A 57,526-nucleotide genomic window follows, 5' to 3' on the forward strand; every position below is an offset into this window, starting at 1 on the left:
CGATGGTGCGTGACGAGCCAGAGGGGGACGCGATAGCCGTGGAAGTCTGGGAGATCCCCAGCGCCGAGGTGGGGTCGCTGCTGGCCGCCATCCCCGCGCCGCTGGGGCTGGGACAGATTGAGCTGGCCGACGGCCGCTGGGTGACAGGCTTTATTTGCGAAGCCGGAGGGCTGGGGGATGCCACGGAGATCACCGCCTGGGGCGGCTGGCGTCAGTGGCTGGCCAGGTAAACGGGAAACCCTCTGCGGTAGCGCCGCAGAGGGAACCCTCGCTTATAACGGGCTGTTCTCATCGAGCAGGGTGACGCTCCAGACGCGGGCGTGCGTGTCATTGATGCGATAGTAGCTTTTCACGCTTGCCGTACCGCCGATGGCGTAGCCCACCAGAGCGACGATGTTGAGCTGATGCCCTTGCTTATCGGTAAACGCATAATATTCATCCAGCACATAGCCGCTGGCGCTGGCCGCTGATTCCAGACGATCGTCCCTTGCTTTCAGGTCCGGGGTATAATCGGCGATGGTTTTCCCCACAAAGTTTTTGGCGACGTCCTGCTTTTCGTCATCGCTGACGATAAACGCCGCGCTGGCAGGAAAGTGCTGAACCACGTCAGCCAGGGTTGGTTTCGGCGCGGCAGAGGGGAATAACGTGTGATCGATGGTGTAGGCCTGTAGCCAGCAGGAGAATAACGCCGCTTCCGCCGCACGGCCATCCGGATCGGAAAGTCCGGGCAGCGCGTCGACGGTCTCTCCCGCTTTACGCAGCGCAATGAAATCGGCACAGGAGGAGACCCGTGCCTGATTCTGATCGCTCAGTACCAGCGTCAGGGGAGACTGGTTAATCTCAAGCTCGCCCGCCGCCAGCCCCGGCGTGCTGAACAATAACGTCACCGCCATACCGATAAAATATTTCATCACATAGCCTCCATGAATATCGACGTATCCTGATCCGAGGTGACAGGGAAAGCAAGCGATGGATGATGTCTTTTCCACACGTCCGGGCAATGGCTCCCGGACGCCTGGCGACGGCCGGGGAGGGTTACTGATGGTGTGGGGCTGAGTGGCAAACATGCCGCCAGTCAGCAGGATCGCGCCTTGTCCACGCGCGGCCATCCGCGCAGAGACCGCTTTGATGGCGGCATACCCGGGTATTTATCGACACGGTATGCCAACAGCTGGCGTCATCCCCGCTGTGGCAGGGCGAGTTGAAGCGATAAGCAGGGGTTGCCGATGGCGCGGGGAAGCACAAGGCTTCGAAGTAGTACGGAACAATAAATTAATCTTCGGCCAGATAATGCCCCTGCTGACTTTCTTCGTGCAGTAAGAAGGTTCAAATCTCTCGAGTTAATAAAGAATAACAAATACTAAATTGATATTAACGTTTATCAAAAAAGCCATTAATATCGCCAGCATGGAGGAATTATGAATTTAATTGATAACGTTAAGAGTGAAGAGCTACAGAATATTCGTTTTGTTTTAACTGATATGGATGAAACGCTGACTTATAAAGGCAGGCTGCAGGCCAGAACCTATCAGAGTCTGGAAATGCTACAACATGCGGGCATTAAGGTGATTCCGGTAACGGCGGCCTCTGCCGGCTGGGCCGATCAGATGGCGAGAATGTGGCCTGTTGATGGAGTCATCGCTGAAAATGGAGGATTATTTCTTACCAGAAATACCATCGAACATGGCATTAACAGGTACTTCTGGCATGAAGACAAATATCTTCTCAATCGAGAAAAAATCAGCCACATTCTTCTCAAGATTCGCCAGAAATACCCCTGGGTTGAAGTGTCTGACGATCAGGATTTTCGCCTGACGAGTATTGCTTTCAAACTTCCCAAAAATCATGAGCAGACCAGACAGCTCATTGACGAATTAGCGGAAAATAAATGCAGCTATACCATTAATAATCTATGGGTACTGGGGTGGTTAGGGGGGTATGACAAACTCGTCATGAGCAGAAAGGTGTTAAAGCATTTTTACGCACTGGAAGAATCAGATGAACAGGCATCGGTTTTCTACAGTGGTGATTCGCTCAATGACGCCCCCATGTTCAGCTACTACAGCAAAACGTTGGGAATGAACACGATCAACGACATAGCGCAAGTTATACCATCATTGCCGCGCTGGATAAGTCAATTTCCAGGTGGTGAAGGGTTTGTTGATGGCGCGAACAGAATTTTAAATGCCAAAAGGGCAAGCATCAGTTAAGTTGCCTTCTCCGCTCTGGCAGATGGCAACCGGATCCATTGGTAGCAACAGGTCCGGTTGTTGTATGCGTTGGATAGAGAGCCTCATAGGGGACTTGCCGTTATCCAGGCGGAACGCCATCCACGTTGAATGGCTCATCATTCTTGTTGCAAAAATGGGAACGCTTCAGTAGCCTTGTCTCTTTCGGAGACAGGAAATGCTCGTCACTGATTCACTTCTTGCTTACACTCTCGCTGCCACGCTGCTTACCCTGACGCCAGGTCTGGATACTGCTCTTATCCTGCGCACGGCGACCGCGGAAGGGGGACGCAAAGCCTTGCATGCCGCGTTAGGCATCGATCTCGGGTGCTTTATCTGGGGCGCGCTGGTGGCCTTTGGTTTGGGCGCGCTACTGGCGGTTTCTGAACTGGCTTACACCTTATTGAAATGGTGCGGCGCGGGCTACCTTTGTTGGCTGGGCATCCAGCTGCTCCTGCGCCCACGCCAGCAATTTAACACCCACCCGACCGAATCCAATTCCACGAGTAACTGGTTCCTGCGCGGGATGTTGGGGAATGTGCTTAATCCCAAAATGGGCGTCTTCTACGTTTCGTTTTTACCTCAGTTTATCCCCGCCGGGCATTCACCCGTCAGTTGGACCTTTCTGCTGGTCACTATCCATGTATTGATTGGGACGCTGTGGTCGTTAACGCTGATTACCGCCACTCGCTATGCCGCGGGCATCCTGAAAAAACCGGCCGTGGTGAAATGGATGGACCGGACGACCGGCTGCCTGTTTCTGATATTCGCCGCGAAGCTGGCGATGAGCCGGCGGTAACCATGCAGGGGCTCGCGCCCCTGTGTCAGTTGCCTTCTCAGCGCATTGGTATCACTGGCTAACTTTTATAAAGCCATTTGGCCAGTCGTTATTTTTTGTCAGTTTATTGAGCAGAAGCATTAGCTCATAATCGTTGCGTAAGTTAAATTTACTCATGACCATATATTTATGCGCATAGACCGTTTTCTCACTGATCATAAGCTCATCGGCAATTTGCGTTACCGACATCCCCTCATATAAACAGATCATGATGCGGATTTGCTGCGGTGACAATTTGGTCGGCTGACAGTCAAAACATGACGCGGGTGACTGTCGATAATTTGTCTGCTGCAGCCGGTGCCAGGCCGTATGTACTGCTCTACGTAACTGTCTCACGGAATGCCGGCGAGAGATAAAGATAATATCCTGAAAGCAAGAGGGGAGCGCAGAGGCTCGCATATCATCATCAACAAAACCAATCACAATGCCTTTTTTTCGCTTCTGTAGTTCAGGGCAGCAAATAAAACATTCGCCTGGACATAATGCCAGCACAATGACGTCTGCTAGCTGAACGCTTTCTGACGTAAAGTTAAAATTGAAATCAACTGTAGTATTGTGTTGGGAAAAGAAATCACTAAAAAAAAAGGTCAGGCCACATTGGAAGAGGGTATCCGACTCTTTTATTACAATATTAACCATTTACCATACCGAAACATATTTATTAAGCGCTCCTGCATTCGGGTAATGATAGACGCAGCACATTATTTCACCCTGTTAGCTTCCTGAAGGGGATGATGACTAACGCGCCTATGACCCTCTATAGCCAGCGCCCCATCAGTTGTATTGCATTGTTAAAACGACGACGGCGCGAATGGAACCTGGTGTCGGCCTTCCCGCCACGGAGGTCACCATGGCTTTCATCGGTATCGTCGCCGTTCTGTCTTCAGCTATATTTTGCGTGATGCTGGATCCGCTGCCCATCAACAGACCCGTTGTGGCATCAGACATCGCAATGGCCACGCGGGTTGCCGTGCCGCTGTTTTGGTAATAATTCACGCCCGCTTCCGGGTCAGGCGTTCCGCTAAAACGGGTCGTCACGCTCAGCGTGCCCGGCGGACAGCGGGTAAACAGGAGATGAAAAGTAACCGGATCGGAAGAAGACCCGGGGGTGAACATGTTTGTTGCTTGGATATTGCCAAGATCAACATTCATATTTTCACTACCACCGTTAAAGACGCAGGGCGCAGCGATAATACGCCCGGTGACTTTGATATCTACATTGTCTGCGGACATTGCAGGTAATACCATTGCGCATGCCATCAGCAAGATTAGTTTATTCATCTTCATTTAACAGCCTTTATTGATAGGTAAGACTCAGCGTTGCGGACGCATTTGCGATGCCGGTGGTTACCGTTGTATTGGTCTGATAGTAGCGTGCGGTTAACGGGAACATCTCCTGGCCGCCATTGGTTCTCTTCAAAACAAGATTATTGCCAAGGATTAGAGGGGTATTGTTATAAACCAGCTGCACGCCAACCCCCTGTGCGACGCCTGCGCTTCCCTGACCGGTTAACGCCAGCACGGTATTATCACTGACGTCAGGATTCTGTGCGCCGGAGAGCATGACGTTAATATTGGCTCCGGCATCACAGTCCAGAATGAGATTCTGCGTTTTCTGCGCATTAGCGGGGGTTAATCCCACCGTAGAACCAAACTCAGTGACCAAAACGTCACCCAGTTCAAATACAATATTCGATGTTGTCACCGCACATGCCACCTGGGTAATAGATCCGGCCCCCGCATTCACGGGAATCTCAGGCGCTTGTTCTCCGCCGAGATATTGCATCGTAAAGGCGACAAACGATGCCAGTTGCCCCGTTACTGAGCCAGAGGTAATATCACCAATCTTCCAGAATTGTATAACTGGCTGATAATCGTGAATAACCAGTTCTCCAGGGTTTGATGACCAACTGGACATTGAAGCGTTACCGCGGTCAATATAATCGGTGCCGCTAAACGTCGACGCGCCTGCTTTGGAGTTCATGTAAAAGCCAAAAGAAATACCCACCCCAGGCACATTGGTTTGATAAACGCGCCGCGCGCCGTACGTCGCGACATAGGGTAAAATAGCGCTTTTCATTCCTGAGCTTGACCCTTCATTGCCGGTGGTGACGCAGGTATAAGCATGTGCTAAGGAACCATATATCTCATTGCTTATTGCTTGCCCAACGGGAACATCGCGCTGAACAATAATATTGCCATAATCCACGGTATAGGGAGAGCCGATGTAAGTATAATCACAACAGAAGCCCGTCAATGGAAACAACAAAGCCAGCATTAATAATGCAGATCGGAAAAGTCGCATATCTATGCACCTGATTTAAAAATTTGGTTCAACGTTAACGGCAGACAGCATTATCGATAATCACATCGTTATTCTGCTTCGTCATGTTTATCGCGTAATAGACCCTGCAGGTGTTTGCGGATTGATTTCCCCATTTCACGATCAGGTTTACCTGGGGATCGAGCCCCGTCAAATACACCTGTCCACTATCACCAACGATAAAGCTGCTTGGTTCTGCTCCTTCAATGCTGGCCATTGCGCCAAACGGCACTAACTGGCCGTTTCGCTGGGTCAAGGTCATCAACATGCGAACACCGACGCTTGCCCGATAGTTCGCCCTGACAATCGCGCCACGCGTAGGGACCACGGTTTTGACCGTTTGTTCTAACTCAACGTTAGCCGGTAATGTTTCAGTGATTAATGACACATCATTTTTGCGATAAGGCATTAAGTTAGAGGCAACCGTATATCCGCGATAATCGGTTGTCGCTCCAGTCATATTCTGGATGCCTACGCCGGCAGCCCCGGGGGCGGCAATCAGCACGTTGGTTTCGCCCAATGGTTGAGAGAACGTCACGCCATTGGCATGCGCAACCACGCCTCCCTGAATCCCATAGTTCAGACGATCGGTATTTTTGTCATAGCTGTACCCGGCGGTGATTTCACCATAGGTGCCGCGATAATCACCATTCATGTTGCCGGTATAGGCCACGTCGTGAGTGCCGTAACCCTGTTGAATATTCCAGTTGAGCGCATTATTCGGCAGAGCAACACCATTTAACCCAGCGCTGTGTGTCGTACCGTTATTCTTGCTGGCATTCATGCCATAGTTTGCCCATGTCTGCGACAACAGTTTTTCCAGTGGAATACTGATATTCAGCGCCAGCATCTGGTTTTTATCGTCGCTCTGGGGTGCGCTGTACGTTCCCGCGCCCCCATTCTTACTCAGAGTCCAGGTCAGGCCATAACTAATACTGTGCCAGTAGTTGTTATACCCAACGCTCCATGATTCCATCGCCTTACCTGAGTTCCAGTAATCTTCACGTGCGGCGTTCAGCATCAACGATCCCAGACGGTCTCCCAGCCCCTGGCTCAGCGTCAGCTCAGCACGGTTGCGGCGTCGGTCCTGAAGCGCATGACTGTCACCGTAAGAATCCAGGACCTCTTGCATGCCATAGTAGCCGCTGGTCGAATAGCGGTAGCCGGCAATCGCGAAGTTGGTGCCCGTTGCGGCAAAATTTTTACTGTATCGAGCCCGCCATGATTGCCCCCTGGTTTTCGGCATATTTTGCGGCGTGGACCAGCCCTGGGTGATGTCGCTGGAGATAGCGCCAAAGTCACCCATGTTTTTACCGACGCCCGCGGCGAGCGACTGGTACTTACTCGACTCCTGCAATCCGCCGTAAAACGTAAAGCCGTAGGGCAAGCCGAGAATAACGCTCATCTGAGCAAAGGGCGTTTTGTCCACGCTGCCGTTGTACGAACGATATTGGCCGCCCGTTAACGCATATTTTATTCGGCCTTCACGCTGTAATACGGGAAGGGAGGCAAATGGCACGCTAAAGTGCTGCTCGCTGCCATCAGCCTCTTTAATAGTGACATCAAGATCGCCGGCGCCTCCGGTAGGATACATGTCCGTGATTTCAAAAGCGCCCGGTGCCACAAAGCTCTGGTATATCTGATAGCCATTCTGGCGAATTATCACCTGGGCATTAGTCCGGGCGATCCCACGCACCACTGGGGCATAGCCCTTGAGGGAGTCGGGCAGCATGTCATCATCGGAAGCAAGTTGTCCTCCCCGGAAAGGCATACTGTCGAACACATCTGCCGGGGCAGAGCTGTCACCCAGCGTGAGCTGAGACTTTAACGGGATTATCGTACGTTGAGCATAGGTATAAACCGTCTTCCACGCATCATGACCCTGTGAATCTCGCGACCAGGTGGTGTAGTTTCTTAACCGCCAGGGGCCAATGTTCAGACCAGGACGCAGGTTGGCATACTGATTATCGCTGGTGCTGCTGTTGTTATTTTTGGCCCAGTTATTCGCCCCACTCAGACTGTAGTTGAGCAGGGCGGCGTTAATGCCTTGATCCCAGCGATCCGGTGGCACCGATCCGCGCGCTTGCGCTGAAAGTGCCGCTTGCGGAATGCTCAATACCAGACGTTGCATGGCAAACTGGAAATCCGTACTAGCCTTGGGAATCGCGGACAGGTTCGCACAGGATGTTTCACCCTTTAACGCGGGAAAAAGGCCCGTCTTGACTCCCCAGCTTTCTAATTGCTCAATGGATAAACAGGGGACTAATTTATCATCACCGCCAGGCTCTTTCAGCAACACAAACCTGATATCGCGGGTATCGACTAACCGATCGTCCAGGACGACATCGACATGATAATTCCCGGGGGCTTGCGCGCCAGATTCAAAACCAGAAAGATCGACTTTTTCTGTCCCTGGATTATCCAGTTCAACCAGTTCTGGGTTAAAAAAATCGCGACTATAGCTATTTTGTGTATTACCGAAGAGCGCGATGGTTATCAATAATGCCAACCGTGGAGACCGTGCTTTTATATAATCCATTGCCATCATCATAAATCCCACTCAGTGTCTTTGCGCCGGTCTACAGACTGGCTTTGTGTTCTGCCCCGGGACTGCCATAATCATTAATAATTTTGAATGTCACTGGCCCGCCCGTTACGCCGGAGGGTAAATCGAACATCGCGGTACTGCCGGGTAATACATAACTGACATCTGGTAATTTTTTACCTGATAGTGAAATCTCGTTAAAATTCATGACATGCTGAGTCGGATTGTTTACCTGTATCTTATTACCAACACGTTGCCAGCGTAGTTTATCGACCTGTTCTTCAGGGGAGGCGCCTTTCATCGCCGCCGGACGGTAGATAAGTTTAATTCTGGTTTTAATGGCAATTTGCAACGTATTGTCAACCTTAGCTGCGGAGGGGATGGCTTTTATATTAAGCCAAAACAAGCTCTCTTTATCCTGAGGTAAGGCTCCGGTGGCAACAATGCGCTCGACGTTTTGTTGGCCATTATTTAGTCGATATAGTGGTGGCGTAATGATAAAAGGCGCCTTTTCGCCACCCCCCCCAGGTGTTTCGATCCACGACTGGATAAGGTAAGGGGTTTTATCAGGGTTATTTATGCCAATCGAGGCTTCTTTTTTATTACCATCAAAAATGACGCGCGTACCACCAATAACGACACCGGCCTGAGCAACGGATACGCCAATACTCAATATCGTGATGGTAAGCAAGATACTGCCAAGAACATTCATTTTAGACCTCTGAAATATGGGGCCGTATCGACCCCATCAGCATTTCTTGAAAGAAAATTAGTTATATACAATGGAGAAGTTAGCAACAGAGTTGGCCGTACCCGGCGTTACTGATGCCGTGGTAGAGATATATTGCGCATAGAATTTCAGCGTATTGTCCTGGGTACTGCTAAGTATGTAGTTATAGCTGTTCTCACCGTGCAAAGGCAGGTCGACTTTATCGGCGGTCATCAGGTTAATCGCCACCCCTGACGCCGCACTGGAGGTTGATGTATCAATAGCCAGCAGGTTAGGGTTGGTCAGATCGGGGGTGCCATCAAAGCGTACTTTGGTCGAAGTCACCGTGGTTGGGCAGTTTTTAAGTACGATATTAAAATCCTTTGCAGCCGCTTTTGTGCCACTGCTCGGAAATTCAGTTTTATAAAAGTTACCGAGATTGACCTGCTGGTTTTGCGATGCCACATCGACTTCACAGGCAGTATCCAGAATATTGCCGACGAAATTCACGGTGCCAGCGGCAGCAAAAGCGTGAGACATAGACAGCGCTGCAGTTGCGGTCAAGGCAACTAAAACAAGACTTTTTTTCATTACTTTGTTTCCTTATTAACTTTGTTTGCCATTTATATTCAGGCAATAGGGTGCCGATGAGCGTTACACTCTTTTTGTACCAGTGCCTTAATTTTCACTGTGCAGCATGGCAGCCATAAATAATTACGGTAAGACCATGAACTGTTCTGCTGACTGGCTAAAATTTATCTAATCATTTTCTTAAACTCAAATGTTTTGTGGGTCTATAAGTAGACTCCCACTTAACGAATAAGCAACATTTCTTCTTTTTTATCATGCTTATTAAGGTCCGGTCTATTTTTAGACTCAAAGATCATGGGACACAAAATCAATAACTTAGAATGCATCTTTTGAGCGGTCTACTTTTAGACCCCAGGCCAATATTTCGCGGCTTCTTAATTTTTAAGATAATTCTTCGGTCGATCAATAAAGCGATCACAGTTGAGGAATTGAGGCTGCATATGAACACGCGCTTAACCACCCCGGAAAACCAAGATAAATCAATTACCCTGGAATTAAAGCCATTCCGGCACATCGAGACTCTGATAAAACATGTGTTGCCAGCAGCAGAAAGAGTAGTGATCGGCAGAGGTGAGGTCGTGCATTATTATAAAGATGATATCCGGCAATGTTTTTTACTATTGCAAGGTAGCGTCGCGCTGCACCGTCGCGGCGATGGCATTGTATTAAATTCTGAATCATCACCGTTTATTCTGGGCGTGAGTAGTCAGTTTTCCTCAGAGCATCTTTATGTGAGAGCGCTGGAGACGTCAGAGATCGCCCGGGTGTCACTGGATTGTTTTAATCACATCGTGGCGCAACTGGATCTATGGGAGCATTTTTCGAAACTCCTGATTTACACGGCCTCCCGGGTGTATGAACATTGCGCACAAATCTCGCAGATGTCGGCTTATGACATCATCCGCTTTCAGCTGGTTGAGCTTATGCAAGAGCCGGATGCGATACGGCAACAAATTACGGCTGCAACCTATATTAAAAGCCGAACCTATCTTTCACGGAGCGGGATTATGCGGATTCTGGCAGAGCTGCGAACCGGGAAGTACATCACGATGGAACGGGGTATACTCCTTGATATCAACCATCTGCCTCGAAAATACTGACGATGAGGATACCCGCAACAGGAAGTCAGGCTATAATCAGACAGGTCAATCTTAAGGTTATCGGTTATGTCCTCTTCAGCAAAACCTCACAAAGGTTCACCCTACGCGCAAGAGCTGATTTCTCACTTACAGCCATATTGCACGCCACGTAAAACTGAAAGAGGGGAGCAACTGGATTTCAAGGTGAATGGCCAGGGGATGTGTTACCTGATCCTTGAGGGAACCGTAGCGGTTTATCGCCGAAACGATAATATGATGCTGTCCACTGCGCGCAGTCCCGCCGTGTTTGGTCTTGCCAATCTGACGGATATTTACTTCGATGATTACATTAAAACTATCAACTCCTGCGTGATTGGCGAGATCTCCACCGCTCGTGTTCATGACATTATTAAAGAAAAGTCGTTATGGGGGCTGCTCTCAAAGCAACTGATGTTTGTGTATGGCCGACTTTACAACAATGTGATGCCGCAGGGCGCACCGACGGCGTACGAGATGATCCGCCAGCAGTTGCTCAATTTAATTGAAGAAGATGAGAGTTATCGCGCCGCAGTCACAGCGGAACTCTACATCCGCGAGAAAACCCATCTTTCTCGCAGCGGCGTCATGCGCATACTTGCAGATTTAAAAACGGGTGGTTTTATCGAAATGGAAGAGGGAAGACTCATTAAAATCCATAAGCTTCCCGCCAGGTACTAAATTCAGACCCCGTCAGACAAAAAAACGCCCCTCATCTCCATTTAGCGACCACACCAGGGTCAATGATAATTTTTAATGCCCAGGGCAGGGCGCGCCATGTTCTACCCAGTGGTGTGCCGATCGGGCGGGATCGTCCGCTTAGCTAGTTTTTTTTGCAAAATGATGATAATAATTGGGGATCCTGATGCGGAAATTGCACATAGCGCCAGCAACGTGTCCATATTCTGGAGCGCCATGCGATGGTCAGGTAACAGACAAGCAGACAGGAAAAATGCGGCAGTCGTCATCAGATACATCATGGACGTCTGTAATGAAGAGAATCCCGCTCGTTGGTTGTTATCAGGAAACTGAATCGTAACCGCCGAAGATGAAACCAGACGACTGTAAGCTGCCCCGAGAAATAACGTCATAAACAGCGCCGGATGCGGATAGCCCAGGAAGGGTATCAGCAAGCTCAGAATAAAAACGAGGGTTGACCCGGTCGCCAAACTCAAGGCAGAAAAACGAGAGGTTAATGCCCCTGTCATTCTTGTAGACAGATACCCCGCCAGTCCCCCGCCGAAGAACAGCCAGGGCAGCAGGCCTTCAGAAGCCCCCAACAGCTGCGTCATTAACGGCGCCAGAACAGGAATGATCAGCATTGGACTAAACTGTACCAGCGCATTACCGGAAGCAAACAGTAAAGTATCAACATCGAGGGGCAGCGCGTAAGACGTGTCGAAAGTGACGGGGTCCTGAGGGATGACAGTGACGATGAATGGCAATGCCAACAAACAGAGCGTGCTGATTAACCACAACGCGACATGCCAACCGTAATGAGTACACAAAAATAATATAGCGGGCATCCCCACAACGCTTACCAGCGAAAATGACGCAATCACCGTCGCCAACATTTTTCCGCGCAAGTCAGCCGGCGTGTGGTTTATCAAAATACCGATCCCCACACCCATTGTCGTCCCTCCAACCAGCCCTGCGAAGAATCGCAAGGTAAGAAGAAGAGGAAAACGGGTTATGAATGTTGTCAACAGTGTCGCTATGGCTAGCAGCACCATATTAGCGATAAGAAAACGCTTCTTATTGCAACGGTCAACCCAGTAAAAGGCGATAATTCCCGACAGGACGGCTCCAGAGGTGTACATACCGGATACATAGCCTGAGAAGGAGACGGGAACAGCGAAATCCGCGGCCATAAATGTAAAAACAGGACTGAATATCATATATTCCAGCGCGTTAGTAAACTGCACAAAAGCGATGACCAGCGCTATCCGTATCAGCGCCTTTTGATTAAATGTTGTGGTGACCCGTGGCATAGCAAGCGACCTGTTGATGAAAGATAACCTAGCTTAACTACTATCAAACTTATCGATTAGATGGTAAAAATGGCACTCATTATTATCATATGTGGGATAGTTGATGCGGCCAGTTCTTGATTTTAATGCGCTGAAAGTCTTCATCGCTGTAGTTGAAAGAGACAGTTTTGTTGGGGCTTCGAAAGCCCTTGAAATGCCGGCATCAAATGTGAGCCGTTGCATTGCTCAGCTAGAAGACAAACTGAATCTTCAGCTTATTGAACGCAGTACCCGACATATGAAACTCACTCAGGCGGGGCATCTACTCTATACCCGGGCGAAGCCATTACTGGAAGCGCTTGAGCAAACTGAAACCGAATTAACGTTGCGGCAAATGCAATTCAAGGGGCCACTACGTATCTGTATTCCCAATGAAATCGGTCCTGCACTGCTGGGCGCTATTGTTGCCGATTTCGCCTGTCAGCATCCGGACCTGGAGATAAGTTGCGTCACCAATTTGTCTGGTTATGAATCCCTGCGCGATGATCTGGATCTCGCTGTCATTGTGAGTCGTGGTCAGATGGATGACAGTGACTACATAGCCCGTCATCTGGTGACCATCCCTTGCACCATCGTTGCGGCCCCCTCCGTTATCCAGCGTTATGGCACGCCTTCTCGTATACAGCAATTTGAAGAATTGCCCTGTATTACAACGGTAAATGCGCTTAAAGGCGCTCCCTGGCAGTTTGTGAATAAAAAGGGCGGATTCGAGACGATTAAAGTTAACGGTCGTTATCGGGTCAACAGCGGGGAGATGGCAGGGCGAGCGGCCATCTCAGGCGTCGGTTATGCCATCCTGTCGAAACAAGCCTGCCAGCCCTATATTGACGATGGCCGGTTAATCGAAATTGAATTTGAACAATCGGCGGCCCCCTTGCAATTGTTCGCCCTGTATTCCGATCGGCGTTATTTGCCGGCAAAAACAAGAGGGCTTATTGATTTCATGTATCAGAGATTGAGTCATGAATAAGAGGCCATCATCAGCGCACCTGGATGCGCTGTCCCGTTCAGCCGGCGCTCTTGCCGCTCATCACCTCGACTCAAGCACCATTGAATCACTCCTCGCCGATCGCCAAAAAGCGTCTGTTAAGGAGGCTGTCAGCTTATCTTTTTAGCCATTGCCCTGGCGATGGCCGGGGCGCTTTCTAGGGCAAGCTCAGGCCTTCAAGTCCAGAACGACATGGCTGAATGTTTGATAAGTTTTTTCATCGGGGGCAGGCGGAATTTTGGCGACTTTCAGCGCGGACATCACCTGCGCGCAGAATGGCCGATCGCCGTTCTCGACCGCCGGATCCTGCACCGTCCCGTCACGCTGCAGGGTAAAGCGCACCGAGCATTTTTGCCCTTGCCAGGAGCCCGGCTGGTCTATGTTAGCGAAGATAGCCGCCTGGATCCGCGCCAGATAGCGTGAGGCATTGGCCTGCGGTGACGTGTCTGCACCCGTTTGATAATCGCGAAGTATCTTATCCACTTCTGCCGATATTTGAGCGTCTTCGGCGCTGTCCGGCGCAGAAGCATGACCCGAACAGGCGGAAAGGAGTAAAGAGAGGGTGCAAACGAGCACAGCGTTGATTTTCACGGACATGGTAAGCCTCCTTGCTGGTGGTGAAACATTTCGTGTACGAGGTGGTTATCCTCTGTTATTCCGCGAGATTATTCAAACGCTGAATGCATCATGCTCGTTTTAAGTGACACTGTCACACATTTTTGGCTTTCGTCGCGGACGGTTAGGCCATCCAGTCGCGGATCAGGTCACCGTATAGCCGTTCTGCCTCCGCCAGGCGGCTGAGCAGGCAGTACTCATCGGTTTGATGCGCCATCGACGGCTCGCCGGGGCCGAGAATAATACAGGGCGGATCGCCCAATGCAGGCAGCAGCAGCGAGGCGTCGGTAAAGTAGGGCACCACGCGCGGCGCAATCGGCTCAGCGTGCAGCGGCTGACAGCGTTGGTAAACCTGCTTAATCCACGCGTGATCCTCCCGGCTGAGGACGGCGGGCAGGTCGACCAGCGTGGAGACGGTGACGCTTTCGCCAAGCAGCGTCGTCAAGCGCTCCCGGATAGTGGCGTGCTGTAAATTGGGCGCGCTGCGGATATCGACATCAAAACGCGTGCGGTCCGGTACGGAATTAATATTGAGTCCGCCTTCTATGCGTCCGACGTTGAGGGTGGGTTGCTTCATTAGCGGATGCGGCGCGCCTGGCGAAAAATGCTGAATCTTACCCAACGCATCCGCCGCAAGATAGATAGCATTGATCCCCAGCTCCGGCATCGCGCCGTGGGCGGTTTTCCCCCGCGTTTCGCAGCGCAGCCAGAGCGCGCCTTTATGGCCGATAACCGGATAGTTGGCGGTGGGTTCACCGACGATCAGCGCGCCCACCTCCGGCAACGTTGCGGAGGCGATCAGCGCCCGCGCGCCGTCGCAGCCGGTCTCTTCTCCGCCGGTTATCAGCAATACCGCGCCGCGTCCGGCGAGGATCGCTTCCCGCTGATGAACGCAGGCGACGGCAAACGCCGCTATCGCCGCTTTCATATCGCTGGATCCGCGGCCATAAAGACGCCCGTCTTCCATCTGCGAGCCAAAAGGATCGTACTGCCAGCGGGCATTTCCCAGCGGGACGGTATCCAGATGTCCGGTAAAGGCCAGCGGTTTACCGCTCTTCGCCCCGGGAAGGCTGGCGATAAGATTGCAGCGTCCCTCGCCGAACGACGACAGCGAAACCTCAAAACCGCTATCGTCAAGCCAGTCGGCGAAGAACCGCATGCAGTCAGCTTCGCTGCCCGGCGGGTTAATGGTGTTAAAGCCCAGCAGCTGCCGGGCGAGCTCAAGGGTCGTGGTCATCAGCGGCGTTCCGTCAGCCAGTCGAGGCAGTTAATCCATAGCTGGCGATAGCCGGGCCATTTGGCAAACTCTTCCGGCAGCCAGTGCGCCGACATGTCGCTGGTCCACACCAGCGAACGACCCTGCTGATATTCGCGAATGGCCAGCAGAGGATGACCGGTACCGGCCACGCTCGCCAGCAGTTTGCCTTCCGGGTGCATTTCAACTTCGTTATAGCCCAGCAGCCATGGCCATTCGCCCGGAATATCGTTAAACAGGGGGTGAGACTCCGTCACTTCGGCATAGCAGCCTTCCGGGGTTTCAATGCGGTCGTCCCAGGCCAGGCAGCGTACCGGCAGCACTTTCTCCACCGCGGTATGGCGGTAGCGCGCGCCGCCGTTGATTCCCTGGAAGCTGTAATAGCCGCCGATCATCATCAGCGCCCCCCCGCCGGCCACGTAATCATGCAGGAGCGTTAAACGGTTGGCGGTTCGGCGGCTCTTCAGCCAGGTGTCCGGATGCAGCAGCAGCGTATTGGCGCCAATGTCCGAGAGAATAATCGCATCCCACTCCTGCAGCGCTTCCAGCGTCAGCGGAAAGTCGGTCGCCGCCGCGTGGGCGGGCATATAGGTAATGGCATAGGGACTGTCGGCGAGCGCGGCCAGAAAGTCCGTTGCGCCGGTGTGCCAGGTGGCGGTGGCAAACTGGTCGAAGCCTTTAACGTGCGTTGACGTGCTGGTCCAGGACTCACCGACCAGTAAGATTTTTTTCTGCATGATGACGTTTCCTTTTATCCGCCAAAGACCCGCTGGGGGTTTCCAATCATTAAGGTTTCAAGTTGTTCGCCGCTGACGCCGTGGCGCCGCAGACGCGGAACAAAATGCTTGAGTATGTAGCCATAACCGTGGCCGCCGTAGCGGGTGAGCATGGTTTTCAGGAAGACGTCCTGCGACAGCAGAATTTGCTGGATGTAGCCGTCGTCAATCAGCTCGCGGATCGCGCGGGCGTTCTCCTCGTCGGAGGGCGACTGCGCCGACTCGTCGGCGTAGTAATAGCTCATGCCGATCATGTCGTATTCGAGAAACGCCCCGCGCTGTGCCAGTTCGCGCTGGTAGCGCTTATCGGCAAAGCTGGGATTCATATGGCACAGCACGGTATGGCGTAAATCGGCGCCTTCCTGCTCGAGAATATCCAGCACCCGATGGCCCAGCCGCTCCCAGCCCGGCAGATGGACCTCGATCGGCACGCCGGTCGCGGCGCTGGCCCGACCCGCAGCGCGCAGGGATTTCTCCTCATCCGGCGTAAAGCGGCTGGAGATACCGATTTCGCCGATGAGCCCGGCGAGCACCTCCGGTTTCTCCTCCGCGCCGCCAAGATCGTAAATCAGCCGTTCGGTCAGCTGTTCGACGCTGCTGATTTTTACCCACTCAGGGTGCGAAGCTTCCAGATAGAGCCCGGTACCCATAATGATGTTCAGACCGGTCAGACGCGCGATGCGCGCCAGCGCTTTCGGATCGCGGCCAATGCCGATATTGGTCGGGTCGACCACCGTTTCTCCGCCAAGGGCTCGATATTTAGTCAGCTCGTCAATCGCAACGTCGACATCAAACAGCTGACAGTTATCGCGGCTCATCAGCGGGTTAAGCGACAGTTCGCCAAGGTTTTCCATTTTCACCGGCATTTCGGCAAGATGGCGATCGCTGCAGCAGCAGGGTGGCACCCATTTGCCGGAGGCATCCAGCAGAATATGCTCATGCATCAGAGTAACGCCCATTTCGTTAATCGGTAGTGGGCCAAGCACAGTCATTACATAACCGCTGCTGACGCCAACCGGCAGCGGGGAGGGATGGCGAAAAATTGATCCTTTCATCAGCTATCCTTTTGCCGCGGAGCGCGTCGGGTTGAGAATGCGGGTGTTCAGCCAGATAGCCAGCAGGATAATGGTGCCGGTGGCTATCTGGGTGTAAAACGGCGAAATATGCGACAGGATCAGCCCGTTCTGAATGACCGCAATCGACAGCGCGCCCAGCAGCGTGCCGATAATGGTACCGAAGCCGCCAAACAGGCTGGTACTGCCGAGCACCACGGCGGCAATAACCTGCAGTTCAAAGCCTTCACCCTGGTTGGAGGAGCCGCTGCCGAGGCGAGCGGTAATGATCATTCCCGCCAGCGCGGCGGCCATGCCGCTGAGGATATAGACCTTCATGGTCACCGCTTTGGTGTTAATCCCGCTGCGTCGCGCGCCTTCAGCGTTGGCGCCGATAGCGGTCACGTAGCGACCAAAACGCATGTGATTAAGAACGATATGCCCGATCACCAGTATCATCATGCCGATCAGCGCGGGCATGGGGATACCAACTACCCACGCGCGTCCGATAAAGGTAAACAGGCTGTCAGCCGGTACCGGAATCGAGTAGCCCTGGGTGACCAGCAGCGCGATGCCGCGAACTACGGCCAGGGTGGCGAGCGTGACGATGAACGCCGGAATGCCTTCATAGGCAATAAAGAAGCCGTTGATGGCGCCAACGAATCCGCCAAGCAGCAGGCCGCCGAGGAGTACCACCGGCCACGGCAGCCCCCAGTTATTCAGAGCGATAGCGGAGAGTGCGCCGACCAGCGCCAGGGTGGAGCCTACCGACAGATCGATACCGCCGGTGGTAATGACCAGAGTCATAGCCGTCGCGACGATCAGCAGTGGGGCGCTCTGACGGATAATGTTGAGCCAGTTGGTGCCGGTGAGAAAGTTGCTGGTGATCAGCGAAAACACCACGCAGCAGAAGACGAAAAAGAGCGCGATGCTGACCACGCCTGAGTGGTTATGCAGCAGGCGGCGCGGCAGCGAATGCTGGATCATGCGGGAGCTGCTTAAGTTCATGATACTCATCCTGTTACCTCAATGTGCTGCCGCAGAGCGGGCGGTGAATTTTTCGCCCACAATCAGGTTAACGATATCGCTCAGGCTGGTGTCGGCCACCCGCCTGTCAGCGACATTGGTACCTTCATACATCACCATGATCCGGTCGCAGACCAGGAACAGGTCCTGCAGGCGGTGGGTAATCAGAATCACGCTCACCCCGCGAGCGGAAACGCGGCGAATGAGTTCCAGAACCGCTTCGACCTCCGCAACGGCCAGCGCGGCGGTGGGTTCATCCATAATCAGCACTTTCGGGTCAAAGGCCGCCGCGCGGGCGATGGCAATAGCCTGGCGCTGGCCGCCGGAGAGATTTCGCACCAGCAGCCGGGTATCCGGAATAGAGATCCCGAGCCCTTTAAGCATCTCTCTGGCATCGGCGTGCATTTTGGCCTCGTCGAGAAAGGGAATACCGAGGACCGATTTCATCGGCTCACGGCCCATAAACAGATTGCCCGCGACGTCGACCGTGTCGCAGAGCGACAGATCCTGATAGACCATCTCGATATGGCAGCGGCGCGAATCGGCCGGATTGGTAAACTGCTGCTGTTCACCGTCGATACGAATCGTGCCGCTGGAGGGGATCACCGCGCCAGAGAGCACTTTGGTGAGGGTGGATTTCCCCGCGCCGTTATCGCCCACTAAACCCAGCACTTCGCCCGGGGCCAACTCGAGGTTAACGCCGCGCAATGAACGTATCGACCCGTAGGTCTTGGTGATATTGATCATCTCCACCCTTGGCGGGGTAGTTTGTGGCTGCTGCATCTGATAACTCCCATCGCTATTGCCGGGAAAATGTTCGCCATCCTGCGGGAGAGACTCTATCCGTCACGGTTTACAATCTAGTAAACCGGTTTACCTGCGGATCAGAGCCCTCGCCAGTACAGTCAGGACAAACGCTATGTAAGATATTTGTTCGCCAGTAAGAACATTGCAGCATCCGTGCCAGGGCAGGAACCACACAGCAGCCCTGTAACTTAACCTTATGTATTCAATAAACTTAATTGAATAAAATCCGGTAAACCGGTTTACTGATTATAGTGAATAAATTGTTAATTGATCGTTTTTTGCGCCAAAAGCGGGCGCTTTTGCGCCATTTTGGAACGGGCTTAACAGATCTTGATCGAGTCGCGGCCAATCCATTCAACCGGCAGGCGGGTTTCCGCAGGGATATCCGGATCGTCGTTTAGCAGGCGCATCATGATGTTCACCGCGGTACGGCCCAGTTCGCGGGCGGGCTGACGGATAGTGGAGATCCGCGGCTGGGTAAAATCGGCGTAGTTGGCGTCATCGAAGCCGACTAACGAAAGCGCCTCCGGCGCCTGGAGCCCGCTGGCGCGCAAGCCATCGAGCAGGCCGAGCACCAGATAGTCGCTGGCCGCGAAGACGGCGGTGGGGCGAACCGGTTGGCTGAACAGGTACCGCAGCGCCTGCTGGCCAAACTCGCGCTGGTAGTCGCCATACATCACCCATTCGGGCGGCCAGCTCAGGCCCGCTTGCTCCATCGCGGTGCAAAAGCCCTGATAGCGCTCACGGACGCTCATCAGCTTGTCCGGGCCACCGACGAAAGCGATATGGCGATGCCCGGCGGCGATCAGTTTTTCGGTGGCGATCCGCCCGCCCTGGACGTTATCGGCAAACACTTTCGGTACCTTACTGCCGGGAATATCTTCATCCAGCAGGACAATGCGTTCGTGACGCTGGACTTCCTTGCGCAGCAGGCCATTATCGGGGCGGTTGGTGGTGAACAGCAGACCGTCGACCTGGCAGGTATCCAGCCAGCGAATGAACTGGCACTCTTTTTCCGGATTGTTGCGGGTGATACACAGCACCAGGCTGTAGCCGCTGGCAGAAGCAGCCTCTTCGGCAGCGTCGGCCAGTTCGGCAAAGAAGGGGTTGGTAATGTCGGGAAGCACCAGGCCAAGCGTTTCGCTGCCGCCTTTGCTAAGACGACGTGCCAGGCTATTGCCGCGATAGTCCAGTTCGCGAATGGCGGTTTCGATGCGGTCGATGGTGTCCTGCGGCAGCACAATACTGTTGTTCATATAGCGCGACAGGGTCGCCTTCGACAGCCCCGCCAGCTTTGCCACATCGGATAACAATACGCGTTTTATACTCATTTCCTGCGCCATTTCTGCCAGAATCGGCTATCTGTAACATAGTTAAGCGCGGTGGATACAGCAATTTCTCTGCGAACAATCACCAAAAATAAATGCTTGACAAATTTTAATCAGCAGAGAATTGTATAGGCAGTTTACCGCATCATCCGGGAAGTCATTCCCAACCCCGTTTAAGTTATTCCAGTCGCGCACCGACACGGACCGGTTGCCGGGATGACATTAAGCAGGTATCCGCCGAACGTTCAATGATTGTTCTGGCGATATAGACGATATTTGCCCGCCAAAAAAATAATCCTTCTGCGTTCGCATGCGGCGCGGAACTCTGCTGGCTATCAACTATTCCCGACGAGGATACTGATGATGTTATTTCACACCGGAAAACTGCGTTTCCTTGCTGTCGCCACGACCATGCTGGCATCAATGAGTTTTATTTCTGCCGCCAGCGCTGCCGGTCCGACTTATGCGCTGGTACAAATCAACCAACAGGCGCTGTTCTTTAATCTGATGAATAAAGGCGCACAGGATGCGGCCAAAGCCAGTGGCAAGGATTTAGTTATTTTTAACTCTAACGATAATCCCGTGGCGCAAAACGACGCGATAGAAAACTATATTCAGCAAGGCGTTAAAGGCATTCTGGTTGCTGCTATCGACGTTAACGGGATCATGCCAGCGGTTAAAGAAGCCGCCGCCGCAAACATTCCGGTGATTGCGATTGATGCCGTATTACCGGCCGGGCCACAGGCAGCTCAGGTCGGCGTTGATAATATTGAAGGCGGCAGAATTATTGGTCAATACTTCGTAGATTACGTGCAGAAAGAGATGGGCGGCCAGGCGCGACTGGGTATTGTCGGTGCGCTGAATTCGGCCATTCAGAACCAGCGGCAGAAAGGGTTCGAAGATACGCTGAAAAGCAATCCGAAGATTACTATCGCTAACGTGGTCGACGGGCAGAATGTGCAGGATAAAGCGATGACCGCGGCGGAAAACCTGATCACCGGTAATCCGGATCTGACAGCGATTTATGCCACCGGCGAACCCGCGCTGCTCGGCGCTATCGCCGCCGTGGAAAACCAGGGGCGGCAGAAGGATATTAAAGTCTTTGGCTGGGATCTGACGGCGAAGGCGATTTCCGGTATTGACGCCGGCTACGTCACCGCCGTACTGCAGCAGGACCCGGAAAAGATGGGCGCCGAAGCCCTGAATGCGCTGAACAGCATCACGTTGGGTAAAACCGTGCCGAAAATCATTCTGGTTCCGGCGACGGTGGTAACCAAAGCGAACGTCGATTCATACCGTCCGCTGTTTAAGTAGGTCAGCGCGCGCCGTCCGGGGTTAACAGGGCGGCGAGCTCACGGCTGCCGGGAAACGCGCTGAGCGTCCCCCGGCGGCTAACGGTAATGGCGGCAGCGCGACTAGCGTGCGCCAGCGCCAGCGCATCCGGCGCGACGCCGCGCAGCAGGGCGGAGGCCAACATGACGGCGAGGAACGTATCGCCTGCGCCGGTCGAATCAATCGACTCGGCTGGCACGGCGGGACAAAACTGGCGCTGTCCCGCCTGAACCAGCCAGGCGCCTGCGGCGCCCTGGGTAATCACTAAGGTTTTCACCCCGTATGGCTGGAGCAGCTCGGCCTCGGATTCATTGACCACCGCGATGTCGATGAGCGGCCACAGATGGCAAAAGTCTGGATTGACAGGTGAGGGGTTGAATACCGTTGTCATGCCGCGGCTTCTGGCGTACTGGAACAGCGCCCGCGTTTTATCTAGGGAGAAATTACCCTGCTGTAGCAGAATATCGCCGGCAACGGCGTCCGCCATATGCGGAATAATATCCTCAAGGCGGAATGCGTCGGCAGTCGCCGTAGTGGTAATGATGGCGTTGTCGCCATCAGCGCTATTTAAAATAATCGAGGTATCGCTATGTTGATTGAAATGGCCGTCGGGTAGTAGCGTCAGTGGTTCATTTTTTATCTGCTGGCGGATCCACGCGCCGTTGCTGTCATTTCCCGTGGCGGCAATTAAACGCGTCTCTATTCCGCAGCGGGATAATATAATCGCCTGGTTCGCGCCTTTACCGCCGATATCCTGCGACACTTTAACGCCGTGAATGGAGGCTCCTTTTTTCGGTATATCCGGAATGGACCAGGTTTCATCTACGGTAATATTACCAGTAACGTAAACACGCATAGTGTTCCCTTAACAGGATGGATAAGATGGTTGCTATCTCAGCAGAAAAGACGAATGCAATACAAGCTATTTTTTCACGAAACAAAGCTGTTATTGGCGTTATTCATTGCGACCCATTTCCGGGCTCGCCAAAATATCGAGGAAAATCAGTCTCGGATATTGTTGAACGTGCGCTTCGCGATGCTGAAAATTATATTTCAGGCGGTGTTCATGGTCTGATTATTGAAAACCATGGCGATATTCCTTTCTCTAAACCTGAGGACATCGGTCATGAAACCTCAGCGCTGATGGCGGTCATTACCGAGAAAGTTCGTGAGCGTTTTGCTGTGCCGCTGGGCATTAACGTTCTGGCTAACGCGGCGATCCCGGCAATGGCGATCGCCCTGGCGGGAGGCGCCGATTTTGTCCGCGTAAACCAGTGGGCCAACGCCTATATCGCCAACGAAGGATTTATAGAAGGGGCGGCCGCTAAGGCGCTGCGCTACCGCAGTATGCTGCGCGCTGAACATATTCGCGTTTTTGCCGATAGCCACGTTAAGCACGGTAGCCATGCCATTGTCGCTGATCGTTCGATTCAGGAGCTGACGCGCGATGTCGATTTCTTCGAGGCTGACGCGGTGATCGCCACCGGCCAGCGTACGGGCGATAGCGCCACGATGGCGGAAATTGACGAGATCCGCGCGGCGACGGAACTACCGCTCCTGGTGGGCTCCGGGGTGACACCGGCTAACGTGAATCAGATCCTCGGGCGGACTCAGGGGGTCATTGTGGCCAGTACAATGAAGGTCGATGGCGTCTGGTGGAACGATGTTGAGCTGGCCCGGGTGAAGCATTTTATGTCGGTCGCGCAGGCCGCTTTGGAGGAAGCTTAATGGAACCGTTTAGCGAACGCCTGCTGCGCGAACATCAACCGGCGTGGCAGGCGATGCAGCAGCACCCGTTTGTGACTGATATCGAACAGGATCGTCTGCCGACAGCCGTATTCAACCGCTATCTGGTGTTTGAGGGCAACTTTGTCGCGACGGCAATCGCGATTTTTGCCCTCGGGGTCAGCAAAGCGCCGGGTATTCAACAGCAGCGCTGGCTGATTGGCGTGCTGAATGCCCTGGTTGATATACAGATCGCGTGGTTTGAACAGGTGTTGTCAGCGCGGCAGATCGATCCCGCTGAGTACCCGGATGATTTGCCCGGGGTACGGCGCTTTCGCGACTGTATGCTGCGGACCGCCCACGAGGGCAGCTATGAGCAGATTGTGACCCTGATGTTCGGTGCGGAATGGATGTACTATTTCTGGTGCCGACGGGCGAGCGAACATTATCAGAGCGATGCTGATTTACGACGCTGGGTGGAAATGCACGCGGAGGACGAATTTTATCAGCAGGCTCTCTGGCTAAAAAACGAACTCGACCGCTGCGCCATGGCGCTGAGTGAAGACGAAAAGCAGGCGTTATCGGCGCTTTACGGCGAGGTGCTGCAGTGGGAAATTGATTTCCATCACGCGGCGTACGAGGAGTAGCCGCGAGGTGGATCACAGGGGGCGCCGGACGCGGCGTCTCCTGAATACGGGTTATATCTCGACGTTCTGCGTCTTGTTGGCGAAACTTACCATTACCGTTAATGCCGATTCTTATTTCACATTTTTATCTTAATAAAGTCGGAGGGTTAATTTAGCTGCCTTCTGACTCTTTTGAGAGAAATTATAGAGGGCGAGCATTTATGTTATTTTATTCGGGCCTGTAGCTCGGGGCTCTCTTTTTTCTTTTCTTCCCACCTGAAGAAAAAGCTATTTTCAGAAATAGATATAAATTATCCATCGTTACTCGACGGCGGCTCTCCCCCTACAATGGACTTTAATTGCCAGATATTTAACAAAAACCAGGCCAAGGAAAAGGGATGAAACGAAGCATTTATTCACAGAACAGTTTATTGCGCATCAGTCTGCTTTCCGCGCTAACGCTTACTGCCAGCTTCACCACTCACGCACAGGATAAACCTGTCGCGGGGGGTGTGCTGACGGTCGCTCTGGGCAGCGATACCCCGATTATTGACCCCTCTATTACCGCTTATTCCGTCACCGCTCTGGTTACGCGTAACGTGGTGGATTCTTTGGTCGGCCAGGCGGAAGATAACAGCTTTACACCATGGCTGGCGGAACGCTGGGAAATTAAAAACAATAACCGCGAATACACCTTCCATCTTCGCAAGGATGTGACTTTTAGTGATGGCACGAAACTGGATGCTGCGGCGGTAAAATATAACTTTGAACGCATACTCGATCCGAAAACCACCTCCAGTTACTCCAAATCGTTGTTGGGGCCGATTGACGCGATCACTACGCCAGATGAGTACACCGTGGTGATCCGCTATAAAACGCCTTTCGCACCGCTGCTGCAGGGGCTGAGCTTGCCGTATCTCGGTATTCAGTCACCGGCTTATCTGCAGAAAACGGCGAATACCAGCAATACCGTGGTCGGTTCCGGTCCCTTTATCCTCGAATCGTTTGTCAAAGGCAGCGGGAGTAAACTCAGCAAGCGCGCCGATTACAACTGGGGTCCGGGCTATGCCACCCATAAAGGCCCGGCATGGCTGGATAAGATCGAATTTAAGTACCTGCCGGAGTCAGCGGTACGTCTTGGCGCGCTGAATAGCGGGCAGGTACAGGTGATCGATGCCATTCCGCCGGTGAATTATGCGCAGGTAAAAAATAACCCGAAGCTGGATGTGATCACCAGGGAAAACCCCGGCGTTCCGCGCGTCCTTTATTTGAATAGCGACACAGGGATCTTCAGCGACCTGAAAGTGCGGCAGGCCTTCCAGAGCGCCATCGATCGTACTACTGCCGTTAAAGCCGCGTTCTTTGGCATCCTGAAACCTGCCGACAATATTCTTGGACCCGCTACGCTGGATTACGATCCGGCCATTGCCAGCCAGTGGGGGTTTGATCTGCAAAAAGCCCGCCGTCTTCTGGATGAAGCCGGCTGGCAGCAAACCGATAGCGAAGGCTACCGGGTCAAGGAGGGTAAACGCCTTACTGTGCAATTTACCTATTCTTCAAACGATGTCGAAGCCGCTGACGTGACGCTGTTCCAGGCAATTCAATACCAGGTAAAACAAGCCGGTTTTGAACTGAAACTCGATCCGGTGGATTCAGGCATTCTCAGCAGCCGCACGGCGGCTAACCAGTACGACATTATCTCGAACTATTTTGTTCGCCCGGAGCCGGACATCCTGCGTACCGTTTTCCATTCCAATTATATTCCGCCGAAGGGGAACAACTTCAGCCGCGTTAAAGCGCTGGATAGCCAACTGGAAACCGCTGTCGGTGCCAGCGAAGCCGAGCGTAAACGCATCTACTATGCCATCCAGCACCAGATTATCGATCAGGCCTGGGCGGTGCCAATTTACATCCCGGCATATCAGTTAGGGAAAGCCAAACAGGTGCAGGGCATTAGCTGGGCCACGAACGCGAAGCCGAATTTCTATGATGTCTGGATCCAACGCTAAGCTGCTGGCAGCAGGCAAGCGCCTGCTGACCATTTTCGCCGTGCTGTGGGGTGCGGCAACGCTGACCTTTGTTGCGGTAAAACTGATCCCCGGCGATCCTGTGGCAATTCTGATAGGCAGCGCCAACAGCGTTGTGGATGATAGTTTTCGCGAGACACTGACCCGCCAGTTCGGCCTGGATAAGCCACTGTGGTGGCAATATTTGCGCTACTGTGGCGAGGCGCTGACGGGCAACCTTGGCGTGAGTTATCAGTATCGCCAGCCTGTTGTGCAGGTGATTAGCGCAGCGTTGAAAGAGACGGTGCCGCTGGCCGTCAGCGCCCTGGCGCTGGCACTGGTACTGGCGGTATTTAACGCATTACTGACAGCCGGACGTCATCCGCGTCTGCGGTCTCTGCTTGCCGGGTTGGAGCTGATGCTGCTTAGCACACCGGTGTACTGGATCGGCATCGTGTTGTTGAGCATTTTCAGTTTCAAACTGCAATGGTTTCCGGTGACCGGTAACGATGGCTGGATCGCCCTTGTGCTGCCGGTGGTGACGCTCAGCCTGCCGCTGGCTGCGACACTCAGCCAGGTGCTGCGTGATGGGCTGGAGGAGGCGCTTTCGCAGCCGTTCGCCATGACCGTGCGTACGCGAGGGGTGAGTGAAACTGCGCTGCGCTTACGGCATGCGTTGCGCCATGCCTCGCTGGCGGTGTCGACGCTGACGGGGACGCTGCTGGCCAGCGTATTAGGCGGCTCAATTCTGACCGAAACAGTATTTGGTCGGGCGGGGCTGGGGCAAATCACTCTCGGTGCGATTGAGAACCGAGACATGCCCCTGGTGCTGGGGGTGGTGATGTTCTCCGCGCTGTTGTTTGTGGTGATTAACCTGCTGATTGATACCCTTTATTTACTGATCGATCCCCGTCTACGTCTGCGAGGGCATGCTGATGAGTGATCTTTTACTGCGGGTGGCCCGCCGCGACGGGGGGCGCTATCGTAACCCGTGGCTGGCGCCGGGTACCAGCATTCCGTTGTTACTGGTGCTACTGCTCGTGGTGGCGGTGTTTTTTCCATCGCTATTCACGCCGTACACCCCCGAACAGATGGATTTCAGCGCGATTTTGCAGCCGCCGGACCTCAGACACTGGTTCGGTACTGACCAGTTGGGGCGTGATGTGTTTACCCGCGTGGTGTATGGCACCTCGCTGTCGCTGAGCATTGGGGTCGGCGCGACCCTGATTGCCAGCGCGGGCGGTATTGTGCTGGGGACACTGGCAGGTCTTGCGCCCAGGGCGGTACGGCAGTTACTCGTACGGCTACTGGACATTATGCTGGCGTTCCCCGATTTGCTGTTGGCGCTGCTGGCTATCACGGTGTTGGGGCGTGGGCCAGAGAATACCCTGCTGGCGGTCGGACTGGCCGGCATTGCTGGCTATGCCAGGCTGGTGCGCGCGCAAGTGTTGCAGGTCAGGTTATCGGGGTATGTGCAGCATGCGGTGGCGTTGGGAGAGCCGCCAATGGTGATTATTTTGCGCCATATTGTGCCCAATACGCTGCGCCCGCTGCTGGTACTGGCAACGGTGGGGATAGGGTATTCCATATTATCCGCCTCGGCCCTCAGTTTCCTTGGACTTGGGGTGACTCCGCCGACGGCGGAGTGGGGCGCATTGCTCTCTGAGGGACGTAATTTTCTCGATAGCGCCCCATGGGTCAGCCTGCTGCCCGCCAGCGTTGTCGCGCTGTCGGTGATTGCCATTACGCTGCTGGGCCGACGTGTTCAAACCCTTATTGCCAAAGGCGGGATCGCATGACTTCAGAGACCTTCCAGCAACCGCTGTTACAGGTGGCGCAACTGAGCGTCAGCTTCCCCTCGCCGCAGGGGCTGATTGAGGCGGTTAACGCCTTATCGTTTGACGTGCATGCCGGTGAAGTCCTGGCTTTGGTAGGCGAGTCCGGTTCGGGTAAATCCGTCACGGCCCGGACGCTAGTCGGGCTGGCGGGGGCAGGGGCGGCTGTTCGCGCCGAGTCCCTGATATTGCATGGGCACGATGGCCTGTCGCAGAATTTACTGGCGTGCGATGCCCGCCGTTGGCAGCAACTACGCGGGCGCGAAATTGGTTTTGTTTTGCAGGATGCACTGACCTCGCTTGACCCGCTGCGCCGGATTGGTCAGGAAGTCGCGGAGCCGTTGTTGACGCACCGCCTGGAACGGGGGGCGGCAGTTCGCGAACGCGTGGCGGAGCTGTTAACGCAAACCGGCATCCCCGATCCGCATAACCGGATGGCGCAGTACGCACATGAACTCTCCGGTGGCTTGCGCCAACGAGCGCTCATCGCGTCGGCGCTGGCGGCGGGGCCGCGATTACTCATTGCCGATGAACCTACTACCGCGCTGGACGCCACCGTACAAAAACAAGTTTTGAATGTATTCAGGGCCCTGGCGGATGCCGGGCATGGCGTGCTGCTGATCACCCATGATTTATCGGTGGTGGCGGATATTGCCGACCGTGTGGTGGTGATGCGGCAGGGCAAAGCAGTGGAGAGCGGCAAGGTGCGACAGGTGCTGCATGCGCCGCAACACCCTTATACCCGCCGTCTGCTGGCGGCCATTCCCTCTGCCGGTACGCGTGGGACGTGGTTAACAGGAAACGATCCGCTGGGTCAAACGGTAGTGCGGGAGAACATCAGTACTGACAGCACCACACCCGTGCTGGCTGCCGATAACGTATCACTGGCGTATGTTCTGCCGGATGGCCGTCGCTTGCAGGCCGTCAATCAGGTGACGTTAGAGGTCGCGCAGGGCGAAACGCTGGGCATTGTGGGCGAATCCGGTAGCGGGAAGACCACGCTAGGCAAACTGGCGCTGGCGCTGCAGGCACCGCAACAGGGCGAGATCCTTCTCGCTGGGCAACCATGGAGCAGGCTGACAGAACGTCAGCGGCAGCCGTTGCGGTCGCGTATCCAGACGATTGTGCAGGATCCGCTGGGTTCATTTAATCCGCAATATAACGTGGCGCAATTGCTGCAACAGCCTCTGCGCCTGCATACGACGCTCACAGCCGCGGACCGGTTGTCACGTGCGCAGGCGTTGCTGGCGCTGGTTGGTTTAAGTCCTGATCTGCTGACGCGACGTCCGGCCACGCTTTCCGGTGGGCAGCGGCAACGTATCGCCATCGCCCAGGCCCTGGCCTGCGAGCCGGATATTCTGATTTGCGACGAGCCGGTGTCGGCGCTGGATGTCACCACCCAGGCGCAAGTGTTGGATTTGCTGGTAGCGCTGCAACGACGTTTGCATCTGTCAATGCTGTTTATCTCTCATGATCTGGGCGTGGTGCAGCATATGAGTCATCGTATTGCGGTGATGAAAGACGGCAAGGTAGTCGAAAGCGGCAGTGTGGATCAAATTTTTCGGGCGCCACGCCACCCGTGGACTCGACAATTGTTATCAGCTGTTGGGCAGACGCCGTTGCGATATAACTGAGCAGTAAACGTCAAACACCGTTATCAGAAATGGGGTCATGTTATTCAACACTCTTATCATCTCCAGAGCCCGTTCCAGGCGGTCTTACGTGATAGAGGGCAGGGAAGAGGCACTGGCCCGGCGCTCGATAGTGCCATCCGTACGCAGTGCTCGTTCAGCTAAGTTTGCCTATGTGAATTTCAGTTTAGTGACCTGCTGCGGGGGCGCCTGGCATACCCGATTTCACGAACGGCGGGCGGGTGAACCAGATGATGATAATCAGCGCCATAAAACCCCAGCCGAGCACCCAGAAATAGTCGATTGTCGACATCATGTAGGCCTGCTGGGTAACCACCTGGTCAATCATCGCAAGATGCTGCTGCGTCGGGCCACCCATCTTATTTACGTAATCCATAGCCGCTGGGTTGTACTGTGTCACGCTCTCGGTCAGATTCGCGTGGTGGAAAACTTCACGTCGCTGCCAGATCCATGTGGTTAACGATGAGGCAAAGGAGCCGCCGAGTACGCGAAAGAACGTGGCCAGTCCTGAGCCTTCCGCCACTTCGTTACCGTGCAGATTCGACAGCACAATGGTGGTCAGCGGCATGAAGAAGAAGGCCACGCCAATCCCCATAAACATCTGCACGCTGGCGATGGTGCGGAAATCCACGTCAGTATTGAACTGCGCGCGCATCAGACAGGATGCCCCCATTGTCAGGAATGACACTGAGCATAAAATTCGCAAATCCACTTTGGTGGCGTAACGTCCGATGACTGGCGTCAGCACCAGTGGTAAGAAGCCCATCGGCGCAGCGGCGAGACCGGCCCAGATAGCCGTGTAGCCCATCTGGGTCTGCAACCACTGCGGCAGAATAATGTTGATGGCAAAGAACGCGGCATAGCCCAGCATCAGCGCCAACGTGCCGATGGCGAAGTTGCGGTCTTTGAACAGCCGCAGGTTCACAATCGGGTGACGTTCGTCCAGCTCCCATATCACAAAGCAAATCAGGCTGATCGCCGAGACAATAGACATCACGATAATGGGCGTAGAAGAGAACCAGTCTTCGTCGTTGCCCTTATCCAGCACCACCTGCAGCAGGCCCACGCCAAGCACCAACAGCGCGATGCCAATATAGTCGACAGGCGATGACTGCGTTGTTTCTTCACGCATGCGCAGCTGCGACCAGACCACGATGGAGGCGAAAATCCCAATCGGCACGTTGATGTAGAAGATCCACGGCCAGGAGTAGTTATCGGTAAGCCAGCCGCCGGTGATAGGCCCCACGATAGGCGCCACCACGGTCACCATCGACAGCAGCGCCAGCGCCATGCTGCGTTTCATCGGCGGGAAGATAACCAGCAACAGCGTCTGACACATCGGGAACATCGGCCCGGCGAAAAAGCCCTGCAGCGCACGGAAGATGATGAGCTCCGTCATGCTGTGGGCGAAGCCGCACAGAAATGACGTCAGGGTAAAGAACATCACCGAGGCGATAAACAACCGCAACTGCCCGAATCGGCGGGTAAACCAGCCTGTCAACGGTAGAGCAATAGCGTTACACACCGCAAAAGAGGTGATAACCCATGTCCCCTGATCGGCGCTAACGCCCAGGTTGCCGGAGATAGTCGGCAGCGCCACGTTGGCGATGGTGGAGTCCAGCACCTGCATAAAGGTCGCCAGCGACAGGGCAAGCGTCGCCAGAAACAGGCTGGGGGGCGTAAAGGCTGCCTTCGGCTCTGACATAGCTTCTCTCTTAGCGCTGGGCTACAGCGCTGGTGTTGTCATGAAGGATTTTCGCCACCAGTTTATCGGCTGCTTCCATTGGCGTTTCATACACATCGGTACGGAATCGCGGCTGTTCGACGGTTTTTTGTGGCAGAAGGTGACCACCCTGATTGCGGATATCCACCTCAGCGTTCATCGACAGACCCACACGCAGCGGATGCTTCTGCATGTCATGTGGATCAAGCGTGATGCGTACCGGCAGGCGTTGGACGATTTTGATCCAGTTGCCGCTGGCGTTCTGGGCTGGCAACAGTGAGAATGCGCTACCGGTACCAATGCCGAGACTTTCGATGGTGCCGTGATATTTCACGTTATCGCCATAGAGATCCGCATTCAGCTCTACTTTTTGCCCAATGCGCATGTCCTGCATTTGGCTCTCTTTAAAGTTGGCATCCACCCACACTTCATTCAGCGGCACGATGGCAAGCAGCGTGGTGCCGGAGGTGACACGCATCCCGAGCTGCACAGCACGTTTAGCGACGTAACCACTGACGGGCGCAACAATGGTGCTGCGGGAGTTATCGAGATAGCGTTGGCGCAGCGTCGCAACGGCGGTTTTGACTTCAGGATGGTTATCCACCACGGTGTCATCAACCATCGCCTGATTGGTTTTGAGCGCTTGCTCGGCAGCCAGTAAATCGCTTTGCGCGCTGGTCACGGCATCACGGTAGTGCGCCAGATCTTCCACCGCAATGGCACCGGAACTGACAATTTTTTCCCGGCGCACATAGTCACTTTTCGCTGTTTGCAGGGCTACTTTTTTGGCAGCTACTTGTGCACGGTAGTTGTCGGCGGTGCTGTAGAGGCCACGCACCTGACGCACTGTGCTGGCGAGATTGGCTTCAGCCTGCTGCAGGGCGATGGCGGTATCGCTTGGGTCCAGCAGAACCAGGGGCTGGCCTTTTTCGACATAATCGCCTTCATCCACGGTCACCTGAGTCACGGTACCGGTGATTTGCGGTGTCAGGGTGACCTGATTTCCGTTGACGTAAGCATCGTCGGTGCTCTCGTAATAGCGGGCGTAAAGCAGATACCAGGCCAGACAGCCTCCTGCCGCGAGGATCAGGATCAGTAATAAAATGGCGAAGTTTCTTGTACGCTTGCCTGGGCGCTTGTCAGAGGGAGGCGCGTTATTTTCCATAGACATAACCGGTGACCTTAATTAGCGATGGGGGGCCGTGAATTCATCGGGCAGCATTTTGATAAGAATATCTGCGAGCTGCCGGGATTCTTCGGGCGTCAGACGCGCCGTTAAGTCCGCGAGGATGGTATTCAGTGCTTCATTCTGAAACGTATTGCACAGCGTCTGACCTTTTGCCGTAAGGGCCAGGATCACCTGGCGCTTGTCGTGCGGATTCGGGCGGCGCTCGATCAGGTCGTTCTTCACCATACGTGCAACCATACGGCTCATTGCCCCGGTATCCATCTGCAGGCTCTTGCAGATTTCTGCCGGGCTGGTGTTACCTTTAAATATATTAATCAATACCTTAAATTGCGGTGCGGTAATGCCGCTGTCGGCAAAGTAATGGCCGATAAGCAGGTCCTTAAACTGGTTTGCCAGATGGAACAGCAAACCCAGATGCAGGTTTTTATGGGAAGAGTCGATTGGGGTAATCATGATAGCTGCCTGGTCAGTAATTAACATGATAATTACTGCCTGGTCACCAATTGTCAAATTAGGTCAACAGAAAGCACACATATTGACAAATGGAGGAGGGCGATAAGCGAATTACGATCACTCGAACCCGTGATGCCCGCAGACATCAATTTGGATGCGCTCTGGGGTACAGGCCCGACGCAGGCGTGATTGATGTACGCGCGGCCGTAACTTGCCAGGGTTCCCTGAACCAGTCGGTGTCATCAGCTGGCGTACTGTCGGACCAAAATCAGCGTAATGTTCGCGGATAGTACGCAGTGCTCGTTCAGCGAGGCCCGGCATGAGTTGCCGGTTGCCAGGCTGGCCACGACGACGGTTAACAAGTGAAAGCGGCCCATGTTCACGATAGCGCTCCAACAACCGTCGGCAGTGTCTGTCAGATATCTCAAGCGGATAATATTGAGTACGTACCGGGCAAGACCATCAGGTCGTTGGTTATTGCTGGGTTTTCAACGACGACGGCTAGCCATACCCAGCGGGCCAGATTCACGGTAACGCGACAGAAGGCATCGGCACAGGCTGTCAGATATGCTCAGGCGCTGTGTGGCCATCAAGTGTAGTCAGACGCCGAACGATAACGTCCTAATAACTTTGAGTCGGTTAACTTTATCCAAAGCAAAAAACTCCGCCGCATGAGCCGTCATCAGAATCTATCGATGCTGAATCTACGAGTAACTTATCCAGGAGAAAACCTAACAACTTAGCCACCACAATCAAAGTGCGCATAATGTATATTATGTTAAATATAATATCAGGACGCGTAACCCAACCATAGTTACAACTCTACCCCATGAAATTCATAGGCTCCATCTTGTCCTCCACCGGCTGCTTACTCGTTTGTATATGACTCGCGCTGTTTTCACTCACGGTACTCTGATGCCGACCGTGCACCACGTGTCCAACAACTTCCCGCGGACCAGCGATGGCGTTTTTCATAAACTCCTCCGGCACGCATATGGCGCGCTCGATCGTCGTTGGGTTCATTAGGCGAACGCACGACGGCGACACGCTGACCGCACCCGGCTTCCCGGCGCGGTTAACATCAGGTCTCGCTTCTGGTTGCCTATCTGCCAGACAATGCCGACTCACTCAATTTTGACCTTTCCCGGCAAAACGCACGCCATACTTTCCGACCTAAAATGTCCATGTGACAGCTGCTGTCAGTGCCGCCTCGTTACGTCGTAACACGATTGGGCTTTCATTAGCATGCTCCCCAAGCCAGGTATAGTCAGCACTCAAAACCGTGCCCCAGTGGGCATCAAACTGGTGGCTCCAGACCAGACTGTTGTCTATGCCATAAAATCCCCCCGGTGCTGAATAGCGGCTATAACCTGAGCGCTGGCTCTGCTGCAAATTCACGCCATACCAGGTATTCAGGTAACGCTTGTCGCCAAACAGGGCCGCCGTTTGAAAGGCGAACGTGTCCTGGCCAGTTTGTACGGGAATCAACGTGAAGGATGCCTGGTAGCTTACCCCCTGGCTGTCCGTTAAAGGCAGCGTCGCTTTACCTTCAACACTGAGCCAGGAAAAAGCCTGCCAGCCGACGGCAAGAGCTGTATTCAGGGAAACATCAATATCTCCCATCCCTTTCAAATTATTTGCCCCTGCCCGCCAGCTGGCGTTTTTATCCTTCCTTCCCAGATCGTACCCCAGCGTATGTTCGAAGTACCAGTCGCTGGTGTTTTGCAGGTCATACCCTACCCCTTTCTGCGAATCAATAAAGAAAGCGCCGTTACGACCCTGCAATACAGGAACCACCTGCCATACCTGCTTGTCTGAACCTGAATATCGCGGAGCGTAGCGCCCTCCCAGCCCGATAGTGAAAGAGCCGGAAGAGGCGTTATCATTTGCCTGTACGCAGGATGTGATGACCGTCAAAAGCGGTACGGTCATATACAGGGCTTTTTTTATCGCTATCATACTGTTCTCCTAACAGATGCCGGCTTCTCCTGAAGCAGGAGCTGCCACAAAATGTTGGCGCAGTATGCTTTGGCAAAATCAATGAATCGTCGGGATAGTGTTAAGAAACGGTCAAGGTGAATGGATGTTGTCCAGAAGAGTGCTGATTATTGAAGATGACGCCGATGCGGCTGGCGTGCTCGAAGCCTATTTACGCCGTGAAAATTACGATGTCGTCATTACCGGAGATGGGCTGTCCGGGCTGGATATGGCGCACCGGTGGAAACCCGATCTGATCCTGCTGGATGTGATGCTTCCGGGGCTTAACGGCACCGAAGTCCTGGCTGGCCTGCGTCGCAAAAATGATGTTCCGGTGATCATGGTCACCGCCATGGGCGATACTCCCGATCGTATTGGCGCCTTGCGCTATGGCGCCGATGATTATATTGTTAAACCTTACCATCCGGGAGAAGTTGTTGCTCGGGTACAGGCGGTACTGCGCCGTAGCAATAAAAAAGAAACAAAGGAAGAGATCCTTCGCTGGCAATCACTTGAAGTGGATGTCACGGCCATCGTGGCGAGTATTGTCGACGGGAACAACACACCGCGGACGTTAGACCTCACCCCAACCGAATTTTCGCTACTGACTACGCTTATGCGCTCTCCTTCACGACCTTTTTCCCGCCAGCATTTACTGGAGCACTGTTTGCCGGAAAGTGAAGCCCTGGAGCGCGTGGTGGATACCCATATTTATAACCTGCGTAAAAAACTCGAGGCGGCGGGTATTTCCGGCGTGCTGGTTAACGTTCGCGGCGTAGGCTACCGGTTCAGACAACCATGACAAAAAATCGCTACTCCTCCCTGTGGCGCTGGATTTGCGCACGTATATTAGCGCTGGCCATCGGAAGCGTAATTGTCATTGCGACCTGTATGTGGCTACGTTATGCGGTGCAGAATTACTGGAACCTGGGCAGAATGCCGGTATCGGTCCGGCAAGAGTTTCTTGCGCTCAGCCAGAACCCGCAGGCCAACCCGGCGCGCTTCCATCAAATCGTCGATACCTGGTGGGGGTTGAGTTATTCAACCCCATCCATCGCCTCGGCGGACTGGGTCACCGTGGCGTTACTGGTCCTGGTCATGATCCCTTTTATTGTGGTGATGGGATTGAGATATGCCAGGCCACTGGCGCTGCAGTTCAGCCGGCTGCGTGATGCGGCAAAGGACGTCGCCGAAGGACAATTTGGCCGCCAGGCAGAGCTCATCAGGAATGCGCCGGCTGAAATGGTCAGCTTTGCGAGTGACTTTAATACCATGACGGTAAAACTGGCCCGCTATGAAAAAGAGTTACGTACCTCTCATGTGGCCATGGCGCATGAGCTTCGCTCCCCCCTGACTGCCGCTATCGGACGTTTACAGGGCATGCTGGATGGCGTGTTTGATGCCAGCCCGGAGCAACTGGCCATGGTAATGAAACAGCTTCAGCACCTGAATCGCCTGACCGATGAACTTCATCTGCTCTCGCTGTCTGATGCCGGGAATCTGGTTCTGGAAAACGAACCCTTTTATCTGGATGAGCTGCTTAAGGAACGGGCGACATGGATCATGCCCCAGGCTGATGCACATCGTTTTACCATCAGACTTCATCATTCTCAGGCGTGTCCCTTCAAAGGCGATACGTTCCGTATGGGCCAGGTGTTTACTATCCTTATGGAAAATGCCCTCCGTTACGGGCGTGATGGCGGCTTTCTTGATGTCACGCTGCACTACGCCAGCGGGCAATATTACCTCGAATTTCGCGATGACGGCCCGGGGGTATCCTCCCAGTTCCTGCCGGAAATGTTCAACCGTTTTAGCCGGGAGGAGCAGTCGCGTGCCCGCCACTCCGGAGGCAGCGGTCTCGGTTTATCCATCGCTAGCGCGATCTGTCAGGCTCATGGAGGCAGTATCAGCGCGTCGTTACCTGAAACCGGCGGACTCGCAGTCACAATTTTGTTACCCTCAACGTCGTCTAAGATGGAAAATAGCCGCTCTTGATAATACCTTGACAAAACGTCGAATCTTTCTCGACTAAGCGCGCATTTAATAACGCCATAACCTTTATGGAGCGGCGTTATGTCAGATGAATTTTTACTCTCCCTCCGCCACAGTCTGCACCATTTGTACGACGTGGCGCGCACCCTTTCCTGGCTGCACTTTCTTCCCCTGACCATTCTTTCGGTGGTGATTTTTCTGTTGCCCGGATGCGGGGACAACCATGGTAATAAGACTGTTCCTGTTCGAACGGTACGCTACGTTGTCGTTGGCTCAGCGCAAACCCTTCCCGCCCTGGAAAGAACCGGAGAGATCCATGCGCACGATGAAACGATTCTTAGCTTTCGCACCGGCGGCCGGATAGTGACGCGTAGCGTCGATATTGGCGACCGGGTGAATGCAGGGCAACTGCTGGCCACGCTTGAAAATACAACCAGTCAGAATCAGCTCGATGGCGCACAGGCTGACTATGAAGGAGCCAAAGCCTCTGCTCAGGTTGCTGCACTTAACGTCAGCCGAATGCAAAAGCTTATGCCAACTGGCGCGATTGCCCGCACGCAGCTCGATAACGCCCGCGCGGACTGGCTTGTCGCCCGCGCGCGTTTAAAAAACAGCGAGTCCGCGTTACGTAATGCCCGGGAAAATCTTGGCTGGACGCGTCTGATTGCGCCGCAAAGCGGCATGATCACCGAAGTAAGCGCCTCTGCGGGTCAGGTTGTCACTGGGGGGCAGTCGGTGTTGACGCTGGCGACCGGCGAAGCCCGCGATGTGGTGTTTGATATCGCGAAACCCGATGCGATCCCGCCACAGGAACAGGCTGGCTTGCGAGTGTCCCTCCTCAGCGACCCGTCGGTGCAAGCGTCCGCCGCGCTAAGAGATATCAGCCCGCAGGCCGATCCTCAGACCCGCACATGGCGCGTCAGGGCTACTCTGCAAAACCCGCCGCTGGCAATGGCGTTGGGCGCCAGCGTCACCGTCACGTTACCCGCAACCGGCCCGCATGGATACGCCCTTCCCGCTTCAGCGCTGAGTCGCGTCGGCGACAAACCGGCAGTTTATGTAATTAATCCGCAGTCGCAGGCACAGCTTCGCGTGGTGGTGCCAGCATACTATACCGCCACCTCGGTCATTATCTCCGGCGGCCTTGAACCAGGCGACCGGGTAATTACCGCCGGCGTGAGTAAATTACGCTCCGGCGAGCCGGTGATTGCCGGGGAGTGCGAATCATGAAACCAGTATTGAATGAGAAAGTTAACCTCTCCGCCTGGGCGCTAAATAATCAACAGATGGTCAGTTTCTTCATGCTGCTGATCATTGCTATGGGCGCGTTCTGTTATGAGAAGCTGCCACGTAATGAAGATCCGGCGTTTACGATTAAAACGGCTGTCGTTTCCGCGCAATGGCCCGGGGCATCCGTAACGGATACCACCCGACTGCTGACCGATACGCTGGAAAAAAAGCTGCAGGAAACCCCCTGGCTTGATTATCTCGAAAGTGAATCCCGTGCCGGGAGAACCGTTATTTATGTCAATCTTCGTGACGATACCCCGCCGGAAAAGGTGCCGGATATCTGGTATCAGGTACGCAAGAAAATGCAGGACATTGCCCCGTCGTTGCCAGAAGGCGTTCAGGGCCCCGCCGTCGACGACGAGTTTGATGACACGTTCGGTACGATTTTTGGCTTTATACCTGAGGGCTATACCCTGCGGGAGGTCCGGGACCAAGTTGAGACCATTCGCCGGGAACTCATGTCGTTACCGGATATCGGAAAAACCACTCTGCTGGGTGAGCAGCAGGAACAGATAGTCCTCTCTTTTTCTCCAGCGCGTCTGGCAGGTATGGGGCTGAACATCCAGCAGGTAGCGGATGCCCTCAGAGCACAAAATGCGGTTGTCCCGGCAGGTATAATCCGCACCGGACAGGAAAATATGGCGATAAAGGTCAGCGGGGAGCTGACATCTGAAGCGAGCTTACGTGCCGTCACGCTGCATATTAACGATCGTTACCTTCCTCTGACGGATATTGCCACCGTTAGCCGGGAAAACGGCGAGCCTCCCCAACCGGTTTATCGGGTCAACGGCAAACCCGCCATCGGGCTGGCTATCTCGATGGCGCCGACGGGTAATATGCTGCGTTTCGGCGCCGCGCTGAATGCAAAAATGCATGCCATCAGCGTCACGCTGCCGCACGGTATTGAGATGGTCAAGGTTGCCGATCAATCAGCGGTGGTCAGCGACGCCGTAAGCGGGTTTATCCGGGTGCTTATCGAAGCCGTGGCGATCGTCCTGGCCGTTTCGTTTGTCTCACTGGGTTTACGAGCTGGACTGGTCGTGGCTGCGGCCATCCCCCTGGTTCTGGCCATGACCTTTACGGGAATGATGCTGGCAGGAATAGGTCTGCAGCGTATTTCTCTCGGCGCATTGATTATCGCGCTGGGCCTGCTGGTCGATGACGCCATGATCACCGTGGAAACCATGGTCTCTGGTCTGGAAGCCGGGGATTCCCGCCGGCAGGCGGCTACCCGGGCTTTTAAAACGACCGCATTTCCGATGCTGACGGGCACCCTTGTGATGATTGCCGGGTTTATTCCCGTGGGATTTGCTGCGTCCAGCGCCGGTGAATATTGCTTTTCCCTGTTTGCCGTGGTGCTCATCGCCCTGCTGTGCTCATGGGTTGTCGCGATCCTGTTTTCACCGTTAACCGGCACGTGGCTGTTATCTGACAACATCAGACAGAAGGCGAAAGGTCCTGGATGGATGGCCCGCGGATACCAGTGGCTACTGCGCAAGGCGTTGCGTCACCGCTTCGCCACCGTGTGTATTGCCCTCATTGTGCTTGGTCTGTCCGTATACGGAACAACCTTTATGCAGGGGGAGTTTTTCCCCGCCTCCGACAGGCCAGAATTGCTGGTAAGCCTGACGCTACCGGCAAATGCCTCGCAGTCGGAAGCGCAAAATAGGGTTGAAAAGCTGGAGAAGGCCCTGGCAGGCAACCGCAACGTTGAGCGCTTTTCGACATACGTTGGGTCGGGAGCGATCCGTTTTTACCTGCCTATGGATGTGCTTCTGGCAAATGAAAATATCGCCCAGATGGTGGTGGTGGCTAAAGATCTTAAAGCGCGGGATCGTCTTCATCGACAGTTAAACAGGATACTGGCTACGCGCTTTAGCGACATCATCACGCGCGTATCGCCCCTGGAACTTGGGCCCCCGGTCGGGTGGCCAGTCAAATACCGGGTGAGTGGGCCTGACTATCTGAAGGTCAGGTCGATCGCGAATCGCCTGAGTGATGTCATTGGTCGGTCTCCCTCTTCCCGCGAGGTTAATCAGACGGCAGGCGAGCCGGAGAGAGTCATGACCCTCAAGGTCAATCAGACCGCCGCCCGGGCTGCGGGTGTGTCGTCAGAAAGTCTGGCCCGGATGCTCAATACCGTCTGGTCCGGCAGTATAGTCACGTCGGTTCGCGAAAATGACCGCCTTGTCGATGTAGTGCTCCGGGCCAGGGACAATGAGCGTCTTAACCTCGCCACCTTCTCTTCGCTGACTATTCAGGGGAATGACGGTAAACAAATCCCCCTCAGCGCCTTTGCCACACCAGTCTGGGGCGTGGATGATCCGGTGATCTGGCGTCGACAGCGTTTGCCTTTCATCACCGTGCAAACTGACCTCGCACCGGGACTTCGCGCCGAAGCAGTATCCGCAGCGTTGCGACCAGCGGTAGACAGGTTGCGCGCGGAACTGCCTGAAGGCTACAGCATTGAAGAAGGAGGCGCGGTTGCTGAATCGGAAAAAGGTAATAGTTCGGTCTATGCGGTTCTGCCGGTGACAATGGTCATCATGCTCTTGCTGTTGATGCTCCAGTTGCGCAACTATTCCCGTATGGCGTTGGCTATACTGATGGCCCCGTTTGGTTTACCGGGTATCGTACTGGCTATGTTACCTGGCGGAACACCGATGGGATTTGTCGCTCTGCTTGGCGTGATTGCGCTCGCTGGCATGATCATTCGTAACGCCGTCATACTAATTAGCGAGGTTGACAGCAATCTTGCTCAGGGGATGGCAAGCGATGCCGCCATTATTGCGGCCGCAGAGCATCGTGCGCGCCCCATCTGCCTGACTGCCTGTGCCGCCATTCTGGGGATGATCCCCATCTCCCATCAGGTATTCTGGGGACCGATGGCCTATGCGATTATTGGGGGGCTACTGATTGCCACGCTGGTTACACTGACCGTTTTACCTGCATCGTTAAGCCTGTTGTTACACCTGAGAATGACGTCCTCAGGCGAGACTTGTGAAAAATGAGTGGCGTGCCGTCGTATCCTCGTCTCAGGGGGTTGCCAGGTTATTCGCTACAAGTCAAAGAACTTGCTCACCTGCTGCTGCAACGCCTGGGTAACAGGAAACCTAATAAAAAGTAAATCTCCCTGACCATGTTTATTTATACTCAGAAAACATGTCATTAAGAAAGGAAGCTACGCATTGAAATGGCTAACCTGGTTAAAACGTATCGTGTTGTCCCTGCTGCTGTTGATCGTTGGCGCTCTGGGACTACGCCTTTATGACATTCAGCGCGGGCCCGATCTGCAGCTCTGGCATACCTGGGTTCCGCATGAGATGGACGCGGATGAAATCGACAATGCTGACTGGAACGATTACATCAAAAAAGAGAATGCGCTCTTCAGTGAGGTAAAACGCCAGGTTACCGATAAGCTGGACGCTGAGCAGCAAACCGAACTGAATCGTTACTACAGCCACAGCCCCATCTATCCGGACTCGTTTCCCACCAACTGGAATCGGTCATACATCATGATGCCGGATGGTAAACCGCAAGGTGCTGTGGTGTTGCTGCATGGTCTGACAGATACCCCCTACAGCCTGCGGCATATCGCCGAAAATTACCGCCAACAGGGTTATGTCGCCATCGGTATCAGATTACCGGGCCATGGGACGGTTCCCGCCGGGCTGACCGACGTGGACTGGCAGGACTGGCTGGCCGCCACGCGCCTGGCGGTGAGAGAAGCGAAACGACTGACGGGTAAAGATGCGCCCCTGCATATCGTCGGATTTTCCAACGGCGGCGCGCTGGCAATGAAGTATTCGCTGGACGCGCTGGATAATGCCGAACTGGCAAAACCCCAGCGGGTGATCCTGATTTCTCCGATGATCGGCATTACTAGCTTCGCGCGTTTTTCCGGCCTCGCGGGCTGGCCCGCGTTTCTCCCCGCCTTCTCGAAAGCCGCATGGTTAAACATCATGCCCGAATTTAATCCGTTTAAATATAACTCCTTCCCGACGAACGCCGCCCGGCAGTCCTTCCTGCTGACCAAAGCGCTGCAAAAGCAGATAGTGGCTGACGCGAGGAATCAGAAACTTAACAGCTTACCGCCGGTATTGACCTTTCAGTCCGTCATGGATTCAACGGTCAGTACGCGGGCGATCGTGACGGCGCTGTATAACCGCTTGCCGGATAATGGCAGTGAAATTGTCCTGTTCGATTTAAATCATGCGGTCAGGTTTAATTCATTATTACGCCGGACGTCTTACACCGCGCTGGCGCGGTTGCTGCCCGCAGCGCCGCGAGCTTATCAAACCACGATCATCACTAACGCCAATTCCGCCAGTACAGAGATGGAGATCCGAACAACACCTGCCGGGAAAACAGACACTACGGTGGAGAAGCTACAGGGACTGCATTATTTACCGGACGTGTATTCGCTTTCTCATGTCGCGCTTCCCTTCCCCTTGAGCGATTCGCTGTACGGACGCTATCCCCATCCGCTGAATCAATACGGGATCAGCCTCGGCACGTTTGCAGCTCGCGGCGAGCGTTCTGTGCTGGTAGTGGGCCTGGACTCGCTGATGCGCCAGTCTTCCAATCCGTTTTTTCCCTATATGATCAAGCGCATTGACGAAGGGATCGACACTCGCCCGGCTCTCTCCGGGAAATAACTCTTCTCTGGATAAGTGGCCACCACGGCCACTTTTTCCTGAGGATGCGGTACTACGCTTTCGCCGACGTCGACAGCCACTGATATATCGAGGACAAATCCTGCCCGGCATATCCTGCGTCCGCCGCCTGCTGCCACAGTTCGGCGATGTTATCCAGCCCCGGCATGGTGTGCGGCTCGGCCAGGGAAAGCGCCAGCCGGGCATCTTTCAGCGCATGCGCCAGCTGCATCTGCGGCACGAATTGCTCATTGGCGATGGCGTCCAGTTTGACTTTGACATACGGTGCGGCCAGCGGGCCGCCTTCCAGGGCGCTCCACAGCTGGTCGGGAGTAAAGCCCAGCGTCTTCGCCAGCTGAGCGCTTTCCGCGATGCCCTGCATCATCGAAATCAGCCAGGCATTGAGGACCAGCTTCATTTTCTGGCTGTTGCCCGCCTCACCAAACCACTGCGTCCCACGTGAGATAGCGGCAAATATCTGCTCCGCCGCGCCACATTTTTCACGCTCCCCGCTGGCGAGCACCAGGATCTGCGCCTTCTCCGCCGGGGCTTTGGTCCCTGAAACCGGAGCATCGACGAAGGTCATCGCCGGCTGAAGCTCCCGCAGCAAGGCGATAGCCTGCTGCGTCTCCGGCAGGCCAATGGTGCCCATCTGGCAATAGATCGCCTGCGGCTGACAGGCAGGCGCAATTTGCGCCAGTACCTCCAGGGTAGCCTGACCGTCGGCGAGCATACTGATGATCACCTCAGCACCGGCCACCGCCTGCTGCGGCGTGGCGTGCAGAGATAATCCCTGCGCCTGTAAATCCTCGCCGCGCGCTGGCGAACGGTTCCAGCCCGCGACGGTAAAGCCCTTCTTCAGTAGATTGCTGGCAAAAGCGTGTCCCATGGCGCCGAGTCCCAGCACCGCGACCTTTGGTAATGTACTCATCTTGTCTGTCCTGATTCGCGTATTAATAAATGGCGGACGTCTACTATCGCATCTCTGGCACGGAAGTCAGTAGCAATAACCCCCATAAAAAGTGACACTGTCACTACGTGAGAGCCATGTTTATAGCGGCTCAGGGCTGGCGGAGCCACTCCAGCAAGCGGCGCATTGCTGGCGACAGGCGGTCGTCATCCTGATAGCACAGGCACAGCCGACGCAGCGCCCAGCGATCCTGCAATGTGATAACGGTGAACCGGTAGCGCAGCTGGTAGCGTTCGGCAATAACGCGCGGCAGGATCGCCCCGCCGGTACCGTGAGCCACCATCTCGCAAAGCCCTTCAAAATGGCTCATCCTGATGCGGACGTTCAGCGCCTGGCCGAGCCCGGCGGCCTGCTCTTCGATATGCTGCTGCAGTGCGCTGGTCTGATAGAGCGCGACCAGCGGCTCATGGATAATCGTCGCGAAAGCCACTTCGGCGGTTTCACTCAAGGCATGGGCCGGCGGCACGATCAGCACCAGGGGATCCTCCGCGACGGGCTCCAGACGCAACGGCCCGGGATCGACCGCATCGGACACCACCCCGGCCTGCGCTAAGCCCGCCAGAATGCTGCTGACAATATCCGCGCTGGTGCGCTCTTCGGTGTCGATCTGTATCCCGGGATGCGCTGCCATCCACGCGGCAAGTTTGCCCGGCAGAAAAGCCGACAGCGCCGAGGTATTGGCAAACAGGCGCAGCGTTCCCTGCTGACCGCGGGCGAAGGCGTGCATCGCCTGGCGCAGACGCCGCTGCTGCTCTAACAACGGACGAGCATGGCGCGCCAGCACCTCCCCGGCCTCGGTCGTTGTCACTCCCCGGGCATGACGGTGCAGCAGCGGCACACCGACCTCCGCCTCCATTTTGCGCAGCCTCTCGCTGGCGGAGGCCAGCGCCAGATGGGCCGCCGCCGCCCCGCCGGTAATGCTGCCGGTATCCACGATGGCGATAAACAGCCGCAGATCGGCGAGATCCAGTCGCATGACGCCCTCCTTCCCTTCGGTTTTACCGTAGCCTTTGGGCAACATACCGCATTGTCCCCCCCGCGACCAGCTGTTTCAATGCCCTTCTCTGAGCCGATAGGTGAGCCATGATGTTTGATCTCCACACTCTCTGTTTACTGCTGATTTTTATCGCCGCCGGGCTGGTCAAAGGGGTGACCGGTATGGGGCTGCCCACCGTGGCGATGGGCCTGCTTGGCCTGCTGATGCCGCCACCGGCCGCGGCGGCCCTGCTGGTGCTCCCCTCGCTGTTGACCAATCTCTGGCAGCTGCTGGCCGGCCCCGCGCTGGCGCAGATTGCGCGTCGCCTCTGGTTAATGATGACCGGGATGATTATCGGCACGCTGGCGGGATCGTCACTGCTCATCCATCTTAACCCGCGGTGGTCGGCGCTAGCGCTGGGCGCCGTGCTGATAGCTTATGCCGGATACGCGCTCCGTGGTCCGGCGGTGCAGGTTTCTGCACGCATGGAAAAGCGCCTGTCGCCGCTGATGGGCGGACTGACCGGAGTGATCACCGGGGCGACCGGGGTATTTGTTATTCCGGCGGTGCCCTGGCTGCAGGCGCTGGGCTTTCGTCGCGACGAGCTGGTCCAAGCCCTGGGATTGTCGTTCACCCTGTCCACTCTGGCGATGGCGGCCGGCCTCTCTCTGCACGCTGGCTGGCGCGCAGATTCGCTGCTGCTGTCGGCGCTGGCGCTGGCGCCCGCGCTGCTCGGCATGTGGCTGGGACAGCGGATCCGCTCGCGTCTAAGCCCGGAGCGCTTTCGTCAGGGCTTTCTGTTGTTCCTGCTGGCGCTGGGGCTGGAGCTTGTCCTCCGAGGGTTGCTGGCGGAATCATCCTAGCGGCGGGTAATGTGCTTCACATTGTATTTACTGGTGTTCTGGTAGATCTCTGAGAAATCAACGATCGCCCGGTTCTGGGCGTAGCTGACAGACTGCACCCGTAGCAGGAGGCTGTTAGGCGCCACCTGCAGCAGCTCCGCCTGCTCGCGGGTCGCCAGCACCGGGGTATAGCTGCGGTGGCTCTCAATAATGGTGATATGGCACTCTTTTTTGAAATAGTTGAACTTAGACTGCTCAAGGTTACCCACGCTGAGCCACGGAAAAGCGGCGTAGGGAATGTAGCTGTTCTCCACCAGGATCGGGACCTCATCAATCAGCCGCAGCCGCCTGACGTAGTAGACTTTTTCTCCCGGCTGGATCTTTAACTGCTGGGCAATGGCCGGCGGGGCGTCAAGCAAGGTGAAATCAATAACCTTATTGCGGTAGTTGGTGACCCCCACCACCTGCATCTGGTAGTTAAATCCCTCCAGCTCTCCGCCATGATAGTTACTTTTACGCACAATGCAGGTTCCGCTGCCGTGCCGCCGGGCGATCAGCTTTTCCTCCTCGAGTAGCGCCAGCGCTTTGCGCAGCGTCATCACCGAGACCTGCAGCTCCGCAGCCAGCGCTTTTTCGCTGGGCAGCATATCGCCGACGGCATAGTCGTCGCTGTTGATGCGGGCCTTCAGTTCTGTGGCAATCTTTTTATAAATCACTTTTAGATGTCTCACCGAGAGGAGTGACGTCAAATGAAGCTGCATTTAATGCATTGTATTTATTCATAAAAATTAATTTTCACGCGCCATAAGCAGCGTTAACTCATCTATAAAAATGGCTATATTTATATATCTCTCCTGCAACAATATATATGACTTTCGTCACAGATGGCCTTTTTCCTGCTCGGGATCCCGGTGGTCTGCTCCTAGTCTGATAAGCCTATTGATCAGGTGATGACAGCGGGCGATGAAGACGAGAGGACAACCATGATTGGCGTGAAAAAGCTTCAGGACTTTTCCAAGGCGATGATCGGGCCGGTGCTGTATCTGCCGGCTATCGGCCTGTTGATCGCCCTGTTCAGCATGACCACCAACCGGCTGTGGGTGGATGAAAGCAGCGGGATCTATCTGTTGGGGAAATTCGTCTCCAGCATGCTCTGGGCGCTGATGAACAATCTCGGGTTTCTGTTCTGCCTCGGACTGGCCAGCGGTCTGGCGAAAACCCGCAAAGCCGAAGCCGCTTTCGTGGCGGCCATGACCTGGCTGGTCTATCTGGCGGCGAACAACAGCTGGCTGACCCTGACCCATCGTCTGGCGACCGGAGCCACCAACGCGCAACTATATGGCAGCGGACAAACCTATATCTTCGGTTTTCAGGTCATCGATATGGGCGTGTTCCTCGGTATTATCCTTGGCTGCGCCGTCGCCTTTGTTCACAATCGCGTGGTTGGCATTGAGTTTCGCGGCGCGCTGTCGATCTACGGCAACAGCAAGCTGGTGCTGATCGTGATGCTGCCGCTGGTGGGCCTGTTTGCTATCGCCACCGTCTATCTATGGCCGGTGGTGGAGCTGGGTATCTCGGCGCTGACCGGCTTTATGAAATCCTTTGGCGCCATCGGGGTCTTCCTGTACGGCTTTCTCAACCGGTTCCTGATCCCCACCGGGCTGCATCATTTGATCTGGTCGCCGTTCGTCTTTACCTCTATCGGCGGTCAGCTGCTGATTGATGGCCAGACCGTCATTGGCGCCAAGCCTATTTTTCTCGCCGAAATCGCCCGTCATCCCGTTGACGCGCTCAGTGATTCCGCCCGGTTTTTGACCTATGGGATGGTGAAGATTTTCGGCACCGCCGGTATGGCGCTCGCTTTCTATCGCACGGCGAAACCGGAGAATAAACAGCGGCTCAAAGTCACGCTGATCCCCTTAATTGTCACCTCCGTGCTGGTGGGGATCACCGAACCTTTTGAGTTTCTCTTCATCTTCACCGCCCCGCTGCTGTGGCTTATCTACTCCCTGCTGGACGGTTTTTTCCAGATGCTGGCCTGGCTGCTTCACGTGCGGGTCTGCGCCACCAACGGTCTTATCGATTTTGTCGTCTATAACCTGCCCGCCGGCGCCAGCGTGACGCGCTGGCCGGTGTTTGTCGCCCTCGGGCTGCTGGAGACCGCCACCATGTACCTGGTCGGCACCTTCTGTATTACCCGCCTGCGAATGCTTACCCCGGGGCGCGAAGCCGCTGCCGATGCGGTGCGTTCCCCACAGACGGATCCGGCAAATGGCGAGTCTGATAAAGGTGAGATGGTGATTGCGGGGTTGGGCGGCAAAGAAAATGTTTGTGCGGTGGAAAACTGTTTTACCCGCCTGCGGGTCGATGTGCGCGACCCCGCACTCATCCAGCAGACGCTGTTAAAAGAGAGCGGTGGGAGCAGCGTGCTGATTAAAGGCAATCATGTTCAGGTGATCTACGGCCTGGGGGTTAACAAAATTCGAACGGCGGTCAACGCCAGTCTGGGTGTAACTGAATAACGAGGTGGTAAATGAAAGATAACTTTGTGGTCACGATTGCCGGTGGCGGTAGTACCTATACGCCGGGGATTGTCATGATGCTGCTGGAAAATATGGCGCGCTTTCCCCTGCGGGAGATCCGTCTGTACGATAACCATCACGAGCGTCAGAAGACCATCGGCGACGCCTGCGCCATTCTGGTGGAGGAACGCTTTCCGCAGGTTAAATTCAGCTATACCACCGATCCGCAGGCGGCCTTCACCGACGTGGATTTTGTGATGGCGCATATTCGCGTTGGCCTGTATGAGATGCGGGAAAAGGATGAAAAAATCCCGCTGAAATATGGCGTGCCGGGTCAGGAAACCTGTGGGCCGGGAGGGATCGCCTACGGTATGCGCTCGATTGCCGGCGTGCTGGAGCTGGTCGATTATATGCAGCAGTATGCCCCGGGGGCGTGGATGCTTAACTACTCCAACCCGGCGGCCATCGTCGCGGAAGCGACCCGTCGCCTGCGGCCCGACGCGCGCATCATCAACATCTGCGATATGCCGGTGGCCATCGAGGGGCTGTTTGCCGATATCCTCGGTCTGCCGTCGCGTAAGGCGCTGAACGTCCGCTACTATGGCCTGAATCATTTTGGCTGGTGGACCAGCATCACCGATAAAGCCGGTAACGATCTGATGCCGGCGCTCAAGCGTCACGTGGCGGAGCAGGGTTACAGTAGCCCAAAAGAAGATTTTCAGCATAAAGCGCCGAGCTGGATCGAAACCTTTAAAAAAGTGAAGGATGTGTTTGCCCTCGATCCCCTGACGTTGCCTAACACTTATCTGAAATACTACCTCTACCCTGACTACGAGGTTGCCCACTCTAACCCGGACTTTACGCGGGCCAACGAAGTGATGGCCGGACGTGAAAAAGAGGTCTTCGATATGGCCCGGGAGATCACTCGTCGCGGCACCGCGGAAGGCGCGCATTTCCATGCCGGGGCCCATGCCACCTTCATCGTCGACCTCGCCTGCGCCATCGCCTTTAACACCCAGGAGCGGATGCTGTTGATCGTGGAAAACAACGGGGCGATCGCCAATTTTGACGAGACGGCGATGGTGGAAGTCCCCTGCCTGGTGGGCGTCAACGGCCCGGAACCGCTGGCGATGGGAAAAATCCCTTCGTTCCAGAAAGGGCTGATGGAGCAGCAGGTGGCGGTGGAGAAGCTGGTCGTTGACGCCTGGATCGAGAGAAGCTACCAGAAACTGTGGCAGGCCATCACCCTGTCAAAAACGGTGCCCAGCGCCGCGGTGGCGAAAGCGATTCTCGATGAGCTGATCGTCGCCAACGAAGGTTACTGGCCCGCGCTGCACTGATTTTTTGCCACAACCCTGCCGTGAGTGCCCCTCTCGGCAGGGTTATCGCCGGCATCCATCCCGCGATACCTCCTTCCATAGCCTCCCTCAGCGCCAACGCGTCGATGGCCTGCGCGACGCCAGCCAGACTGACATCACAGCATCGCCAGCCACAATTTTCCCTGAACAGAGTAATGAAATATAAATTCTATTCTTCGATATTATGGCGTAAAAATGTGATCTGCGTTGTATTCTTTGAGTTACATTAACCCACTGAAAACAACATCATTATTACTAACTCGCAAATTTAACCCGCATTTCATAGGGATATACTGCCGCATGCCATTGTGATTGGCTTCATGCATTTACCTTCCTGCAACACCAGTTTGAAATTAAATTTTCATAATGTGATCTTGTAGCATGCTCATTCCATTTCTTTGTGCCATATTCTTAGCACGGTAAATCGCCGGAACGACAGCAACGTGCCACACCAGGGCGCTGTCCTGCGGCCAACGTCGGCGCTGCCGACGCACTGAAGACCGCTAACCCGAAAAGGAGAACGGATATCGACGACATCCATGCCAACACCAAGCCGTAAACCTCTTTGACCGCCATTGCTTAGCGTACCCTGCCTTGTGCTGAGCAATTACACAAAGAAGAAAATCATTTAATTCAGTTAGATACGACAACACAGGCGTGATAAATCCTGACTGGGGAGATGTATTTTTATCTTGTGTCGTTCAACAAAATAAAGGGACTACCATGTCATTTATAACAAACCTGAACCAGCAACAGAGAAAACGACTTCATCAGATCACCTTAGTGGCCACCTTCGGCGGCCTGCTTTTCGGTTACGACACCGGCGTTATCAACGGCGCCTTTTCCTCACTGAAGCAGTACATGGCGCTGACCCCGACCACCGAAGGGCTGGTAATGAGTGTCCTGCTGATCGGCGCCGCGCTGGGTAGCGTGTTTGGCGGTAAGTTCGCCGACTACTTTGGCCGGCGCAAATACTTGCTCTTCCTCTCCTTTGTTTTTCTTATCGGCGCCCTGCTTTCCGCCGCGGCTCCCGATATCACTACCCTGCTGATTGCCCGCGCCCTGCTGGGCTACGCCGTCGGCGGCGCCTCGGTCACCGCCCCCACCTTTATTTCTGAAGTGGCGCCCACCGAGATGCGCGGTAAGCTGACCGGCCTGAATGAAGTCGCCATCGTTATCGGCCAGCTGGCGGCGTTTGCCATTAACGCGATCATTGGCATCATCTGGGGCCATCTGCCGGACGTCTGGCGCTATATGCTGCTGGTGCAGGCGATCCCCGCTATCTGCCTGTTTGTTGGCATGTGGCGCGCGCCGGAAAGTCCGCGCTGGCTGATCAGCAAAAACCGCCACGAGGAAGCGCTGCATATTCTCAAACAGATCCGCCCGGCGGAACGCGCGCAGAAAGAATTCGACGACATCTCCACCCTGATCAAAATTGAAGCCGGCAATAAGTTCAGCACCCAGAACACCTTCACCACTATCCTCAAAACGCCATGGATCCTCAAAATTTTGCTGGTGGGCATTACCTGGGCCGCGCTGCAGCAAACCACCGGGGTGAACGTGATTATGTATTACGGCACGGAAATCCTGAGTGCCGCCGGCTTCTCAGAGCGTACCTCGCTGATCTGTAACGTGCTGAACGGCGTCTTCTCCGTCGGCGGTATGCTGATTGGCGTGCTGTTTCTCGTCGATCGTTTTAAGCGTAAGACGATCATTATCTACGGCTTCGCCATTATGGCCACGCTGCACCTGATTATCGCCGCGGTCGACTACACCCTGGTGGGCGACCTCAAAGCCACCGCTATCTGGCTGCTGGGCGCGCTGTTCGTCGGCGTGATGCAGGGTTCGATGGGCTTTATCACCTGGGTGGTGTTAGCCGAGCTGTTCCCGCTGAAATTCCGCGGATTGTCGATGGGGATCTCGGTATTTTTCATGTGGATCATGAACGCGGTGGTCAGCTACCTGTTCCCGCTGCTGCAGGCGAAACTGGGCCTTGGGCCGGTCTTCTTTATCTTCGCGGCCATCAACTATTTGGCGATTCTGTTCGTGGTGTTCGCCCTGCCGGAGACCTCCAATAAATCGCTGGAGCAGTTAGAAGCGGAGCTGTCAGCGAATCATGAGGATAAAAAATCTACTCGTCTCACCAGGGAGGTTGGCTATGATCGATAACATCACGCTGGATAATCTGCACATCGGCTGCAAGGCCACTAATAAAGCGGAAGTCATCGCCATGATTGGCGCAGAGTGTAAAGCCAAAGGCTATGTCAATCAGGAGTGCGTTCACTTTCTGCTGGAGCGTGAACATCAGGTTTCCACTTTTTTGGGCAATGGCATCACCCTGCCGCATCTGCCGAAATCAGCGACGGATATCATTCTTAAAACCGGGATTGAGATCTATCAGTTTCCTGATGGCGTTATCTGGGATCGCGGCAACGTGATGTTTATTGCCATTGGCGTGATTGCGAAAGAGAAAGAGCATATTGACGTGCTCAAAGAAATTGCCTCGATATTCAGCGATGAGCTGATCGCGAATGCGTTGTCATTAATCTCCGACAAAAATGACTTCCTGAAGATCCTCCAGCATAACGCGCTACCCCGTTAAGTGCGCACCGGCCGGGGCTCTGCCCCCGGCCATTACCTTATTGTATTGGTCTCGCAGAAAGCAAGCATTACGAAAAATCTAATTTTCTCCGTTATCACGTCACTCACAATAATAACCGGGGAAATTAACGCATATCGAATGGCTATCAACTCTATTTATTATGCGACAGCTCTTATTCAATATGGAAAAATGACCAATAAAAACAGCATGTTAACCATTAAAAGGCTTTGCATCCTTTGCTTTGCTGTTCAGGCCGTGAGTGCCGCGCGTCAGTGATTCCTGCGCTATCCCATTAGTTTTGATTTATATCAATACCGCTTCCAGCGTTAAAATGCATTTTACAGCGCGATTATTTTGTAAAGGTGTATACGACATTGGTTTTACGATTTGGATATTTATTTAGCCGGCCCGCAAGCCTGTGGGGATGGCTGATGTGTAACGCGCTTAATGGTATCGCGATCGTCCTCTGCTTTCGCGGGATAAGCATCGTGACAGGCTATCGTCAGGCGGTCTGGCAGGTCATCATCACGCTGGCTATTATTATATCGACCTGGTATAGCGCTAATTATTTCGCCGCCCTGGAAGCGCGACGCGACAGACGACGCTTTCTGCTGCTGGCCTGGGTGGTGATGACCATTCTGCTGAATTTCATTCACCTCAGCGGCGCTGAATACCGTTATTAAAGGAGCATGCCCATGACGCTGGCAATGCTGTTGGTGCTTATCAATCACCATAAAGGTCTGACTATCTTATTGATTGTCATTATTGCGCTGCTGTTTATGGCGCTTACCCCGCTGGTCAAAAAACTGCTTAGCACCCTTCACGATCGGTCCTGACTTTTCTCTCACGGCCGCCGACAGGCGGCCATCTCTCCTCCTGTTAGACTGATTCCGCCACCAGCCTTAGCGGCATGCAGCCTGCTACAGCGCGCATGAAAAGAAATGAGAACCATTATCAATGAAGCTATGCTAACGTGTCAGCCCAGGCAAAACGCCAGATGACAGAAAATGGGGGACAGACGAGGTGAAGCAGGATTCAGGGATCATCACAGCGCGGCAGGCGCACGGATTGCTGACGCTGGCGATAGGCGCCGCGCTCTTCTACAGCAGCGGCAGTTTCGCCCGGCCGGATCTGCAGCCGCTGGGGCCGAATATTGCGGACAAAGGGTCAGCTTTCTACCATTTTACCCAGCGCCAGTACGACTCTGCCGATGGCGAACGCCATTACCGGGTGTGGACCGCGGTGCCGGATAAAGCGCCGCCGGCCGCCGGTTATCCGGTGCTGTATATGCTGGACGGCAACGCGGTGATGGATAAACTCAACGACGCGTTTCTGCAACAGCTCTCCGCTGGTTCCCCGCCGGTCATCGTCGCTATTGGTTACCAGACGGCGCTGCCCTTCGATACCGCAGCCCGGGCCTGGGATTACACTCCGCCGCTTAAGACGCATCAACCTCGCGCCGGAAAATCCGCGCTGCCGCCGCGAAAAACCGGGGGTAATGACCTGTTTCGCCAGCTGCTGAGCGAAACGATGGTTCCGCAAGCAGAAGCTAAGCTGAAAATCGATCCCCGCCAGCGCGCTATTTGGGGTCACTCCTATGGCGGACTGTTTGTACTCGACGCGTGGCGTAAGAGCGACCTGTTCCATATCTTTTATTCCACCAGCCCGTCGCTCGGCCAGGCACTCGAGTCTCCGCTTAAAGACAGCAACAACATCGATGCCGCGGCTTTCGTCGGGAAATCGCTGTATCTGCTGGAGGGGGATGGCAAAGCCCCTGGAGAGCCGTCCGGGCACGTGGCTTCCCTGGCGGTTTTGCGTCAGACCCAACAGCAACTGGCGGACAACGGCTTGCGGGTGGCCTTCTGGCGCTACCCTGGGCTGACCCATGGTCAGATGTTCGAGGTCTCCCTGCGCTCCGCGCTGCTGCACCTTTCCGGGCAGGCAGCGCTTGCGCATCAGTGATGACCTTGCGCCCACCAGCGGACGGCGGGCGATTCAGCGCTGATCGGGCAGGTGTTTAATATCGACCGGCTCGCCGAACAGGAACCCCTGCATTTCGTCACATCCCTCCTCTTCGAGGATCTGCAGTTGTCCTGCGGTTTCCACGCCCTCGGCGATAAGCGGCGTATTGATCGAGTTGCCCAGCGAAATAATGGCCCGCACGAATGAGCGGACCTGGGGATTGCTCTCCACATCCAGCATAAAGCTGCGGTCGAGCTTGATGACGTCGAAATGAAAATCGCGCAGCATGCTCAGGGAGGAGTAGCCGGTGCCGAAATCATCCAGTGCGATACTGATCCCCATCTTTTGCAGATGATGCAGGACGCTGAATGCCAGCTGCTTGTTCACGATAAACGCCGTCTCGGTGACCTCAAACTCCAGCAGGCTGACCGGATAGGCGGTACGCATCAGGATCTCGCGGACTTTTTCGATAAAGCTACGATGACGCAGCTGCACCGGCGAGATATTGACCGAAATTTTTCTGTTGAGACCCTTTTCCAGCGCTTCGTTACACACCTGCTCCAGCACCCAGTAGCCTAACGGCACGATGGCGCCGCTCTCTTCGGCAATGGGAATAAACACGTCCGGCGGAATAGCGCCCAGCTGAGGATGCTGCCAGCGCAACAGCGCTTCATAACCGGTGATGCGACGATCTTTAATATTGCGGATCGCCTGATAGTGAAGCGAAAACTCCCCCGCCTGAATACCGCGGCGGATGTCGGCGGCCATCATATTCCGCTGCCGCGTCTTGTCGTCCATCTCGCGTTCGTACCAGCAAATTTTGTGGTCGAGACTGCTCTTTGCCCGATACATGGCCAGATCGGAATTGCTCAGAACCGTATTAATATCCGTCCCGTCCTCCGGGTAGACGGAGATACCCATGCTGGCGGAAAGGATCACTTCCGTCGCGGCAAACGTCTGCTTACCGCTGAAGCAGTGCCAGAGACGGGCGGCAAAGGTGTCCACCTCGCTTTCATCGGCAAAAGGTTTGACGGCCACAAACTCATCGCCACCGAAGCGGGCGACCATCTCCTCCTTCTGCAGCGTTTTGAGTACGGCGCCTGCCACGCGCTGCAGCAGCTGATCGCCAATAAGATGGCCCTGCAGATCGTTAATCTCTTTAAACTTATCTAAATCGATGGTGAAAACGGCAAAGCGGCGGGCGTCATTCCCGGTGATCAGCTTTTCCACCCGCTCAAAGAACTCCACCCGATTGGGTAAACCGGTCAGCGCATCGTAACGCGCCATCCACGCGATGCGGTCATTGATCGCCTTCTGTTCGCTGATGTCGCGGGTAATTTTGGCAAAGCCCAGCAGGTTATTTTGCTCATCGCGGATGGCATTGATCATGACATGCGCCCAGAACCGGGAGCCATCTTTACGATACCGCCAGCCTTCGCCTTCGAACTGCCCGCTACGCAGGGCAATTTGCAGATTATTCGCCGGCACCCCGGAGAGTTGTTCGGCTTCGCTATAGAAGAGACCGAAGTAGCGACCGATGATCTCATCGCTCAGGTACCCTTTTGCCCGGCGGGCGCCCTCATTCCAGCTAATGACCGTCCCGTCGGCGCTCAGCATATAGATGGCATAATCTTTAACACTTTCAATAAAGTGGCGATAGGCAATGTCCGTCAGGTGATCGTTACTCATGGTACAGCGCTCTCTGTGGCTCGGTCGTGGCAAAACGCATTAGATATAACAGAATCACGCCCATAATGAATACAAGGTTAAGGTGTTTTATGGTCGCCTTTCCGGCCCGGACAACCGCCGATAGCGCGGCGGACACTCCTGTTAAGCGTAGTGGACCAGGCCATCTTCGGGGGGATAACCTCGGCGATTTTCGCACTTAGGTCGCCCACTAATAGTTACTTTTATTGATTAAAAAGTTTGATTGAAAGAATAAATAAAAGGAGTAATGTTAATAATACTTTCTATGGAGGTTAAATATGTTGCGTGATTATTTAAAAGTGGAAAAAGAAGATCGACTGGTTGAACAACAGAGTCGTCATGACAATAGTCAGCATTATTCTTCGGTAACCGAATGGGTTATTTTAAGTAAAGATGGCCAGCGTAAAGGCCGGGTATCCCTGTTTGACCGCTTCACCACTCGCCGCTCCTGGAGCGACAGCTTCCGCATTACGCAGTTCGATAATGCGGGTAAAGTGGTGGTGGATAAACTCACTGACGCGCTGTAAATTCCCCGGATTCCCGGCCTGACGGGAGAATATTCATACGCAAAATTAACACCTGCATAAAATATATTGATGCGTCGTCATCATGTTATTTTCATTCCGCATACCGATAACCTAATGGGTAATTTTCGCCATGGTGAGCCGCGCGAATTTTTAACCTGAAAAAATACGGTAAATAAGCCCGCTGGTCGGGCTTTTTTGCATGACGCTCGTCACCCACGCCACAAAATGCCAAGGACATCCCGCGCTGGTTTGTATACGATACATCTACGAATCATATATGGTCTGTTTCTATGGGAATCGTCAAAATCTCCGATCTGCTGCACGATGACATTCGTGATGCCAGCAAAGCCATGTCCCGCTCCGTTAATGCCCAGGCGGAATACTGGATCCGCCTGGGCATGATGAGCGAACTCTACCCGGAGCTTAACCACCAGCAGATCAAACTGCTGATGCTGAAATCCGGCTCTGACCGTCTGCTGGAGGTGATCAATGCCATCAATAATCATTAAAACCGCCGATGAGCTCGCGCGCCAGCGCCATGCCGGCCAGCTGCTGGCATCGGTGTTTGACATGCTGGATACCTTTATCGTCCCCGGCGTGACGACGATGGAAATCAACGATCGAGTGGAAGATTTTATCGTCAACCAGCTGGACGCCCGCCCGGCCAGCAAGGGGCAATACGACTTTCCCTATGTGTTGAACACCTCGATTAACGATGTGGTCTGCCATGGGATCCCGAAGGCGACCGAGCATCTGCGCTCCGGGATGATCATTAACGTCGATATCACCCTCGAGAAAGCGGGCATGATCGCTGACTCCAGTAAGATGTACCTGATAGGCGACGTTTCCCCGCTGGCTCGCCGGCTGGTAAAGACCACCTATGAAGCCATGTGGAAAGGCATTGAGGTGGTGAAACCCGGCGCGACGCTGGGCGACATCGGCCATGCCATTCAGCGCTGGGTCGAGGACCATGGCTACAGCGTGGTCAGAGAATATTGCGGTCACGGTATCGGCCAGGAAATGCATGAAGAGCCGCAGGTGCTGCACTACGGCAGGCCCGGTGAAGGCGCGGTGCTGCGGGAAGGCATGGTATTCACTATTGAACCGATGGTGAACCAGGGCGACAGTCGTATCAAGACCAAAAAGGATGGCTGGACGGTGGTCACCCGCGATAAAAAACTCTCCGCGCAGTGGGAACACACCGTGGCCGTCACCGCCAACGGATTTGAGGTGCTGACGCTACGCGACGACGAGCAGTCGCGGATCCGCTGAGTTTTCTTCTCCCGGTATATCGGCATAGCCGACATTTCTCGCTGGCGAGTACCGCCCTTCGTCAGCGCACTTTATCCCCTGGCCTCTATTGCCCCCCCGCGTTCTCC

53 protein-coding genes and 1 pseudogene (1 of these 54 cut by a window edge) are annotated in these 57,526 nt (G+C 54.6%); 29 read left to right on the forward strand and 25 right to left on the reverse strand.

Annotated features, from left to right (window positions below; translation table 11 throughout):
• Window positions 1–230, forward strand: partial view of an allophanate hydrolase gene (gene atzF, locus ABLV64_RS02820; RefSeq protein WP_117263126.1) — the end only. It extends 1,567 nt beyond the left edge of the window; only the last 230 of its 1,797 coding nucleotides appear in the window; its start codon lies beyond the left edge, outside the window; it ends in the stop codon at window positions 228–230.
• A gap of 42 nt (window positions 231–272) precedes the next feature.
• Here atzF and ABLV64_RS02825 read toward each other — a convergent pair whose 3' ends face one another.
• Entirely contained in the window at window positions 273–911 is a 639-nt protein-coding gene (locus ABLV64_RS02825; protein ID WP_065802333.1) for a hypothetical protein, read from the reverse strand.
• A 507-nt stretch (window positions 912–1,418) separates the two neighbouring features.
• Here ABLV64_RS02825 and ABLV64_RS02830 point away from each other — a divergent pair.
• A complete protein-coding gene (locus ABLV64_RS02830; RefSeq protein WP_053810378.1) occupies window positions 1,419–2,210 on the forward strand; it encodes an HAD-IIB family hydrolase in 792 nt (263 codons plus the stop codon).
• A gap of 196 nt (window positions 2,211–2,406) precedes the next feature.
• Window positions 2,407–3,027: a LysE family translocator gene (locus tag ABLV64_RS02835; protein WP_064189632.1), complete on the forward strand. Its 621-nt coding sequence runs from the start codon at window positions 2,407–2,409 to the stop codon at window positions 3,025–3,027.
• Window positions 3,028–3,078: 51 nt separating this feature from the next.
• Here ABLV64_RS02835 and ABLV64_RS02840 read toward each other — a convergent pair whose 3' ends face one another.
• From ABLV64_RS02840 to ABLV64_RS02865, 6 genes are all read right to left on the reverse strand, one after another.
• On the reverse strand, window positions 3,079–3,705 hold the full coding sequence (locus tag ABLV64_RS02840; RefSeq protein WP_032456064.1) for a LuxR C-terminal-related transcriptional regulator: 627 nt from the start codon (window positions 3,703–3,705) through the stop codon (window positions 3,079–3,081).
• A gap of 135 nt (window positions 3,706–3,840) precedes the next feature.
• Window positions 3,841–4,353, reverse strand: a complete 513-nt coding sequence (locus ABLV64_RS02845) for a fimbrial protein (protein ID WP_032456063.1) — start codon at window positions 4,351–4,353, stop codon at window positions 3,841–3,843.
• 10 nt (window positions 4,354–4,363) lie between these two features.
• Window positions 4,364–5,371: a fimbrial protein gene (locus ABLV64_RS02850; protein WP_032456062.1), complete on the reverse strand. Its 1,008-nt coding sequence runs from the start codon at window positions 5,369–5,371 to the stop codon at window positions 4,364–4,366.
• A 34-nt stretch (window positions 5,372–5,405) separates the two neighbouring features.
• A complete protein-coding gene (locus ABLV64_RS02855; RefSeq protein WP_099441811.1) occupies window positions 5,406–7,940 on the reverse strand; it encodes a fimbria/pilus outer membrane usher protein in 2,535 nt (844 codons plus the stop codon).
• Between the two features lie 28 nt (window positions 7,941–7,968).
• Complete coding sequence (locus tag ABLV64_RS02860; RefSeq protein WP_032456061.1) at window positions 7,969–8,646, reverse strand: molecular chaperone; 678 nt, start codon at window positions 8,644–8,646, stop codon at window positions 7,969–7,971.
• A 57-nt stretch (window positions 8,647–8,703) separates the two neighbouring features.
• Window positions 8,704–9,234, reverse strand: coding sequence for a fimbrial protein (locus ABLV64_RS02865; RefSeq protein WP_064183388.1), 531 nt, complete (start codon window positions 9,232–9,234; stop codon window positions 8,704–8,706).
• Window positions 9,235–9,674: 440 nt separating this feature from the next.
• Here ABLV64_RS02865 and ABLV64_RS02870 point away from each other — a divergent pair, with 440 nt between their 5' ends.
• On the forward strand, window positions 9,675–10,334 hold the full coding sequence (locus tag ABLV64_RS02870; RefSeq protein WP_049092266.1) for a winged helix-turn-helix transcriptional regulator: 660 nt from the start codon (window positions 9,675–9,677) through the stop codon (window positions 10,332–10,334).
• A gap of 66 nt (window positions 10,335–10,400) precedes the next feature.
• A complete protein-coding gene (locus ABLV64_RS02875; RefSeq protein WP_049092259.1) occupies window positions 10,401–11,030 on the forward strand; it encodes a helix-turn-helix domain-containing protein in 630 nt (209 codons plus the stop codon).
• Window positions 11,031–11,131: 101 nt separating this feature from the next.
• Here the strand turns inward: ABLV64_RS02875 and ABLV64_RS02880 are convergent, their stop codons facing one another.
• The gene (locus ABLV64_RS02880; protein WP_087771743.1) at window positions 11,132–12,340 is read right to left on the reverse strand and encodes an MFS transporter; all 1,209 of its coding nucleotides are present in this window, start codon (window positions 12,338–12,340) and stop codon (window positions 11,132–11,134) included.
• A gap of 103 nt (window positions 12,341–12,443) precedes the next feature.
• On the opposite strand from ABLV64_RS02880, the gene ABLV64_RS02885 reads away from it, so the two are divergent.
• Window positions 12,444–13,349, forward strand: coding sequence for a LysR family transcriptional regulator (locus ABLV64_RS02885; RefSeq protein ID WP_049092257.1), 906 nt, complete (start codon window positions 12,444–12,446; stop codon window positions 13,347–13,349).
• 186 nt (window positions 13,350–13,535) lie between these two features.
• Here the strand turns inward: ABLV64_RS02885 and ABLV64_RS02890 are convergent, their stop codons facing one another.
• The 7 genes from ABLV64_RS02890 to ABLV64_RS02920 form a co-directional block, all read right to left on the reverse strand.
• The gene (locus tag ABLV64_RS02890; protein WP_065905156.1) at window positions 13,536–13,964 is read right to left on the reverse strand and encodes a cell envelope integrity TolA C-terminal domain-containing protein; all 429 of its coding nucleotides are present in this window, start codon (window positions 13,962–13,964) and stop codon (window positions 13,536–13,538) included.
• Window positions 13,965–14,106: 142 nt separating this feature from the next.
• The gene (locus tag ABLV64_RS02895; protein ID WP_094311925.1) at window positions 14,107–15,219 is read right to left on the reverse strand and encodes a M20 family metallopeptidase; all 1,113 of its coding nucleotides are present in this window, start codon (window positions 15,217–15,219) and stop codon (window positions 14,107–14,109) included.
• On the reverse strand, window positions 15,219–15,974 hold the full coding sequence (locus tag ABLV64_RS02900) for a glutamine amidotransferase (protein ID WP_186384138.1): 756 nt from the start codon (window positions 15,972–15,974) through the stop codon (window positions 15,219–15,221). Before ABLV64_RS02900 ends, ABLV64_RS02895 begins: the two co-directional genes overlap by 1 nt.
• 14 nt (window positions 15,975–15,988) lie before the next feature.
• Window positions 15,989–17,068: a phosphotriesterase-related protein gene (locus ABLV64_RS02905; protein ID WP_032417129.1), complete on the reverse strand. Its 1,080-nt coding sequence runs from the start codon at window positions 17,066–17,068 to the stop codon at window positions 15,989–15,991.
• 3 nt (window positions 17,069–17,071) lie between these two features.
• On the reverse strand, window positions 17,072–18,073 hold the full coding sequence (locus ABLV64_RS02910) for an ABC transporter permease (RefSeq protein WP_186384137.1): 1,002 nt from the start codon (window positions 18,071–18,073) through the stop codon (window positions 17,072–17,074).
• Between the two features lie 18 nt (window positions 18,074–18,091).
• Entirely contained in the window at window positions 18,092–18,838 is a 747-nt protein-coding gene (locus ABLV64_RS02915; protein ID WP_186384258.1) for an ATP-binding cassette domain-containing protein, read from the reverse strand.
• A 380-nt stretch (window positions 18,839–19,218) separates the two neighbouring features.
• Entirely contained in the window at window positions 19,219–20,241 is a 1,023-nt protein-coding gene (locus ABLV64_RS02920) for a LacI family DNA-binding transcriptional regulator (RefSeq protein ID WP_004190069.1), read from the reverse strand.
• A 345-nt stretch (window positions 20,242–20,586) separates the two neighbouring features.
• On the opposite strand from ABLV64_RS02920, the gene ABLV64_RS02925 reads away from it, so the two are divergent.
• The gene (locus ABLV64_RS02925; RefSeq protein ID WP_085846143.1) at window positions 20,587–21,540 is read left to right on the forward strand and encodes a substrate-binding domain-containing protein; all 954 of its coding nucleotides are present in this window, start codon (window positions 20,587–20,589) and stop codon (window positions 21,538–21,540) included.
• A gap of 1 nt (window position 21,541) precedes the next feature.
• On the opposite strand, the gene ABLV64_RS02930 is transcribed toward ABLV64_RS02925, so the two are convergent.
• Window positions 21,542–22,414, reverse strand: a complete 873-nt coding sequence (locus tag ABLV64_RS02930) for a PfkB family carbohydrate kinase (protein ID WP_085846144.1) — start codon at window positions 22,412–22,414, stop codon at window positions 21,542–21,544.
• A gap of 26 nt (window positions 22,415–22,440) precedes the next feature.
• Here ABLV64_RS02930 and ABLV64_RS02935 point away from each other — a divergent pair, with 26 nt between their 5' ends.
• The 6 genes from ABLV64_RS02935 (at window position 22,441) to ABLV64_RS02960 (ending at window position 29,384) form a co-directional block, all read left to right on the forward strand.
• Window positions 22,441–23,286, forward strand: a complete 846-nt coding sequence (locus tag ABLV64_RS02935) for a BtpA/SgcQ family protein (RefSeq protein WP_080846698.1) — start codon at window positions 22,441–22,443, stop codon at window positions 23,284–23,286.
• Complete coding sequence (locus ABLV64_RS02940; RefSeq protein WP_085846145.1) at window positions 23,286–23,930, forward strand: TenA family protein; 645 nt, start codon at window positions 23,286–23,288, stop codon at window positions 23,928–23,930. Before ABLV64_RS02935 ends, ABLV64_RS02940 begins: the two co-directional genes overlap by 1 nt.
• Before the next feature lie 377 nt (window positions 23,931–24,307).
• Window positions 24,308–25,918, forward strand: coding sequence for an ABC transporter substrate-binding protein (locus ABLV64_RS02945; protein WP_008804870.1), 1,611 nt, complete (start codon window positions 24,308–24,310; stop codon window positions 25,916–25,918).
• Window positions 25,896–26,858 carry an ABC transporter permease gene (locus ABLV64_RS02950; RefSeq protein ID WP_008804871.1) on the forward strand — a complete coding sequence of 321 codons (963 nt, stop codon included), beginning with the start codon at window positions 25,896–25,898 and terminating at the stop codon, window positions 26,856–26,858. The genes ABLV64_RS02945 and ABLV64_RS02950 overlap by 23 nt, the downstream gene beginning before the upstream one ends.
• Window positions 26,851–27,714 carry an ABC transporter permease gene (locus ABLV64_RS02955; RefSeq protein WP_012968221.1) on the forward strand — a complete coding sequence of 288 codons (864 nt, stop codon included), beginning with the start codon at window positions 26,851–26,853 and terminating at the stop codon, window positions 27,712–27,714. Before ABLV64_RS02950 ends, ABLV64_RS02955 begins: the two co-directional genes overlap by 8 nt.
• On the forward strand, window positions 27,711–29,384 hold the full coding sequence (locus tag ABLV64_RS02960) for an ABC transporter ATP-binding protein (protein ID WP_186384136.1): 1,674 nt from the start codon (window positions 27,711–27,713) through the stop codon (window positions 29,382–29,384). Before ABLV64_RS02955 ends, ABLV64_RS02960 begins: the two co-directional genes overlap by 4 nt.
• A gap of 184 nt (window positions 29,385–29,568) precedes the next feature.
• Here ABLV64_RS02960 and ABLV64_RS02965 read toward each other — a convergent pair whose 3' ends face one another.
• The 5 genes and pseudogenes from ABLV64_RS02965 to ABLV64_RS02985 all read right to left on the reverse strand — a co-directional run bounded on the left by ABLV64_RS02965 (window position 29,569) and on the right by ABLV64_RS02985 (window position 34,726).
• Complete coding sequence (locus tag ABLV64_RS02965) at window positions 29,569–31,107, reverse strand: DHA2 family efflux MFS transporter permease subunit (RefSeq protein WP_012968223.1); 1,539 nt, start codon at window positions 31,105–31,107, stop codon at window positions 29,569–29,571.
• Between the two features lie 10 nt (window positions 31,108–31,117).
• Window positions 31,118–32,296, reverse strand: a complete 1,179-nt coding sequence (locus tag ABLV64_RS02970) for an efflux RND transporter periplasmic adaptor subunit (protein WP_022065822.1) — start codon at window positions 32,294–32,296, stop codon at window positions 31,118–31,120.
• A gap of 15 nt (window positions 32,297–32,311) precedes the next feature.
• Window positions 32,312–32,767, reverse strand: coding sequence for a MarR family transcriptional regulator (locus tag ABLV64_RS02975; RefSeq protein WP_163620241.1), 456 nt, complete (start codon window positions 32,765–32,767; stop codon window positions 32,312–32,314).
• Window positions 32,768–32,887: 120 nt separating this feature from the next.
• A pseudogene (locus ABLV64_RS02980) lies at window positions 32,888–33,190 on the reverse strand (ISNCY family transposase); the annotation flags it as partial.
• A gap of 750 nt (window positions 33,191–33,940) precedes the next feature.
• On the reverse strand, window positions 33,941–34,726 hold the full coding sequence (locus tag ABLV64_RS02985; protein ID WP_348842949.1) for a MipA/OmpV family protein: 786 nt from the start codon (window positions 34,724–34,726) through the stop codon (window positions 33,941–33,943).
• A 124-nt stretch (window positions 34,727–34,850) separates the two neighbouring features.
• On the opposite strand from ABLV64_RS02985, the gene ABLV64_RS02990 reads away from it, so the two are divergent.
• The 5 genes from ABLV64_RS02990 to ABLV64_RS03010 all read left to right on the forward strand — a co-directional run bounded on the left by ABLV64_RS02990 (window position 34,851) and on the right by ABLV64_RS03010 (window position 42,684).
• The gene (locus ABLV64_RS02990) at window positions 34,851–35,546 is read left to right on the forward strand and encodes a response regulator (protein ID WP_004205879.1); all 696 of its coding nucleotides are present in this window, start codon (window positions 34,851–34,853) and stop codon (window positions 35,544–35,546) included.
• Window positions 35,543–36,739, forward strand: a complete 1,197-nt coding sequence (locus ABLV64_RS02995; protein WP_348842950.1) for an ATP-binding protein — start codon at window positions 35,543–35,545, stop codon at window positions 36,737–36,739. The genes ABLV64_RS02990 and ABLV64_RS02995 overlap by 4 nt, the downstream gene beginning before the upstream one ends.
• Window positions 36,740–36,817: 78 nt before the next feature.
• Window positions 36,818–37,966 (forward strand): efflux RND transporter periplasmic adaptor subunit, encoded by a 1,149-nt coding sequence (locus ABLV64_RS03000; protein WP_060655820.1) that lies wholly within the window; start codon window positions 36,818–36,820, stop codon window positions 37,964–37,966.
• Window positions 37,963–41,037: an efflux RND transporter permease subunit gene (locus tag ABLV64_RS03005; RefSeq protein WP_065802342.1), complete on the forward strand. Its 3,075-nt coding sequence runs from the start codon at window positions 37,963–37,965 to the stop codon at window positions 41,035–41,037. The genes ABLV64_RS03000 and ABLV64_RS03005 overlap by 4 nt, the downstream gene beginning before the upstream one ends.
• Window positions 41,038–41,214: 177 nt before the next feature.
• Window positions 41,215–42,684, forward strand: a complete 1,470-nt coding sequence (locus tag ABLV64_RS03010) for an alpha/beta hydrolase (RefSeq protein WP_004205892.1) — start codon at window positions 41,215–41,217, stop codon at window positions 42,682–42,684.
• A gap of 52 nt (window positions 42,685–42,736) precedes the next feature.
• On the opposite strand, the gene ABLV64_RS03015 is transcribed toward ABLV64_RS03010, so the two are convergent.
• Window positions 42,737–43,612, reverse strand: a complete 876-nt coding sequence (locus ABLV64_RS03015) for an NAD(P)-dependent oxidoreductase (RefSeq protein WP_004205893.1) — start codon at window positions 43,610–43,612, stop codon at window positions 42,737–42,739.
• Window positions 43,613–43,742: 130 nt separating this feature from the next.
• Complete coding sequence (locus ABLV64_RS03020) at window positions 43,743–44,627, reverse strand: LysR family transcriptional regulator (protein WP_217324889.1); 885 nt, start codon at window positions 44,625–44,627, stop codon at window positions 43,743–43,745.
• A gap of 110 nt (window positions 44,628–44,737) precedes the next feature.
• Here ABLV64_RS03020 and ABLV64_RS03025 point away from each other — a divergent pair, with 110 nt between their 5' ends.
• Window positions 44,738–45,490 (forward strand): sulfite exporter TauE/SafE family protein, encoded by a 753-nt coding sequence (locus ABLV64_RS03025; RefSeq protein WP_032456042.1) that lies wholly within the window; start codon window positions 44,738–44,740, stop codon window positions 45,488–45,490.
• Here the strand turns inward: ABLV64_RS03025 and ABLV64_RS03030 are convergent.
• The gene (locus ABLV64_RS03030) at window positions 45,487–46,185 is read right to left on the reverse strand and encodes a GntR family transcriptional regulator (RefSeq protein ID WP_348842951.1); all 699 of its coding nucleotides are present in this window, start codon (window positions 46,183–46,185) and stop codon (window positions 45,487–45,489) included. The two genes, ABLV64_RS03025 and ABLV64_RS03030, sit on opposite strands and share 4 nt — an antisense overlap.
• A gap of 267 nt (window positions 46,186–46,452) precedes the next feature.
• On the opposite strand from ABLV64_RS03030, the gene ABLV64_RS03035 reads away from it, so the two are divergent.
• The 7 genes from ABLV64_RS03035 (at window position 46,453) to ABLV64_RS03065 (ending at window position 53,913) form a co-directional block, all read left to right on the forward strand.
• On the forward strand, window positions 46,453–47,991 hold the full coding sequence (locus ABLV64_RS03035) for a PTS transporter subunit EIIC (protein WP_217324890.1): 1,539 nt from the start codon (window positions 46,453–46,455) through the stop codon (window positions 47,989–47,991).
• Window positions 47,992–48,002: 11 nt separating this feature from the next.
• Window positions 48,003–49,331 carry a 6-phospho-alpha-glucosidase gene (locus ABLV64_RS03040; RefSeq protein ID WP_217324891.1) on the forward strand — a complete coding sequence of 443 codons (1,329 nt, stop codon included), beginning with the start codon at window positions 48,003–48,005 and terminating at the stop codon, window positions 49,329–49,331.
• Window positions 49,332–50,072: 741 nt separating this feature from the next.
• The gene (locus tag ABLV64_RS03045; RefSeq protein WP_004205904.1) at window positions 50,073–51,518 is read left to right on the forward strand and encodes a sugar porter family MFS transporter; all 1,446 of its coding nucleotides are present in this window, start codon (window positions 50,073–50,075) and stop codon (window positions 51,516–51,518) included.
• A complete protein-coding gene (locus tag ABLV64_RS03050; RefSeq protein WP_049003649.1) occupies window positions 51,508–51,951 on the forward strand; it encodes a PTS sugar transporter subunit IIA in 444 nt (147 codons plus the stop codon). Before ABLV64_RS03045 ends, ABLV64_RS03050 begins: the two co-directional genes overlap by 11 nt.
• 431 nt (window positions 51,952–52,382) lie before the next feature.
• Window positions 52,383–52,634 carry a hypothetical protein gene (locus tag ABLV64_RS03055; protein WP_004205908.1) on the forward strand — a complete coding sequence of 84 codons (252 nt, stop codon included), beginning with the start codon at window positions 52,383–52,385 and terminating at the stop codon, window positions 52,632–52,634.
• Between the two features lie 12 nt (window positions 52,635–52,646).
• Window positions 52,647–52,787, forward strand: a complete 141-nt coding sequence (locus ABLV64_RS03060; RefSeq protein ID WP_004205909.1) for a hypothetical protein — start codon at window positions 52,647–52,649, stop codon at window positions 52,785–52,787.
• A 187-nt stretch (window positions 52,788–52,974) separates the two neighbouring features.
• Entirely contained in the window at window positions 52,975–53,913 is a 939-nt protein-coding gene (locus ABLV64_RS03065; protein WP_032426155.1) for an alpha/beta hydrolase-fold protein, read from the forward strand.
• A 33-nt stretch (window positions 53,914–53,946) separates the two neighbouring features.
• Here the strand turns inward: ABLV64_RS03065 and ABLV64_RS03070 are convergent, their stop codons facing one another.
• On the reverse strand, window positions 53,947–55,602 hold the full coding sequence (locus ABLV64_RS03070) for an EAL domain-containing protein (RefSeq protein ID WP_205608545.1): 1,656 nt from the start codon (window positions 55,600–55,602) through the stop codon (window positions 53,947–53,949).
• A 296-nt stretch (window positions 55,603–55,898) separates the two neighbouring features.
• Here ABLV64_RS03070 and ABLV64_RS03075 point away from each other — a divergent pair, with 296 nt between their 5' ends.
• From ABLV64_RS03075 to map, 3 genes are all read left to right on the forward strand, one after another.
• On the forward strand, window positions 55,899–56,147 hold the full coding sequence (locus ABLV64_RS03075; RefSeq protein ID WP_004205912.1) for a hypothetical protein: 249 nt from the start codon (window positions 55,899–55,901) through the stop codon (window positions 56,145–56,147).
• Window positions 56,148–56,437: 290 nt separating this feature from the next.
• Window positions 56,438–56,656, forward strand: a complete 219-nt coding sequence (locus tag ABLV64_RS03080; RefSeq protein ID WP_002904808.1) for a ParD-like family protein — start codon at window positions 56,438–56,440, stop codon at window positions 56,654–56,656.
• Window positions 56,637–57,419, forward strand: coding sequence for a type I methionyl aminopeptidase (gene map, locus ABLV64_RS03085; RefSeq protein ID WP_205608546.1), 783 nt, complete (start codon window positions 56,637–56,639; stop codon window positions 57,417–57,419). Before ABLV64_RS03080 ends, map begins: the two co-directional genes overlap by 20 nt.
• Window positions 57,420–57,526: the final 107 nt, after the last annotated feature.

It is taken from the genome of Klebsiella sp. JB_Kp031, assembly GCF_040064295.1.
Classification (GTDB): Bacteria; Pseudomonadota; Gammaproteobacteria; order Enterobacterales; family Enterobacteriaceae; genus Klebsiella; species Klebsiella quasipneumoniae.

Coding starts and splice junctions, on each gene's coding strand:
- ABLV64_RS02825 (WP_065802333.1), bottom strand. CDS start 911: ATGAAATATTTTATCGGTATGGCGGTGACGTTATTGTTCAGCACGCCG.
- ABLV64_RS02830 (WP_053810378.1), top strand. CDS start 1,419: ATGAATTTAATTGATAACGTTAAGAGTGAAGAGCTACAGAATATTCGT.
- ABLV64_RS02835 (WP_064189632.1), top strand. CDS start 2,407: ATGCTCGTCACTGATTCACTTCTTGCTTACACTCTCGCTGCCACGCTG.
- ABLV64_RS02840 (WP_032456064.1), bottom strand. CDS start 3,705: ATGGTTAATATTGTAATAAAAGAGTCGGATACCCTCTTCCAATGTGGC.
- ABLV64_RS02845 (WP_032456063.1), bottom strand. CDS start 4,353: ATGAAGATGAATAAACTAATCTTGCTGATGGCATGCGCAATGGTATTA.
- ABLV64_RS02850 (WP_032456062.1), bottom strand. CDS start 5,371: ATGCGACTTTTCCGATCTGCATTATTAATGCTGGCTTTGTTGTTTCCA.
- ABLV64_RS02855 (WP_099441811.1), bottom strand. CDS start 7,940: ATGATGATGGCAATGGATTATATAAAAGCACGGTCTCCACGGTTGGCA.
- ABLV64_RS02860 (WP_032456061.1), bottom strand. CDS start 8,646: ATGAATGTTCTTGGCAGTATCTTGCTTACCATCACGATATTGAGTATT.
- ABLV64_RS02865 (WP_064183388.1), bottom strand. CDS start 9,234: ATGAAAAAAAGTCTTGTTTTAGTTGCCTTGACCGCAACTGCAGCGCTG.
- ABLV64_RS02870 (WP_049092266.1), top strand. CDS start 9,675: ATGAACACGCGCTTAACCACCCCGGAAAACCAAGATAAATCAATTACC.
- ABLV64_RS02875 (WP_049092259.1), top strand. CDS start 10,401: ATGTCCTCTTCAGCAAAACCTCACAAAGGTTCACCCTACGCGCAAGAG.
- ABLV64_RS02880 (WP_087771743.1), bottom strand. CDS start 12,340: ATGCCACGGGTCACCACAACATTTAATCAAAAGGCGCTGATACGGATA.
- ABLV64_RS02885 (WP_049092257.1), top strand. CDS start 12,444: ATGCGGCCAGTTCTTGATTTTAATGCGCTGAAAGTCTTCATCGCTGTA.
- ABLV64_RS02890 (WP_065905156.1), bottom strand. CDS start 13,964: ATGTCCGTGAAAATCAACGCTGTGCTCGTTTGCACCCTCTCTTTACTC.
- ABLV64_RS02895 (WP_094311925.1), bottom strand. CDS start 15,219: ATGACCACGACCCTTGAGCTCGCCCGGCAGCTGCTGGGCTTTAACACC.
- ABLV64_RS02900 (WP_186384138.1), bottom strand. CDS start 15,974: ATGCAGAAAAAAATCTTACTGGTCGGTGAGTCCTGGACCAGCACGTCA.
- ABLV64_RS02905 (WP_032417129.1), bottom strand. CDS start 17,068: ATGAAAGGATCAATTTTTCGCCATCCCTCCCCGCTGCCGGTTGGCGTC.
- ABLV64_RS02910 (WP_186384137.1), bottom strand. CDS start 18,073: ATGAACTTAAGCAGCTCCCGCATGATCCAGCATTCGCTGCCGCGCCGC.
- ABLV64_RS02915 (WP_186384258.1), bottom strand. CDS start 18,838: ATGATCAATATCACCAAGACCTACGGGTCGATACGTTCATTGCGCGGC.
- ABLV64_RS02920 (WP_004190069.1), bottom strand. CDS start 20,241: ATGGCGCAGGAAATGAGTATAAAACGCGTATTGTTATCCGATGTGGCA.
- ABLV64_RS02925 (WP_085846143.1), top strand. CDS start 20,587: ATGATGTTATTTCACACCGGAAAACTGCGTTTCCTTGCTGTCGCCACG.
- ABLV64_RS02930 (WP_085846144.1), bottom strand. CDS start 22,414: ATGCGTGTTTACGTTACTGGTAATATTACCGTAGATGAAACCTGGTCC.
- ABLV64_RS02935 (WP_080846698.1), top strand. CDS start 22,441: ATGGTTGCTATCTCAGCAGAAAAGACGAATGCAATACAAGCTATTTTT.
- ABLV64_RS02940 (WP_085846145.1), top strand. CDS start 23,286: ATGGAACCGTTTAGCGAACGCCTGCTGCGCGAACATCAACCGGCGTGG.
- ABLV64_RS02945 (WP_008804870.1), top strand. CDS start 24,308: ATGAAACGAAGCATTTATTCACAGAACAGTTTATTGCGCATCAGTCTG.
- ABLV64_RS02950 (WP_008804871.1), top strand. CDS start 25,896: ATGATGTCTGGATCCAACGCTAAGCTGCTGGCAGCAGGCAAGCGCCTG.
- ABLV64_RS02955 (WP_012968221.1), top strand. CDS start 26,851: ATGAGTGATCTTTTACTGCGGGTGGCCCGCCGCGACGGGGGGCGCTAT.
- ABLV64_RS02960 (WP_186384136.1), top strand. CDS start 27,711: ATGACTTCAGAGACCTTCCAGCAACCGCTGTTACAGGTGGCGCAACTG.
- ABLV64_RS02965 (WP_012968223.1), bottom strand. CDS start 31,107: ATGTCAGAGCCGAAGGCAGCCTTTACGCCCCCCAGCCTGTTTCTGGCG.
- ABLV64_RS02970 (WP_022065822.1), bottom strand. CDS start 32,296: ATGTCTATGGAAAATAACGCGCCTCCCTCTGACAAGCGCCCAGGCAAG.
- ABLV64_RS02975 (WP_163620241.1), bottom strand. CDS start 32,767: ATGATTACCCCAATCGACTCTTCCCATAAAAACCTGCATCTGGGTTTG.
- ABLV64_RS02985 (WP_348842949.1), bottom strand. CDS start 34,726: ATGATAGCGATAAAAAAAGCCCTGTATATGACCGTACCGCTTTTGACG.
- ABLV64_RS02990 (WP_004205879.1), top strand. CDS start 34,851: ATGTTGTCCAGAAGAGTGCTGATTATTGAAGATGACGCCGATGCGGCT.
- ABLV64_RS02995 (WP_348842950.1), top strand. CDS start 35,543: ATGACAAAAAATCGCTACTCCTCCCTGTGGCGCTGGATTTGCGCACGT.
- ABLV64_RS03000 (WP_060655820.1), top strand. CDS start 36,818: ATGTCAGATGAATTTTTACTCTCCCTCCGCCACAGTCTGCACCATTTG.
- ABLV64_RS03005 (WP_065802342.1), top strand. CDS start 37,963: ATGAAACCAGTATTGAATGAGAAAGTTAACCTCTCCGCCTGGGCGCTA.
- ABLV64_RS03015 (WP_004205893.1), bottom strand. CDS start 43,612: ATGAGTACATTACCAAAGGTCGCGGTGCTGGGACTCGGCGCCATGGGA.
- ABLV64_RS03020 (WP_217324889.1), bottom strand. CDS start 44,627: ATGCGACTGGATCTCGCCGATCTGCGGCTGTTTATCGCCATCGTGGAT.
- ABLV64_RS03025 (WP_032456042.1), top strand. CDS start 44,738: ATGTTTGATCTCCACACTCTCTGTTTACTGCTGATTTTTATCGCCGCC.
- ABLV64_RS03035 (WP_217324890.1), top strand. CDS start 46,453: ATGATTGGCGTGAAAAAGCTTCAGGACTTTTCCAAGGCGATGATCGGG.
- ABLV64_RS03040 (WP_217324891.1), top strand. CDS start 48,003: ATGAAAGATAACTTTGTGGTCACGATTGCCGGTGGCGGTAGTACCTAT.
- ABLV64_RS03045 (WP_004205904.1), top strand. CDS start 50,073: ATGTCATTTATAACAAACCTGAACCAGCAACAGAGAAAACGACTTCAT.
- ABLV64_RS03050 (WP_049003649.1), top strand. CDS start 51,508: ATGATCGATAACATCACGCTGGATAATCTGCACATCGGCTGCAAGGCC.
- ABLV64_RS03055 (WP_004205908.1), top strand. CDS start 52,383: ATGTGTAACGCGCTTAATGGTATCGCGATCGTCCTCTGCTTTCGCGGG.
- ABLV64_RS03060 (WP_004205909.1), top strand. CDS start 52,647: ATGACGCTGGCAATGCTGTTGGTGCTTATCAATCACCATAAAGGTCTG.
- ABLV64_RS03070 (WP_205608545.1), bottom strand. CDS start 55,602: ATGAGTAACGATCACCTGACGGACATTGCCTATCGCCACTTTATTGAA.
- ABLV64_RS03075 (WP_004205912.1), top strand. CDS start 55,899: ATGTTGCGTGATTATTTAAAAGTGGAAAAAGAAGATCGACTGGTTGAA.
- ABLV64_RS03080 (WP_002904808.1), top strand. CDS start 56,438: ATGGGAATCGTCAAAATCTCCGATCTGCTGCACGATGACATTCGTGAT.
- map (WP_205608546.1), top strand. CDS start 56,637: ATGCCATCAATAATCATTAAAACCGCCGATGAGCTCGCGCGCCAGCGC.